Consider the following 57,671-nt stretch of genomic DNA (forward strand, 5'->3'; position numbering starts at 1 on the left):
GCCCCGATCACGGCGAACACCGTGTGCTCGCCGGGTCGGGGGCGCCCGTCCCCCCTCAACCGGTCCAGCACGGTGAAGATCGTCGCGGCGCCCGTGTTCCCGTACTCCTCGATGGTGGTCACGGCCTTGTCCCTCGGCTGCCCCAGCGCGTCCATCAGCCCGGTCACGAGGTTCTTGTTGGCCTGGTGGAACACGAAGTGGTCGATCTCGTCCGCGGTGAGGCCCGCCAGCTTCAGGGTCTCCTCCAGGTTCGGGGGGATCCGGGTCATGACCTGCCGCCACACCTCGGGCCCGTCCATCTGGAGGAACTGCCGGCCCGTGCCGACCACCTCCGGCCCGAACGGCTCGCGCGCGCCCCCGGCGGGGACCTCCACCGCGTGGGACAGCGTTCCCCCCAGGCTCCAGGACAGCACCCCGCTGCCCTCCTCCACGGGCCCGAGGACGGCGGCCCCGGCCGCGTCCCCGAAGAACACCCGGGTGGTGCGGTCCGCCGGGTCCGTGATGCGGGACAGGGCCTCGGCCCCGATGACCAGGACGCGTCGGAAGTGGCCGTTCTGGAGCAGGTGCACCGCCGTCCACATGCCGTACAGCCCGCCGGAGCAAGCGGCCTGGTTCATGTCGAGCGACACCGCCCCCCGCGCGCCGATCCGGTCCGCCACCGTCAGCGCCGTGGAGGGGAGCAGCTGGTCGAAGGTGAACGTCGCGACGATGACGCAGTCGATCTCGTCGGCGCCCGTCCCGGAGTCCTCCAGGGCGCGCAGGGCCGCGGCCACGCACATGTCGGACGTGTTCTCGCCCTCGGACAGGAAGCGGCGCTCCCGGATGCCCGTCCTGGACACGATCCACTCGTCGCTCGTGTCCAGGTGGCGGCCCAGGTCCTCGTTGGTGACGACCACCCCGGGCACGTAGGAGCCCACGCCCAGGATGCCGACGGGGACCTTGTTCAGCAGGGTGGTGCCGGAGGTGGTCGAGATGTTCTCGTCTGGTCTCATGGCGCTTCCTTCGCGCTGGGGGGCGCTTCGTCGGAGGACTTCCCCGCCGGGCGGTCCGGCTGCCGGGGGAAGGAGGTCAGCTCACGGGTGGCGGGCAGCGCGGTGACGAGCGCGGCCACGCCGAGCAGGAGCAGGGCGAAACCCGAGAACAGGAGAGGGGTGCCGGTGTACTGCACGCCGAACCCGGCCGCGAGCGGGCCGAGCGGCGCCACCGCCCCGGAGATGAACGTGCACGCGCTGCCCACCCGGGCCTGGAGCCGGTCGGGCGTGGTCAGCAGCTGGTAGGTGCCGAGGACGATGGAGAGCAGGGGCGCCATGGCCACGGCCAGGGCCAGGGGGAACACCACGCTCCAGTGGTCGACGAGCGGGATGGCCGCCACCACCGTCAGGGGGAGCACCCAGAGGACGACCAGGACCAGGGTCCTGGGGGAGAAGCGCCGCAGGAGCGCGGAGGCCGCCAGTGCCCCGCAGATCCCCCCGAGGCCGGCCGTGCCCATCACGGCGCCGATCGCGGCGCTCCCGACCCCCGCGTCGGCGCCGGCCATGACGACCGCCAGCATCACCCCGTTGACCACCAGGTTGGGTGCGGCGCCGGCGAGCAGCAGGACCTGGAGCGGGGGGCGCTCCCCGATCCAGGAGAACGCCTCGGTCCAGCCCCGGCGCGGCGGTCCCTCCACGGACGCCGCCGGCTCGCGGGGACCCTGCAGCCTCTCCCGGACGAACACCAGCCCGATCGCCGCGACCGCGTGGCCCGCGGCGGCAGCGCCGAACGGCAGGACCCGCGACACCGCCATCAGCCACCCGCCCGCGACCGGACCGAGGATGGCCGCGATCTGGTTGCGCGCCTCGTTCTGGCCGACCGCGGCGGACAGCTGGGAGGGGTGCACGATGTGCCGCAGAGCCGCCCGTTCGGCGAAGCGGTAGCCCTCGTGCCCCACCACGTCGACCAGCGCCACCGCCACCACCGCCCACAGCAGCAGCGTGGAGTCGCCGACCACGACCAGCACCAGGACCAGGAACCCCATGGCCAGCGCCCGGGACCCCTGCGCGCCGATCATCAGGGCGCGCCGGTCGAACCGGTCGGCCGCGGCCCCGCCGGGGAGCCTGGCCGCGACGGCGGCGGCCCCCAGGGCGAAGGTCACCGTGCCGACCAGGGCCGGGGTGCCCCCCGAGTCCAGCAGGACGAGAGGGTAGGCCACGGCCCCCATCCCGGGGCCGAACTGCGCGACGAACTGGCCGGTCCACAGGATGCGGAAGGACCGGTTGCGGCGCAGGGGGACCGGCCGGGTCTCAGGTGCGGTCACGGAGCGCCTCCGCGGGTGGGACGTCGCCCGCGCGCCGCGACGCGAGCACGGACACCAGCGTGGAGAACACGAGGGTGGCCCCGATGATCACGACGAGCACGGCCACGGGGACCGTGTAGGCCACCCCCGGCAGGTCGACCCGCAGCGAGTCCACGAGTCCGGGGGACACGGCGAAGCCCAGCCCCACGCCGAGCGCGATGCCGCTCACCGTGACCACCAGCGACTCGATGAGGAAGAGCCGGCGGATCCCCGAGCGCTGCATGCCGATGGCGCGCAGCACCCCGATCTGGTTGCGGCGCTCGGTGATCGACCTGATGCTCACCACGCCCAGGGCCGAGCACCCGACGACGAGTCCGAAGCCCATGAAGGCCATCAGCAGCCACTGCACGACCCCGTTGGAGGAGGCGCGGAACTCCACCTCCTCCTGGAGCGGCGTGACCGTGACCCCGTGGTCCAGCAGGGCGCGCCGGGCGGCGAGCGCGACCTCCCCGACCTCCTCCCGGTCCTCGGCGGCGACGAACCAGTGCGTGGGGGAGGCGTCCTCGCCCGTGATCCTGGCCAGCCCCTCGGTCGAGGTCACCACGTCCCCGAGGTACTCCGCGCTCCGGTCCACGACCCCGATGACGCGCAGCGTGGTGGTGCCGCCGTCGGGACCGGCCACCTCCAGGCGCAGGTCCCCCGGCAGCTCCTCGTCCAGGACGTCCACGCCCTCCAGCTCCAGGTCGCTCCCGCCGCCCACGAAGGCCGCCGAGTCGCTGGGGATCATGGTCCCGGAGACGACGGCGGTGTTCGGGGAGCGGCGCAGCTCGTCCCAGACCTCCTCGGAGGAGTCCAGGCCCGGGGCCCGGAGGAAGACCGGGTAGCGGTTGCCGAGGAGGTAGTCCTCGTCGGCCCCCCAGACCCCGACCTCCTCGGCGCCCGCCTCGGCGTCGATCTGGCGGGCCCGCACGGAGGCGTCGGCGTACCCGCCGATCCGGCCCACCTGCGAGGTGTCGACGTGCGGGCTCTCCTCGAACACGCCGCGCAGGTCCGGGGGCGCCCCGCCCGGGGAGACCCAGGACGCCTGGAGGTCGAACCCGCCCGTCACCGACCGGTGGTCGGCGTAGATCTGGTTGACGGCCGCGGTGACGAAGCCGCTGAGGGTGATCGTCAGGACCACGATGCTCAGCATCGCGATCGTCATCCCCGAACGGAGCCGGTTCCGGACGGAGTAGGCCACCGCGATGGGGACGACCGAGGTCATCCTCGGCAGCGGCGCCAGGAGGCGCCGCAGGGCCCGCTGCACGAGGTCGTCGTTGGACACGAACAGCCAGACGCCCGCGCCGACCAGGGCGATGCCGGAGAGGAAGAAGATCGTGACGCCGGACCCGGTCTCACCGAACAGCTCGCTCGGCAGCGACCACAGGACGATGACCGCCACCGCCCCCGCGGAGTGGGCGAGGCGCTGCGGGACCCGCAGGCGCGGAAGCCCGGCGCCCAGCGCCCCGAACACCAGGGTGAGCCCGGTGAGCGTCTCGGTCGCGGTCCCGTTCCGCACGCCCAGGGCCGCGGTCGCGACCCCGGCGAGCAGGGCCAGGACCGGCAGGACCACGGCCCGGCGCCGGGACCGGGGCGGCGCCTCGGCCCCGCGCAGCGCCGCGACGATGTCCACCTTCGAGGCCCGCACGGCCACCAGCGCGAAGACCACCGTGATGACGCCCACGCCGATGAGGTAGGCGGTGGCCATGGCCACGGGGTCGAACCCGAACTCCAGGCGCGGCGGAGGCAGGGCCGGGTCCGTGACCCGGTCGCTGAGCACACGCGACGCGCCCGCCCCGACCCCCCAGCCCAGGAGGGTTCCGGCCGCGGACGCCAGGACCGCGTACCCCAGTCCTTCGAGGGCCAGGACGAAGGCGAGACGGCCTCGTTTCATGCCCATGGCCCGCAGGACGCCGAACTCCGCGTGGCGCTCGCCGGCCAGCATCATCACGACGAGGACGATCAGGAGCACGCCCGCCACCATGGACAGCTGGCTGAACAGCAGGAACAGGGTCGACAGCTCGGTCGTGAGCCGGTCCGCGCTCTCGTGCGCGGAGGCGCGCAGGGGCTCGGCCTCCCAGTCGTTGGCGCGGGCGAGGGAGGACAGCTCGCCGTGGACGGGGTCCTCCCGCTCCTCCCAGGTGACCTCGCGGTCGTAGGCCAGGGTGACGGCGTTGACCCGGCCGGGCAGGTCGGCGATCTCCTGGAGCTCGCGCAGGGACACGACCGCGGAGGCGGGTGGCGCCAGGGGGGCGCCTGCCTCGTACACGCCGACGACGCGCATGGTGCGGCCGGCGACGGTGAGGACGTCCCCCCGTTCCGCGCGCAGGTCGCGGGAGGCGGCCCCGCTGATCAGGATGTCGTCCTCGCGGAGGCCCTCGCGCGCCAGCGGCGCGCCCGACGAGTCCACGAGCCGGACCGCGTCGTCGTTGTTCGCGGCCCCGACCACGGTGAGCCCCGGTTCGCCGCGCTCGGCGCGCCCGTGCTCCACGGGGACGGGGAGGCTGAGCAGGGAGGAGACCACGGCGTCGGGTTCGTCCAGGGCGTCCTCGATGGAGCGGACGTCGTCGGAGTCCAGGACGGGCGGCCCGGTCCCGGCGGCCCCCTCCGACTCCTCCTCCTGCTGCTCCGGCTCCTCCCGGTCGTCCGCCTCCACCGGGGTCACGACCGCGTCGACCCCGCCCAGGTCCGCGGTCTGCTGGGCCCGCATCGCCTGGTGGAGTGCGGCCTCCAGGGTGAAGGAGGCGGAGAACAGCAGGGCGGCGAGGGAGAGGCCCAACGCCACGAGAAGGGTCTGGGCCGGTCGGCGGAAGGCGTTGCGCATGGCGATGCGCACGCTCAGCCGGCCCCGCGGGGTGAGCGCCACCAGGGCGATCAGCAGCAGCGGGGAGGCCACCGCGACCACGAGGGTGAGTGCGTCGCTCATCCGTCACACCCCCGGCGAGGCGTCGGAGGGGCCGGCGGCCGGGCGCGCGGAGTTGTCCTCGACGCGGTCCACCCGGCCGTCGGCCATGTGGACCTCGCGGTCCCCGTAGGCGGCCACGTCGGGGTCGTGCGTGACCATGATCAGCGTGAGGCCGTCGGCGTGCAGCTCGCGCAGCAGGCGCAGCACCTCCGAGGTCGAGGCGGAGTCCAGGGCGCCGGTCGGCTCGTCCGCCCACACGATGGCCGGATCGTGCACGATCCCGCGGGCGATCGCCACCCGCTGCTGCTGGCCGCCGCTCAACTGCGAGGGGAGGTGGCGGGAGCGGTCGGCCAGCCCCACCCGCTCCAGGGCGGCGAGCGCCCTGGAACGCGCGTTGCCGGGGCGGGCGCCGCCCAGGAGGAGCGGCATCTCCACGTTCTCCAGCGCCGAGAGCACCGGGATCAGGTTGTACCCCTGGAAGACGAACCCCATCCGGCGCGCGCGCCGGACGGTCCGCTTGCGCTCGGAGAGGGCGTGGATGTCCTCCCCCTCGACGAGCACCGTGCCGCCGTCGATGCCGTCCAAACCGGAGGCGCAGTTCAGCAGCGTCGACTTCCCGCACCCGGAGGGACCCATGATCGACACCCATTCGCCTTCGGCGACCGCCAGCGAGACGTTTCTCAGTGCGGAGGAGGCGGCCTGGCCCTCTCCGTACGTTTTCGTTATGTCCTTCACGTGAATGACTGGGGTGGTCACAGATCGCCTCGCGGTCGTCGCGGTCGGTATGGGCATTGCCGTGGAATGAATTACTCTGGCGCGTGCATCTTCAGTGTTCCCGCAGGTGACAGTCTCCGTGTCGGGTTTTCTCCGCTCTCCGTGACTTCGTGGATTCGATTCTGTGGTCCCGTCGTAAAAGTGCTGTCACGGGTGTATTGATAATCCGATCCGCTGTGCCATGATGGGCGGATGCCAAAACTTGTGGACAAAGAGGAAAGACGCCTCCGGATCGTCGACGCGCTGTGCCGGATCGCCGCCGAGAAGGGTGTGGAGGGCATCAGTGTTCGCGCTGTCGCGGCGGAGGCGCAGTTATCGGCGGGTGCGGTCCAAAGAGAGTTCGGCACCAAGGAGGAGCTGCTCCACTTCGCTTTCCGGGTGATCGCTGACGAGATCACTGCGTGTTTCGGGGTCTTCCAGGACGGGGTCGGGCGTCCCGCTTTTCCGGAGGTCCTGCGACGGGTGCTCGTGGACCTGCTGCCCACCGACGAGCGGCGGCTGGCCCAGGTGCGGGCCTGGAACGTCCTCTACGCGCGCGCCGTGGTCGACCCCGCGTTCGGGGAGGTGCTCTCGGTGCTGGACGACAGGCTCCGCGCCGGCTTCCTGCGGGCCCTGGAGCGCGCCCGGGAGAAGGGCGAACTGGCCTCCGTGAAGGACCCGGAGGCCGTCGCCGAGCTGCTCCTGGTGACCGTCGACGGACTGTGGGCGGGGTGCGCGAGGCTGTCCGAGGGCGACCGCCCGGACCGCCAGCTGGCCGCGGTCGAGGCCGCGGTGTCCTGGCTGGCCCGGTGACGCCGCCGACCGTCCTCGGCGTGCGCGACCCCCGGACGTCCTGAGGCGGGTCGGAGGTGGCGGGCGCCGAAGCGCGCCGGGGGGATGGCCTCCATCAGGGCAACTCCTCACTCTCTCCACGGGACCTGCGGCCGTGTGGACGGACCCAGGAGACGCCGTGGTCTACCGCCTGTTCGCGAGCATGGCAGCACCCTTCCAGCGGGGCCTTGCGCGTTCCTTGCGCGAACCTTGAACAGGGTTCGGGGGTGTGTATGCGGCCCGGGTGCTGGCGCACCTCCCCGAGAACGTGTGCGGCGGGCCGCCCCGAACAGCCGAGCTCGATGGGTGGTCGCGGCCCTTCTGCGCAGCGGCGTTCCGTGAGGCGCCGTCCGCGTTCGGAGGAGGACGGCGTCAGCTGAGATCACCGCCCTGGGCGAGGCCAAGGCACGGATCGAAGGAGATCCCGTCAGCTTTGGTGTGGAGACCGGGAACCACATGCCGACCGCGTTGATGTCGCGCCGATCAGGTACTGGACCGGGTTCCGCTTGAATCGGTACCGATCCGGTGGGGAAGGCCGAAGCCGGTTCTGCCTCAGGAAGGGAAAGGGGTAGGGATCACGCTCTGGTCACGTTGTGTAGAGATGTCATCTTTTTTCGCTCCTATCGCGTCGAGTATTCAGGTGTTCTCGTGACTGCGAGACCGATCGTCAAAAGCGACAATAGGCGCTTTGTGTCCTTTGATGTGGAAAGTGGTATGCCCTCTACCCCCGTTCACCGTTTCAACCCTCCGCCGAACTGGCCTGCCGCCCCAGAAGGATGGACGCCCCCTCCGGGGTGGACACCGGATCCCGCCTGGGGGCCGGCGCCGCCGGGATGGCAGTTCTGGGTTCCCGGCGCGGGGGCGCCGGAGCCGGTCCTGAGCGGATTGCCTTCCGCTCCGCCTCCGCCGAGGTCCGGCGGTGGCCTGTTCGGCAAGAAGAAGCGGCTCGAGGAGCTGGAGGCGGAGAACTCCCGGTTGCGGGAGTGGGTGCAGAGCCTGCAGGGAATGGACGCCCTGCAGATCGCGGAGAAGACCGAGGCCTTGCGCGAGCGGCTGGCCCGTGAAGAGGACGAGGTCCAGCAGACACAGGCCCGGTGGCGGGCCGAGATCGGCCGCTCCGAAGCCGAACTGGGCCGGGTGCGTTCGGAGGTGCACCAGGCCCGGGCACAGGTGGTGGAAACGGAGGAGATCGCACTCCTGCAGGAAGCGGGCATCTACGAATACCAGCACCCGCTGGCCGACGCGGTCGCCTACAAGGCCCGGTTGAAGGAGGTCAAGGACTCCCTCAAAGCGATGGCGGCCAACGACGGTGCCGTGCTCGCCGCAGCCGACTGGCAGGTCAACGGCTCGTTGGCGCAGGGACGCAAGATGGTCCGGGACTTCTCCAAGCTGATGCTGCGGGCCTACAACGCAGAGGCGGACAGCCTGGTCCGCTCGATGAAGCCCTACAAGCTCGCCTCGGCCGCGGACCGCCTCGGAAAGACCCGCGAGACCATCGCCCGGCTGGGCAAGACGATGCACATCCGCATCAGCGACGCTTACCACCAGCAGCGTCTGTACGAGCTTCAGCTGACGGCGGACCACCTGGCCAAGGTCGACGAGGAGAAGGAGCGAGTCCGAGAGGAGCGGGAACGCCAGAGGGAGGAGGAGAAGGCCCGGCGCGAATTCGAGCGGGAGAAAGCGCGCCTGCTCAAGGAGCAGTCCCACTACGAGTCCGCTCTGGCCAGGCTCGAAGCCAAGGGTGATGAAGCCGGAGCGGCGCAGCTGCGCGAGAAGATCGCCGAGGCCGAGGAGGCGATCAAGGGTGTCAGCGAGCGCGAGGCCAACATCCGCGCCGGCTATGTCTACGTGATCTCCAATATCGGGGCTTTCGGAGAGGACATGGTCAAGGTCGGTATGACCCGGCGCCTGGAGCCCATGGACCGCGTGCGCGAACTGGGTGACGCCTCGGTCCCCTTCCGTTTCGACGTGCACGCGCTCATCTTCAGCCAAGACGCCGTGGGGCTGGAGTCGCGGCTGCACAAGGAGTTGGAGGACCGCCGGGTCAACCGGGTCAATCTGCGGCGTGAGTTCTTCCACGCCACCCCGGCCGAGGTGCGCGACATCCTGGCGCGGATCTCTGGCCAACACCTGTTGGAGTACCGCGAGACGCCGGAGGCGTTGGAATGGCGGGCCGGCCGGAAGGAAGAGTGACTGCGCCGAACGTTCCGCCAACCTGTGGAAGACGGAACGACTCGGCTGAACAGGGCGCCTTCTTCTAGGTTTCAGACGCCGGGCCGGAGAGATGGGCTGGCTGCGCAGTGCAGGCGGCGATGGTTGAACCAGTCCGCATACTCGGCCACCGCGATCTCCAGGTGATCAAGGCCCCCAGGGGCTGCGGTTGCGGTCCGGTTCGGCCCTGAACAGCGTGTGGGACGCCTCGACCACGGCGTTGCCATAGGAATCGCCGGTGGACCTTGCGCCGGGGAGCACACAGGGAGCATGCGGGGGCAGGAAACGCGGCGAGGACCTCTCACGAGGTCCTCGTGTGCCCCCTGTGAACTGGGGTCTTGTGGCGCACCCGGCAGAATCCGAACCTGCGGCCCCCGGATGAGAAGCCCTCTGTCGAGACGGCGCAGGTCGCCCTGGGCGGCTCAGGCGTCGCAGCTCTGGCAGCGGCGCGTGGCGATCCGCGCCGTGTTGCCGTGCGTGGCCTGTGCGGGGCTCCCCTCACTGATGCGCCTCCACAGCTGAGGGTCGGGTTCGGGGATCCATCCCCACTGCGGTGCGGTGACCTCGGTGTCGTTCTGGTGCATGCAGCCCGGACGGTGGGCCACGCCACGCGGCGAGACGAGGACGGCGCCGGCGGGGAAGACGGAGCCCGCCGCTACGGCGCCGGAACGGGTCCGAGGGGTCCCGTCGTCCTTGCCGAGGGAGCAGGCGCAGCCGCCGCCGATGGGGAGCTCGCAGAAATCACAGCGTTCCATGGGCCCCATCCTGTGCGACCCCTGTGACGATCGGGCGCGAGACGCGCGTCCCGCGTGGGAGGCCGCCGACGTGTTGCCAGGTCCGGGAGGCATGGCCGGATACGGCCACCTTCGGGAGAGAAGGCGGCGGGGCAGCGAACGTCCTGTCCCCCGGAGGCCGTGCCGGGCTCCTGGGGCCAGTCCTCGCCACCCGTCGATCCCCGAGCGAGGGAAGGTTTCCGCCGTCCGCCCCACAGGCGTTGAACGCCGCCACGCGGAGCAGGGCGTCAGGCCGAGGGAACGCTCTTCGAGAGCACACGTGGGCGTCATCCCCCCGGCCGAACAGGCGCAGGAGGAACAGCGCCGCGAAGAGAACGGCGACGTGTGACGCCGGCGCCATCGCCGCCGCGGCCAGGAACGCGAAGACGCCGGGGAGGCCCCCGCGGAGCCGAGCGGTCGACGGCCGAACCGTTCTGCGTCAGGGCCAGGCACTCGCCGGGGTCGCGAACATCAGGAGCGAGCCCAACCCGTCCCGGGACCGGCCGGCCGCCTCGTGCGCCGGGCCGCAGGGCCCGGACCGGGGAGGCGCGGTCGCGGCCGACCCTGGTCCGACCACTGCGGCGGCCCCTGCGACGGGTCCGCCTCCAGGCCGCCCGGACGGGAAATCCGCTTTGGGATCACACGGGAAGCTGTAACCGGTTGTCCGAAACACGGCCTTTGGTCTTCAGGTGGTGTGCCGGGGCCCTCTTTTTCGAGAGGCGTTCAAATCGTGCTATGTCATCACCTTCCGCTCAAAAGGGATGGCTGTGCCTCGCGTGTGGCGCGGTCAATGGCGTGAGTTTTTTCGTCACCCTTTGTCACGTTAAGGGAGTGGTTTGACCTGGGGTCGAGGAGGGAGAACAGAGGATTCTCTCGGGTTCTTCATGAAAGGTCGAGCATGGGCAGTGATTTTTGTTAACCCCTGTTCAGAGTGGGAAAAACGCGATTCCGCTGCGATGTCCGGCGGCGCTCTCCTAGGGTGATCAGCGGTTTACGGGACGCGGGCTCTGGGGCCACCAGGGTCGGGCGGCTCACGTAGGCGTTCAGCCAACCCTCCTTCCCCTCGCCCGTCCCGTGGGCTCCCCCGAGGACCCGCGGGACGGGTACAACGACCACCACGAGGAGAGACTCCGCGGATGTCGATCGACTCAGCCCCCGAGGTACGAACCAGCGAGCAGCGGAGCCTGGCGACCGCGGCTGCGCGCAACCTCGCCACCACCACCAAGTCCGCGCCGCAGATGCAGGGCATCAGCTCCCGCTGGCTGCTGAAGATGCTCCCGTGGGTCCAGGCCGACGGCGGCGCCTACCGGGTCAACCGGCGCCTGACCTACACCATCGGCGACGGCCGGATCGACTTCGACCAGACCGGCTCCGAGGTCCGCGTCATCCCGGCCGAGCTCGGCGAGCTCCCCGTGCTGCGCGGCTACGAGGACACGGAGGTGCTGCAGGCCCTGGCCGGGCGCTTCGTCCAGCAGGAGTTCGAGGCCGGGCAGGTGCTCGCGCAGCAGGGGACCCCGGCCGACCACCTCTACCTCCTGGCGCACGGTCGCGTGCACAAGACCAGCAACGGCCACTACGGCGAGGTCAACCGGCTCGGCGTCCTGGCCGACGGCGACAAGTTCGGGGACCGCTACCTCCTCGACACCGACCCGGTCTGGGACTTCACCATCAAGGCGGCGACCGCGGGTGTCCTGCTGGCGCTGCCCCGCCGCGAGTTCATCGCCCTCCTGGACGACTCGCCCAGCCTCCAGGCGCAGGTCCAGCACTTCCTGTCCGTGCCCGAGCACCGGCAGAACAAGCACGGCGAGGCCGAGATCGCCCTCTCCTCCGGCCACGTCGGCGAGACCGAGCTGCCCGGCACCTTCGTGGACTACGAGCTCAAGCCCCGCGAGTACGAGCTGAGCGTGGCCCAGACGGTGCTCCGCGTGCACACCAGGGTCGCGGACCTCTACAACAAGCCGATGAACCAGACCGAGCAGCAGCTGCGGCTGACCATCGAGGCGCTCCGCGAGCGCCAGGAGTCCGAGCTGGTCAACAACCGCGACTTCGGCCTGCTCCACAACGCCGACTTCAAGCAGCGCATCCAGACCCACGAGGGCCCGCCCACCCCGGACGACCTCGACGACCTGCTGAGCATGCGCCGCAACACCCAGTTCATGTTCGCCCACCCCAGGGCCATCGCCGCCTTCGGCAAGGAGTGCAACAAGCGGGGGCTGAACATCGGCACGGTCGACGTCAACGGCCACCACCTCCCCGCCTGGCGCGGCGTGCCGCTCCTGCCGTGCGGCAAGATCCCGGTCTCGGAGCACCACACCTCGTCGATCATCGCCATCCGCACCGGTGAGGACAACGAGGGCGTCATCGGGCTCCACCAGACCGGTCTCCCCGACGAGGTCGAGCCCGGCCTCAACGCCCGGTTCATGGGCATCGACGACAAGGCGATCATCTCCTACCTCGTCAGCACCTACTTCTCCGCCGCGGTCCTGGTCCCCGACGCCATCGGCATCCTGGAGAACGCCGAGGTCCGGCCCCGTGCCTGAGCGCCCGACACTGTCAGGGAAGGAGGACTGAGACGGTGTCACTGATGGCCCGGATGTCCGCCTCCACCGCCACCCACAAGGCGGCGGACCTGGTGGAGGCCCTGCTCCGCGACTCCAACCGACCCGGAAGACCGGACCTGCTGGCGCCCCCGTCGGCACCCACACCGCAGGGACTCGCACCGGAGGGGCCCGCCGCTCCGCGCCTGCCCGGCGGGCCCACGGGGCTCGGCGTCTCGGCGGCCACGATCCGGCTCCCGGCCCCGCCCGCCCGGCAGCGCGCCGCGGTCCCCCTCGGGGCCCCGGCACCGGCCCGGACCGGCGTCGGAGCGCGGACCCTCCCGCGGCTCCCCGCGACTCCGCCCGGCGCCGGGGGCATCGGCTCCCACGGGGGCGGGGGCTCCCCGGAGACCGCCCGCCCGGCGGAGTCCCGACGACCGCCGGCGGACAGCGCGTCCGCCGTGCCCGTGCTGTACTGCCCGCCGGCCCTCCGCGACGACCCCGCCCTGGGCGACGAGGTCGACGAGCGGCTCGTCGAGTGGGCCGAGGAGGTGGGGGTCTACCCCGGCCAGCTCGACCGTGTCAGGTCGGCCGGGTTCGGACGCCTCATCATGCTCGCCCACCCCGAGACGGACGACCCCGACCGCCTGCTGGCCGCCGCCAAGTGCGCCCTGGCGGAGTGGTCCGTGGACGACCACTACGTCGACGGCGAGGTCGAGGAGGCGCAGCCCGAGCTGCTCGGGCAGCGCCTGGCCATCGCCCACTCGGTGATCGACCAGGCCCACCTCCCGCTGAGCTACGCGCCCCAGCTGGAGGAGGTCGTCCAGGGCGACCCGGTGATGGTCGCCCTGCGCTCAAGCCTGAAGAACCTCGCCCGCTACGGCTCGTCCGCCCAGGTGCGCAGGCTCCGCCACGAGCTGGCCATCATGTTCGTGGCCTACAACCAGGAGGGCGTCTGGGCGGCGACGGGTCAGCGGCCGCCGGTCTGGGAGTTCCTCATGCACCGGCACGAGAACAGCTTCGTGCCCTGCATGGCGCTCATCGACACGGTCGCCGGCTACGAACTGCCCGCTGAGGAGTTCTCCGACCCCAGGGTGCGTCGCCTGTTCACCATGGCCGGATCGGCGACCGTGATCGTCAACGACCTGTACTCGATGGGCAAGGAGGACCCCTCCGACTTCAGCGTCCCCCGGCTGATCGCCACCGAGGACGGCTGCTCCGAGCGCGAGGCGATCGAGCGCACCGTCGTGCTCCACGACGAGCTGATGCACACCTACGAGGCGGAGGCCTCCGCCCTGGCCCTCACCGGCTCACCCGAGCTGCGCCGGTTCCTGGCCGGCGTGTGGGCCTGGTGCGGCGGGAGCCGCGAATGGCACGCCCGCACCGCCCGCTACCACGGGACGGGCGCCGCCTGAGGGGGACCACGGCCCCCTGCACGTCACCACCGCGGCCCGGGCCCTGCCCGGGCCGCCTCCGGAAACCACCACAAGGAGTACACGCGATGACCACCACCATGCCCTCCTCGGACAACGTGCTGCGCACCGACTACCAGAAGTCCGTGGCCGCGTACTGGAACGCGGAGAAGGACCCCGTCAACATCCGCCTGGGCGAGGTCGACGGTTTCTTCCACCACCACTACGGGCTCGGCGACTACGACCCCTCCGTCCTGCAGGGCCCGGAGGAGACCCGCGACGCGCGCATCATCGAGGAGCTGCACCGTCTGGAGTCCGCCCAGGCCCAGGTGCTCATCGACCACCTCGGCGACATCAGGCCCGAGGACCGCATCCAGGACACCGGGTCCGGCCGGGGCGGCACCAGCTTCATGGCCAACCAGCGGTTCGGCTGCTACGTGGACGGCGTCTCGATCTCCCAGCAGCAGGTCGACTTCTCCAACGAGCAGGCGCGCGACCGGGGCGTGGACGACAAGGTGCGCTTCCACTTCCGCAACATGCTGGACACCGGCTTCGAGACGGGCTCCATGCGCGCCAGCTGGAACAACGAGTCGACCATGTACGTCGACCTCTACGAGCTCTTCAGCGAGCACGCCCGCCTGCTCCGCTACGGCGGCCGCTACGTCACCATCACCGGCTGCTACAACGACGTGACCGGCGGACGCTCCAAGGCGGTCAGCCGCATCGACGAGCACTACACGTGCAACGTGCACCCCCGCAGCGCCTACTTCAAGGCGATGGCGGCCAACAACCTCGTCCCCATCAGCGTCGTCGACCTCACCGCCGACACGATCCCCTACTGGGAGCTGCGCGCGCAGTCCTCGGTCGCCACCGGCGTGGAGGACCCGTTCCTGACCGCCTACAAGGAGGGCAGCTTCCACTACCTGCTCATCGCCGCCGACAAGGTCTGACCCCAGGCCCGGCGCGCGGGCGCTCGCCAGCTCTGAGCCGAGCGCCCGCGCCGACCCTCCAGACCCCCCGTAGCCCACAGCCCGGGCACCGCAACCGCGGACGGGGACGACGGGCCCGCGACGCGGGCCCGTCACCCCTTCCCCTCCGCCCGACCGAAGGATCCACATGAGCACGCACCCCGCCGCCGGCCGCCCCGGAACCTCCGCCACCGTCCCGTCCGGAGACCGTCCGGACGGCCGGATCATGCTCGAACTGGTCGACGAGGCGGGGACGACCATCGGCACGGCAGAGAAGCTCTCCGCGCACCTGGCCCCCGGACGGCTCCACCGGGCCTTCTCCGTCTTCCTCCTCGACGAGCACGGCCGCCTCCTCCTCCAGCGCCGCGCCCTGGGCAAGTACCACTCGCCCGGCGTGTGGTCGAACACCTGCTGCGGCCACCCCTACCCCGGCGAACCGCCGTTCGCGGCCGCGGCCCGCCGCGTCGGCGAGGAGCTGGGCGTGGCGCCCGCACTGATGCGCGAGGCAGGCACCGTCCGCTACCACCACCCGGACCCGGACTCCGGCCTGGTCGAGCAGGAGTTCAACCACCTGTTCGTCGGCCTGGTGGACGGCGTCCTGCGCCCCGACCCCGACGAGATCGCCGAGACCGCCTTCGTCGGCCCGGAAGAGCTGGCGAAGCTGGCGGGCGCCGACCCGTTCTCGGTGTGGTTCACGACGGTGCTCGACGCGGCACGGCCGGGACTGCGCGAACTCGCGCCGGCGGCCGGCTGGTAGCCGGTCCGGAGCGGCGCGGGAAGCCTCCAGGGCCGAGTGCGCTCCGGGGGCGTCGGCGGGACGGCTCACGAGCGAACCGCCGACGCCCCCCGGAATCTGCTCAGGCCGCCTTCGCGGTCAACCGTGACAGGAACTCCTGCGTCTCAGGGTCCGTCGAGTACAGGAGCGTGCCCTGCATGCCCCGGGTGAGCAGCACCTTGTAGGTGTTGCGGATGAGGGCCTCGGCTTCGGCGTCGGTCGCCTTCTTCCCCATGGCGGGATCCTTGTTGGCCTGACGGTCGATGACCAGGCGACCGTCCCGGAAGAGCAGGTCCGGTCCCAGGATCACCCCGGACCAGTCGTACTCGAACCCCTGCGCCGTGTACACGCATCCGACCTGGTCGAACCCGCCCTCCTCGGTCGCCCAGAGGGAACTCGGCGGCACGCCCGGCAGCCAGCGCGTCAGACGGCTGTTCCACGGGCGTTCCCAGTCGCCGATACGGACGTCGTTCTCCAGGGGCCGGTCGTTCTCGGCCTTGCTCCACGGCCAGCAGTACCCGGCGCTCATCCGCGCGGTGTAGCCCCGTTCCAGGGTGGGACGCAGGGCGTCGTCCATCTCGGCCGGGGAGGACACCGTGCGGAGGGTGAAGTTCTCGTCGCCCTCCCAGGGGACCGGACCGCCGGGAGCCAGGCCGAGGAGGCGGAGCACCCACTGTTCGTAGAGGGCGCTGCCACCGCACCGGAACTGCCCGGACAGGTCGATCTGGTGGACCTCGAAGCCCTTGTCCTTCGCGTGTTGGCGGATCGTCTCCACGGTGCCCATCTCACCGGGCCGCACGACCTGGTGCTCGTCCAGGAGGAAGACGGGCACCCTCGCCGCCGAGAGCAGCTCGTCCACCTGCGGCCTCCCGGTGCGCAGCGTGGCCTTGGTGTACCTGTTGGCCGAGGTCTCACGGATGCGGTGCGACTCGTCGCAGATCAGCACCTCGAACTCGTTCTTCGAGGCCTCCATGAAGCTGTTGAAGTACTTGAACAGATCCTTCACGCGCTTGCTTCGCTTGCCCGCCACCCTGCGCATGGTCTCGGTGAAGGCCTTCGAGCCGGTCGCGTGCATGGTGCCGATGCCCTTGCGGGAGAGCTCGCCGAGCAGTGACAGGGCGATGACGCTCTTGCCGCTCCCCGGACCGCCACTGATGATCACGGCGGTCTTTCGGTCGTTCTCGTGGGCCCGCTCCACCGCGTGCATCACCATGCGGAACGCAGTGTGCTGCTCGTCCAGCAGGGTGAACTGGGTCCGCTCCTTGACCTCGGCCGCGGCGACCTTCATCAGCTGGCGGCTGGGGCGGATCTTCCCGCTCAGGAGGAGGTCGGCGGACTCGGCTCCGGGAAGCGGTGCGAGCCTGCTGCGCAGGAAGGAGAGGAACTCACCGCGCCGCTGGGCGGTGAAGAGCCGGCCGTTGCCGTCCTGCGGCAGGTCGAAGAGGTCGCGCACAGCCGGGTCGTAGGCGTTGTGCAGGTAGGCGGCGCCGCGGATCTGCTTCTCGGGGTCGGTGACCGAGGAGACGAAGTCGCCGATGTAGGAGCAGTAGTCGCGCACCTGCAGGACGGGGTGGAGCTTCGGTCCGCCGGGCTGGTGGGGGACCAGCACCATGGTCGGGTCCTCCTCCCACGACTCGGCCTCGCTCCACTGCTTGAGCTCCACGACCACGTAGCTGGGGTCGTCTGTCTCGGGGTGGTGGCCGGCGAGCACCACGTCCACGCGCTTGTCGGAGAGCGGTAGACGGTACTCCATGAGCACTTCGACATCGCCCAGCCCCGCGTCGACCAGGTCGGTGGCGAGTGCGGGCAGGCTGCGGTTCCAGGAGCGGATCTCGGCGGGGCTGGGGGAGCGACCGGTCGCGTACCGCAGGTGCTCGGCGAGTAGCTGACCGAGCTCCTCCTCGAGGGGCGAGAAACGGGACAGGGACGCGGCGGATCGGCGGAAAGCCGTCAAAACAGACTCCAGAGCAGCACGAAAGAGGAACTCGTGCGGGTGGAGGCGTGTCCTACGGGGCAGGAAGCCTGTCGGGCCGCGAGAGGTACTGGCCCAGGCTAGCGATGCCGCAGCGGGTAGGACGGTCCTTCACCCACACGGGTCGGAGGATGGGTGCGGGGAACCCGTGGTTGCCACGCGTATTTTCGTAGCATAAGCGGACATGCTGACATAACGGCCTTTTTGTACTGTGGAGCTGTCGCCCTGGAGGACCGTGGAAAGTTCAGGAGTTGGACCCTTGGGTGAGAGTGATGTTGCCAAGGCCTACGTCTATGTCGCGAAGACCGCGAGGAAGAACCTGGAGACCGGCATCAAGCAGTCGGTCTGGGGTTGGAAGGCGGACACCGTCAACGAGGGGGACAACCACAACGTTCTCGCCTCCCTGAAGAAGGGGGACTATCTCTACCTGGGGTTTCGCGGTTCGGGACATATCTCGGCGCCGAAGGCACAGAGCAGTGTGATCTCCAAGGTGGTGGTGACACGGCTGACGGGCGGGCTGTACGAGGACACAAGCAAGGTCTGGGAAGACGACGTATACCCCTATCGAGTACCCCTCGAACTCGTCGAGACCATGTACGACGTGACCAGCGAAGACATCGGAGAGGAGGGTGTTGAGGCCTTGCGCGGGTCGGCCTGTGGCAAGGGGGCTGCCTTTCTTCCCGAGAGTCGGGAATCCGTCATGGAGAAGGTTCTGGCGAAGGTCCTCGAGGACCACAAGGCCGGGCTCACCGAGTTGGAGGATCCTGCGGACAGTGTGAACCGCGACCTTCCGTCCGTCCTCGATCTGCGTTCCTACGTCCTCACGCGTGCTGAGCAGAAGATGTTGCGGCAGGACAAGCTCGACGGCAGGACCCAGGTCCATTGCGACCTGTGCCAGTTACTGCTCCCTGCGAGGCTTGTCCACACCGCACACATCCGGAGGCGTAGCGAGAGCCCGCGCAGGGTGCGCCTCGACCCCAACAACCTCATGTTTGCCTGTGTGCTCGGATGCGACTCCCTCTTCGAACACGGCTACGTGTATGTCGCCGCCGACGGGGCGATTTGCTCTGCGGAAAAGTCGGAGAAGGATCCTGCCCTTGCGGTTGCTGTCGGCCGCCTCGGCGCTACATGTACTGCTCACACGGATGAAAGTGCTGCCTACTTCGCCTGGCACCGCCACAACATCGCCCACGTGATCGACAGCTGACACAGGAAGCCCACAGCCTTCGTGGCTCGCCATGGAGACGGTCACCGACAGCGCCAAAGAGCCTGAACTCCCGATTTTGATGAACGCCATCAAGCCAGCTGCCACACCACGGTGATCGTGAAACCAGACCACCTTGATTCGGAGCCGGCACCATAGAGCCAAAAGGGGGGCTGTCCTGCAGGAGCACGGGCGGGCTGGCACCTGGTTCAACGGGTACCAGAGGCTCTTCCTGTGGGACAGGGCTTCAGGGAGTGGGTCCCTGCTCCACTGTCGCGGTGATCTCCTCGTGCAGACCCTCGGCTCGGGGATCGGTGAAGCCCTCGAGAGCGTCCAGGGCTTCGCGCCAGTGCTCCTGGGCCTGCCCGGAGTCACCGTTCCGGGACACCACGACGGCCAGACGGTTCAAGCTGACCGCCAGGTTCCACCGGGACCGGTTCTTTCGATAGCCGTTGGCTGCCTGGCGGTAGAACTGGGCAGCTTCTTCGAGGCGGTCGAGGGACTCATAGACCTCGCCCACGCCCTCGAAGGACTCGGACTCGCGGACGTGGTCGCCGATCGAGCGGTGCAGGCTCGCAGCCTCGTGGAAGCTGGTCAGGGCCTCCTCCGGTTGCTGGAGCAGAGCGTAGATCCGGCCGAGCTCCAGGAGGGCGAACCCCTCCCGGACGGCGTGGTCGAGCTCCTGGGCGATTTCCAGGGCCTTCAGGGTGAGGGTCAGGGACCGGTCGGCCTGGCCCAGCTCCCGCAGGGCCGCGCTCAGGGAGGTCAGGCATGCGAACTCGCTCATCCGGTTGCCGGTCTCGCGGTGGATCTCCAGGGCCTGCTCGGCCAGGGCCACCGCGTCTTCACGCAGCCCCAGGTCCAGGAGGCAGCGGACCAGGTTCCCCAGAGCGATCCCCTCCCACAATCGGTCACCGAGGGCTTGGGCGGCTGCACCGGAGCGCTCGAGGTGGTCGCGTGCCTCGTCGAGCCGATGGCCGCGCAGATGGGCCAGGCCGAGGGCGTTCAGGGACATCGCCACCCCGGTCTCGTCTCCCAGATCCCGGCGCAGATCGAGGGCGCGGGTGTGATGCTCGATTCCCTCGACGGTCCGATGGGAGTGCAGGTGAGCTATGCCCAGGTGCTCCCACAGATCGGATTCTGCCCTGGGGCGGTGTTCGCGGCGCACCGCCACCAGCCCGTGGTCGAGGGCACTGATCCATGCTCGGCCGTGAACAGGGAAGTGTCCCAGGACGTAGGGGAGACGCCAGATGAGGTGGTCGAGTCCTTGCGCAGCGGCCGTCTCCGCCGCCGCCATCAGGTTCGCCGACTCCAGTTCGAACCATCGGAGCGCGCCGGAGTTGTCGGTAAAAACTGTGTCGGTGAACCCGGAGGCCGGCTCCTGTCCTGGGTTGGTGAGTATCTCATCCGGCTCCGGAAGCCGCAGGTTGGTGTCGACGACCTGGACCGCTGCGTAGGCGGTGCGCAGATACCAGGTCAGGAGCCGCTCCAGAGCCGCACGCCGCAGGTCGGGCTCCTCCTCGTCGCGCACCTGGTCCATCGCGTAGGAGCGGATCAGGTCGTGGAACCGGTAGCGGTCCGCGCCGGTCTGTTCCAGCAGGTGGGCGCCGACAAGGCTGTCCAGGGAGCGCCGGGCGCGGCGCACGGGCAGATCCGCCAGGGCGGCCGCGGCCCCGACATCGAAATCCCGTCCGGGGTGCAGGCCGAGGAGTCGGAACAGCCGTGCGGCATCCTGGGGCAGGACCCGGTAGGACCAGGCGAAGACGGAGCGAACGGTGTCCGCCTCCTCCTCGTCATCGGTGGCCAGGGCGTCCCACAGAGCGGACTCGTCACGCAGATCCTGGATGAGGTCGGCGAGCGGCATGTGCGGTCGGCTCGCCGCGCGTTCGGCTGCGATGCGCAGGGCCAAGGGGAGCTGGCCGCACAGCCGCGCGAGTTCAACCACCTCCTGGGGATCGTCCTGGGGTCGGTGGTGGACGGTCACGTACTCCAGGAGCTCCACCGCCTCGGTGGTATCGAGGGTACGCACGGTGAGGCGCTGTGCCCCGTCCCTGGCGACCAGACCGGACAGCCGATCCCTGCTGGTGATGACGACCGCGCACTCGGAGGACCCTGGTAACAGCGGACGGACCTGGGCGGCGGTCGAGGCGTTGTCCAGCAGGATCAGAACGCGTTTACGCGCCAGGAAGGAGCGGTAGAGAGCGGCTCGGCTGTCGGTGTCCGGGGGAATCGACCCGGCGGAGACACCGAACGCCCGCAGGAAACGCTCCAGCACCTGCTCCGGGGCCGCCGGCAGGCCGGGGCCGTAGCCCTGGAGGTCGACGTAGAGCTGACCGTCGGGGAAGTGCTCGTGGACCCGGTGCGCCCAGCGCAGAGCGAGCGCGGTCTTGCCCACCCCGGCCGTGCCCACGACAACGTGGATCGTGGCCTCGGAGGGCCCGTTTGCGCCCTGCCCGGTCCTCGGCAGGCGGCTGCTGAGCACATCGAGTTCCCCGGCACGGTTCACGAACCCGCGTACGTCACCGGGAAGCTGCCGGGGCACAGGGGCGCTGAAGCGCTCCGAACGGTCCGAGTGGAAGTGCACTCCGCCGCGGACGTCTCTCGCCTGCACCGCACGGCCGGAGACATCGGACATGCGGGAATGCGTGTCCGCCGACGGGTTCTCCTCGGGATCCTCACCGTGCCGGGGTGTGCACCTATCGGGCACGGGTGGCTTCCGCGTCGGACACTTCACGGACGAAGTAGTCCTCCAGAACTTCGGCCGGCTGGTGCAGCGCCGCGATCTCGGACCGGCACCCGTCGATGACGGCGGGATCGGTGAACCGGATCGCGCCTTCGATCACGCCCTCCTCGTCGTAGAGGATCCTGTAGGCCACCTCGTCTCCGAGGACGACGATCTCCGGGACGGGATGCTCCCTTTCGAAGGCCGAGAGAGGGGCAGGGGAGATGACACGAATGTCCTCACCGCACTGGGCGCGGACCCGCAGCGAGTGCAACTCCCACAGCAGGTAGGTCGGGAAGGGTTTTTCCACGACCCGGACACGTCGAACCGAGGCTCCTGCCTGGGCGAGGCGGTCGAACTGCTCGCGCAGGGCGGGACGCCTGGCTTCCAGGAGCCCCAGGGCTTCTTCGCGCCGGCCCTGGAGGAAGGCCATCCAACTGTCGCTCTCCGGCTGGTGAAACACTTGCTGCCGTTCGAGCTTCCAGATGGGGGAGTTGCGCAACGACCAGAACCGTGCGCTGAAGTCCTGTCCGTAAGAGGCCTCGTCCAGCCGTTCGCCGGTGAGTCGAGTCATGCTCTCAAGCATCTGGGATATCCGCCTTGGCCGCGATCAACGTGTTGCGAGGTAGGACCACGAGGCGTTCGTCCTGTGCAATGGCCGCACCTGCGGGAAGCCGGTGCTCATAGACGTCCGTCAGGTCACGGCCTATCACTGCGATGTCCCCATTATCCAGTTCCCATATATCAGGACATCCGTCGACGTTGTCGGTGTTGCCTAGAATGGTAGGAGGAATTCCCAATCGACGTTTCATTGTCGCTGTGGGGTCGGCTTCCCAAGGGCGGGGCATGGATTTCCTTCCACGTGCTCCGATGGGGCGAGCGTGCGTCTATAGGAAGAATAACATGATCCGCTAATCGATCGGAGGTGGTCTGGGGGTGCCTCGGAGGACAAGGCGGCAAGGGGCGAACGCCTCTTTTTGGTGGCCGTTTTCGGTCATGTGAAAGTGCGGACTTTTCTTCACCTCTGCCACTAGAGTCGCTGCGCTATCACACCTCCCCACCATTTGAGGAGTACGGTGCCTGCCGAGCGGATCTGGCTGGATGTCCCCTACGCTGAGAAGGACCTGGCAAAGGCGGAAGGGGCGAGATGGGACCCCCGTGCGCGTCGCTGGTTCGCGCCCCGGCCCGGTCTCGCAGGGTTGGAGCGCTGGATTGCTCGTCCCGACATCCCCGATCTGCTGCCGGGGGAGGACCGTTCGCTGGGCTCGGGGTTGTTCGTCGACCTCGTCCCCACCACCTGTTGGTTCACCAACGTGCGTTCATGCGTGTCCCAGCAGGACTGGGAACGGCTGCGCCGCATGGTCGTGAACCGGGCGGGCCAGGTGTGCGAGGTCTGCGGAGCAAGCGCGGATCGAGAGGCGAAGCGCTGGTTGGAAGTACACGAGAGGTGGACCTTCGACGAGCGGAGCAGCACACAGACCCTGCGACGCCTGATCTGTGTCTGTACCCCTTGCCACACCGTCACACATTTCGGTCTTGCCCAGGTGCGTGGAATGGCCGGTCAGGCGATGGCTCACCTGATCGAGGTCACCGGTGCTTCCCCCGCTGCGGCCCAACGGCATGTCAGCGAGGCGTTCGCGCTGTGGGAACGCCGTTCGAGTGTGGTGTGGGAGTTGGACCTGAGCATGCTGACGGGGGTCGGCGTCGCCATTCAGCCTCCGCCAGAAGCCTGGCAAAGGGCTGAAGACGCCCGGAGGGAGCTGTCGAGGCAGCGGGCACCGTGGTGATGTGAGCCGGGCACTCGGGGAGGCGGGCTCACACCGGTCGGCCGGTGCGGGCAGTCTCCCCGGGGTCGACGTCGAGCACGTGGACGCCCTCGGCCGAGGAGACCACGATCGTGTCGGCGGGGGTGACCAGAAGGTCGCGCACCCGTGGCGGCACCGACCAGGGGATGGCGACCTTCTCCGGGGTGTCCGTGTCCAGGAACAGATGGCACAACCGCCCCGGGAGCTCCTGCGGGTAGTCCTGTTCCTCGACGAGGACGGCGACCGGCCGTCCGCCCCACTCGGTCACCCTCGACACCACCACCCACGGATTTACCCCTGGGAACACCGGCTCCAGATCGGGCAGGGTGACGATGTCCCCGGCCTCGGCGAGGTAGGTGCGCCCGGCCGCGCGGGCGATCCCGATTCCCCGGTCCTCGGGGACCGAACTGTCGAGACCGACCTTCCCCACCCAGGAGCCGTCATCCGCCCGCCGTACGTAGACGAAGGGCTTGTCGAGGACGCTGAAGTCGTCGTCCCAGAATTCGACGACCTCTTCGGTGGTAGGCCATGCCAGGTAGCCGTGGTTCAGGGTGAGGCGCTCGCTGATTTCTCGGTAGCGGTAGTGGTCGTAGGCCATGCCGGGGACCGGCTCGCCGGTGGCCAGGTTCACCGCCCGCACCGAACGGTGGTAGGGCCCCTCACCCGCCTCATGCAGGAAGAGCAGGTCACGCCCGCCGTAGTGCCCCAGGGCCAGGCAGCACGCATCATAGAAGTGTTTCCCCGTGTGCGGGCCAGGCAGGAAGAAGGTCTGCAGGGCGGACCCGTCGCGCGCATCGGTGACCATCAGGTTCTTGGACGTGGTGAACGCCAGGACCGGTTCGGGTCCGAGTGTGGGAAGGCTGGTCAGGTGGACGGGGGAGGCGGAGGAATGCGCGGGGCCCATGGGACGGCGGCTCGCCAGGTCGAAGGCGACCGCGAGGACGTTGTCGTTGAGAAGGCCGGATTCGGACTCGTCGTCCACGACGATCAGTAAGGAGTCCCGGACCAGTTGAAGGTGCGCCCCGTGCCAGTCTTGTCCAGCAGAAGCATCTCCCGCATGGGCCTCTCCGTAGGTTTCGGTTTCCCGGCACAGTAGTGCTTTCCGGGGAGACACCACGAGTGAGAGCGTGAATCCGCGGAACCCGGTTGTGGGCTCCTGTGCGGCCCGCAGTCGCACCTACGAGTCCCGACCGGCACCCGCCCCGGCTCCGTCACGAGAGTCGTGGCCGTGGTCGGCATGGTGGCCGTGGCCACCTCTCCCCGGGGCGTAGGCGGCATCGGCCGCGAGGCCCGGCACCGTACTCGCGACGAGGCGATGCCCTGTGGCCGGGCGGCGTCCGCTTCGAGGGTGATCACGGTTCGGCGGGGAGGCGGGACCGCCCTGTGGTGTCGCAGGTCCTCGCGCACAGCACCATGGACGGTATGAGCCATGCCTCCACGCCCCCTTCTGCGGACTCCGCCCCCGACACCGCCTCGACGCCTTCCTATCAGGTCGTGGCCGACACCGGATTCGTCTTCGCGCGGCGCGACACCGGCGACCTCCTGCTCGACCTGTACCGGCCGGCCTCCGCCGAACGTCCCGTGCCGGTCGTGCTCTGGGTGCACGGGGGCGGCTGGTACGCCGGTGACCGCACCCAGGCACCGGACCTCGTACGCCGGGTGCACGCCAGCGGATACGCCTTCGCGAGCATCGACTACCGGCTCTCCGATGAGGAGGTCTTCCCCGCCCAGCTGCACGACGTGCGGGCTGCGGTCCGCTTCCTGCGCACGCACGCGGAAGGGCTCGGACTCGATCCGCAGGCGATCGGGGTGTGGGGCGGCTCCGCCGGCGGCCACCTGGCCGCGCTGGCGGGCCTGACCGGCCACATCGGCGCCCTGGTCGACGAGGAGGACACCGGCGGCGACCCGTCGGTACAGGCCGTCGTCGCCTCCTACGCCCCCGTGGACCTCGCCGTCGTGGTCGCCGAGGCCCAGTCCGGGCGCCCGGACGCGGACGCCGCGGCCTCCCCGGAGGGCCGGCTGCTGGGCGGAGATCCGGCCGAGCTGGTGGAAGCGGCGCGGTACGCCTGTCCCCTGACGTGGGTCCACGCCGGCGCACCACCGTTCCAGCTCTCCCACGGGACCGTCGACGACCTGGTCTCGTACAGGCAGAGCGAACTCCTGCACGAGGCCCTGGCCGCTGCCGGCGCGTCGAGCGAGCTCTACCTCCTCGACGGCTACAAGCACGGGTTCCTCAACGAGGCGGGCGGTCTCGACGGACAGCCTGCGGCGGTGATGGACGACGGCCGCCTGGAGCTGGAAGGGGCGGCCCGAGCCGTGCGGCGCCGTACGGCCGGGGCCGACGCCGGGGAGGTGCGGACCACCTTCGGATTCGCGACCGTGGACGAATTCCTGCGCAGGCACCTCACCCGGCCCGCGTCGCCCGGCCCCGTGGCCAGGGGTGGGAATCGCTCCCCGAAGCCGTCTCCGTAGCCGGAGAGGTTCAGTCGTTCTGTGAAAAGGGAGCTGATGGCGTCGAGTATCGCCGTTGTCCGCCGAACGCCGCTCGCGGCCGAGGACTATCCCCGACCGGGGACGCGGGCACGGGCGGCCCAGCCGTCGCGCACCTCTTCCAGCACCGGTGTCAGGGAGCCGGCGCCCGGTTTTCCCACCTGCCGCCACCGCTCTGCCCATTCCCGCACCCGGCAGGCCGACGAGGGGTCCCCGGCGGTGAGCAGCCGACCGTCGCCCAACAGCGCCGCGGCGCCCTGCTTGGACGCATGGCCCGGCGCCCAACCGCGCGAACCCACGCCGAACATGCTCAGCCCCTCGAACCCGGCCGCGTACAGGTAGGTGTGCACCTCAGCGGCGGACTCCTCCGGGGCCAGAACAGCCTCGTCCTCCACGTGGGATTCGGAGGCCAGGACCTCTACCAGGGACAGCGCCGCCGTTTCGCCTCCCCCGCACTCATTGACCCACGTGCTGCTGATCCACCACGGGTTCCCCTCTCCGTCGGTGGTCCGGGCGTGGACACCGCGCGGCGGCACCAGCCACTGGGTGAGCTCTTCGGGGTGCATCTCCACGTACCCTCCGGGCCACAGCCGGTCCGCCGTCAGACCCCCGTCCCGGGCACGGCTAGCCCGCACGATGGCGTTGGACCGGGGGAGAGGGGCGATGGTCACCGGTACCACCAGAACTGCATCCGTCACACACTGGTCGGCCCAGCTGCGGTGCAACAGGTCGGAACTGGCCCACGCGATGATCCGGTCGTAGGGTGCGTGCTCGGCCATGCCTTTGGCGCCGTCCCCGGCCACGACGCGGATCCGATCCGCGCCCCGACGGGCGTGCCGATCCCGGGCTCGTTCGACCAGGTCCGACACCACGTCCATGGAGACCACTGAGCCCTGTTCCCCCACGAGTTCGCCCAGGAGCGCACCGGAGAAACCCGAACCGGTGCCGATCTCCAGCACCCGCATGCCCGATCGCACGTCCAGCCGCTCCAACCCGGTACGGATGGCGTCGACCGAACTGCTCTGCCGGATGAGGCTCCCGTCCTCGCGCCGGGTGTAGTACTCCTCGGGAACGGACGCGAGAGCGTTCCGGATGTGGTCGTCGGTCACGGTACTCCTCTGTTGGTGGTCGGACTTGGAACGGACAACGTGCGGTCAGGCGTGAGCGGGCAGGCAGGTACGAACGGGCGGTCAGGTGCGGATCAGGACCAGGTAGGGGTGGGCGTCGAACCCCGGCTCCGCGATCGGGGCACCCTCGACCTCGACCCAGGAATGTGCGGTGTAGGGCATCATCCGGGCGCCGATACACCAGTCGACGCGGTGGCGCAGCAACAGACAGGTCAGAGTCGAGGCCAGCGCGGTTTCCAGACAGGCGAACCGTACGGGCAGGATCCGGCTCACCGCTCTGACAGCGCCGATCACCATCTCTGCCTGGCGGGTACGCGCCCTTCGGGTCGTGCGCCGGTGTCCGAAGGCAACCAAGCGCAGGCTGACCGAGATCGGGAGCCGGAGCAGGACCAGCGCCCCCAGACACCCGGCCACCGCGGCTGCCCGGTACCCGGGAGGGAGAGGCGTGCACCTCTCGGCGACGATCGCCATCTGCGCGGAACTCACCGGGACCCTCCTTCCGGGACGGCCAACCCGAGCCGCACCAGCGTGTCGGTCAAGCCGCGAGCATCGGCGCGGAGCCGCTCCTCGTCCACGCCCCAGAGACCGGACAGGTCGGAGATCACCGAGTCGGGATCCTCTCCGCCGCACAGGCGTTCCCACAACGCGGCGGCGGAGGGATTGAGGCCGTAGAGCCGGTTCTGCGTGCTGTGCAGGAGCACGGCGCCGTCACGGTCGGCGGCGGTGTACACCGCGTGGTGCCGGCGTAGTCGTGGGTCGGAACCGCTCATGCCATCACTCCGATCGGTATCGGTGCACTCTCCGTACGAGGGGTGGGGAGGTTGTTCCGTCGGGACCGCAGCCACAGTTCGGCGGCCAGGATCCGGTGGAGTTCCGCCATCGGAGCACGGCCCCCTGCCACCGCCAGGTCCAGAGCACGCAGAACCGGATCGGGACGGACGATGCCTGAGGCGAGCAGGTGGCCCTCGCGAAGCAGGGCGCGAGCCTCGGCCGCGTTGCGGCGTAGCCCGTGGTACTCACACGCCCCGTAGTCGTCCTTGCTGCGGCGTTCGTACAGCGTGGCCGGGACCAGGCCCTCCATGGCCCGGCCCAGGAGGGGCTTGGCGTTCAAGGCGGTGGCACGTTCGCCGGCCGGAACACTCAGGCAGGCCGCGACCACGCTGTTGTCGAAGTAGGGGGCCCACACCCGCACTCCCGCGAGCTCGGCCAGGTGGAGGAAGGACCTCGTGGCCTCGCCGTGCCGGTGGACCATGCGCAGAGCGTGGGCGTCGGCCCCGTCCTGCTCGGGACCCAGAGCATCGGCTCCCAGCCGTGCACGTTCGGCCAGTGCCCCGATCGCCGCGTCGGTGGCCCATCTCAGAGCACCGACCACCGGAATCCAGGAGATGCCTGCTTCGAGTTCGGGTGAAGGAGACAGCGTCTGGGCTCTCCAACCGGGGGAGTGGAGGTGGCCGGCGAGGTCGGCCAGCACGGCCCTGAATCCGGTACGGGCGCTGCTCAGTCCCGCCCGCACCACCCGGTGCACCGGTCGCTGTCGCAACCGTGCCAGGGCGTGGGCCTCCGCGAGGAAGCGCCGGCCGTGCCGCATACGGGCGAGTTCGGAGAGGTAGGTCAACGGTGCGCCGAGGACCACGTCTCCGCCGTCGCCCACCAGGTGCACGCCTTCGCGCGTCGCCGGGCGCAGCCGAACATGGGTGCGGGCCCAGATGAGCGGATCGAGGGAGGGGACGTCGGTCTCCGGGCTCTGGGCGAGGCCGCTGAAGGGCAGGGTGCTCTGGTCGCCCTCGATGACCGTCCAGTCCAGGCCGGGGGTCTGCCGGACGATGCGCTCGGCGTGCATGAGGTCGTCGCCGTTGTGGGCGAAACCGTCCGTGTAGGTCAGGGCGACCACCGGGGAGCCGGCGTAGCTCGCGGCCAGAACCGCGAGTGTGGAGGAGTCCAGGCCGCCGCTCAGGTCGCAGCTGACGTCCGCAGCGTTACCGCACAGGTTCTGCAGAGTCTGGAGCAGGGCCGAGCGGAAGAGGGCCGCGCCTTCAGCGAGTGAGGCCTCCGGGACAGGGAGGTTTCGCTGCCGTAGGGCCGCACGGCCCTTGTTGACGTGCAGTACCTGGTGGGGGCCGACCGGGCTCACCCCTTGGACCGGGCAGATGCCCAGCACGTCCGTGAGGTCGGGAAGGAACAGGAAGGCGGCGATCCCCTCGGTCTCCGGCTCTGCTGTCGGGGTGAGGCTGGGAGAGGTGGGCGAGGAGGCGAACCGAACGCTGTGTTCGCCTTGGCGGAACCAGAGGCGGTGGGCTCCGGCCAGGTCTCCGGCCCAGGCCAGCTCAGGGCCCTCAGTGACGAAGACGCAGTAGGAGCCCGCGAGCGAGCCGAGCCGGTCGGCCGCGGTCACCGGATCGGGTACGTCGGTCAGAATCCGTTCGATGATCGTTCCGGAGGCGAAGCACGTCCCCAGGAAGACTGCTCGGCGCCGTCGGCTCCGGTGAAGGCGCACGTGGCCGATCATCCGGGGATCGCAAAGATGCAGTTCGTGCCAGAAATCCGAGCCGCTGTGCGTGGTTCGGGAGAGGTCCCCGGCCTCGGATGTGCCGGTGTAGCAGGGTGAAGGGGACACCGTGCTCCTTGTGGAGAGGGTCGGGTGCGGCCGAGTAGCCGCACCCGGTGGGTTCACCAGTAACGGGAGGTGTTCATGTCCGCGGTGTCCTGGGAACCGGTGCCCAGGACGACCTCTCGGATTTCACCCAGGCAGGTGACGGTCGGTGGCTCGTAGGAGAGTGCGGGCACGTTTTGTCGAGGCTGGGTGACGGTGTCCTGTTCGGACATGGATGTCTCCGTAAGTCGTCCGGGGCTGGCCGGTAGACGGGACCGGCCAGCTTGGCTATTCCAGTAGTACAGGAATATGGTGGGTGCGACAAGCGGATCCCGAACTCTGTGGACGCAAGGGGTGACAGGGTGAAGTATTCCAGTCATGCTGGAATCAACTTCGATCCCCTGGAGGAAACAGATGAAGCTCACCCGGCTTGCTGGCGAATGCCCAGACGGAGTGACCTGCCCTACCGTCTTCGCCAGCGATCGAGGAACGATCATCGTGCAGGGCTACACACTGGCTCCAGGGGACCTCACCGAGATCCCCCTCCCTGAAGGTGAGAGTGCCGTGGAGATCCCTCTGTCCTTGCTGAAGGAGGCCGCACGTGTTCACAGTGGCTGAGCTGCTGGGGTTCTTCGACACCCGCTTGACAGAGTCGGCCTTCCGATTGGAGACCCTGGACCAGTACGAGGTCGGCTCTGACGGAGGAGACTTCCATCGGTTTGTGGTTGGAGAACCCGAACCCGACTGGGACCGAAAGCGCCCCTGGTTGGAGACATTGCGGACTGAGCGGGACGCTGGCATCCGCAGGCATAGGGTTCGGGTCCTGCGCACCCCACTCAACGACTACCTTCGCTACGCCTGTGAGTGGGGTTATGTCCTCAACGCCGAGGCAGGCGAGGAGATCCACGTCCTGGACCTCGCCGCGAGGGCGCTCCCGCCGGAAGTGGTGGACCACGACTTCTGGCTGATCGACGACAAGTACCCCCTGCGCATGCACTACGCCGAGAACGGCGAGTTCATCGGTGCCGAACTCGTCGATAACCTGGGCCGGTACCAGAAGGCCAGGGATGCGGCGCTTGCCGCCGCCGAGCCGTTCGCTCAGTGGTGGGCGCGCCATCCCGAGGAATGGAGAGCCAACCGGACTGTATGACGGCTCAGCAGAACACCTCCGCTGGTCGTGGTGCCGAAGGCCGCGACCGGCTTGCCCGTGCGCTGCGCGAGGCACGCGCAGACGCAGCCGTCAGCGGTGTCAACGCAGGTCGGGCGGCGGGGATGTCGCAGTCCAAGGTCTCCAAGATCGAGCGGGCACTCCTGCTGCCGACCGTGGACGACGTGGCGGCGCTGTGCCGGGTCTACGGGGTGGCGAGTGAGGAACGCGCGGAGCTGGTGGCCCTGGCGGAGGGCCTGAGACAAGAGGCGTCCAGCCGTGTGATCATGGCGCGAGGCGTGTCCCAGTTCCAGCGCAGGATCAACCACCTGACCACTTCGGCTTCGATCATCAGGTCGTTCCACCCGGTCATCGTGCTCGGAGTGCTCCAGACGCGCGAGTACACCCGGTGTGTGTTCAACGATCCCCGCTCCCAGGTCTCGGCTCAGGAGGCGGAGGCTTCGATCCAGGCCAGGCAAGAGCGGCGCCGAGGCCTGTTCGAGGGAACGACGCGGCACCACTTGATCGTGCCGGAGGGCGCACTCCGCTGGCAGGCGGGTTCGGCCGACATCATGGCCGACCAGATCGAGGACATCGCCCGAGTCGTTGTCCAGGCGTCCAACGCGGTGGTCGGCGTCATCCCTTGGACCAGGCCCACGCATGTCTTCCCGGGGCACGGCTTCAACATCTTCGACGAGGACGCCGTGATGGTCGGGACCGAGACCGCGACAGCCACCCTGACCGGAGCCGCTGACATCGCGACCTATGTCGAGCTGTTCGGTGAACTCGAGAAGCTGGCCTGTTTCGAGGATGAGGCGGTCAGCCACCTGGAGCGCATCGCGGGGGAGTACCGCCGGCTGGCGCAGGGGTGAGGACCCGACGCGTTCACCAAGGGAGGGGGCGGCTGAGGTTCCCGGGCGCACAGGTGAGCCGGGAACCTCGCGCCTCAGGACCGGGCGTCAGCCGCGGGCGGAGTGGAGGAAGGCGGTCCACTCGGCGGCGGGGAAGGGGAAGTGCCCCTTGGCGGGGTTCTTGGAGTCCCGAACGGCCGCGCCGCTGGGCAGGTCGGCGATCTCGACACAGTTCTGTCCCTGGCCGCTGTAACTGCTCTTCCGGAACACCAGCTCGTTGGTCATCAGTCGCTCTCTAGGGATTTCAGGACGTCAGCGATGAACTTCGCGGACTGCGCAGTGCTCATTGCTGAGCCCTGAGCGTCGCTGAAGGTAACAGTATGTTGTTCCACTTCGTCAGCTTCCTCCAGGAAGAGACCACCAGTGGCAGTCTCGATGAAGACGATGGGGAGATCCAGGGGTTCAGGGAACTCCAGGATGCTGAAGGGTGCGATCAGAGCGTTGTGGGCTCCTGTGGAGAAGAGCAATACCTGTAGGTCGATGTTCGGCAGCTTCGCCATGTGAAGCAGGTGGCGCATCTGCTCAACCATGACCTCCGGACCGCCGATGAAGCGCCGGAGCGCTGCCTCATCCAGAACCACACGGAGCTTCGTCGGGTTGAAGCGGGTCAGGATCTCGCGCCGAGCCATACGTGCCTGAGTGCGACGTTCGATCTCCTCTGCCCCTGTGTACCGCCCGCCTTGGAAGACTGCATGGGCGTACTCAGGAGTTTGGAGTAGACCGGGAATGACGGACGACTCGAAGGTCCGGATGGTTGATGCCTCCGCCTCGAAGTCCGGGAGCGACTGAGGCCCGAACACCTCCCTATATTTCGACCACCAACCCCGGACTTTGGCGTCCCTGGCCAGGGCATGCAGAGCCTCGCGCTTGTCGGGATCAGTGACCTGGTACAGGTCCAACATCTTGTTGAGATCGTCAGCCTTGACCTTCTGAATCTCGGCGTTCTCGATCATGCTGAGCTTGCCAGCTGCCCAGCCGAGCAACCTGGCCGCGTTCGTAGATGTGATGTTGGCTTCCTCGCGGGCACGCTTGAGCTCGGCTGACAAGCGGCGACGACGCAGCGTAGGGCTGTGGGAGCGTTGCATGTCTTCAGTCTAGCCAAAAAAACTTGAGTCTCAAGTTTTAGTGTTGACAAAATTGAGGCTCAAGTTCTAGGGTCGTGAGTGTAGCCAGTGACCGACATCTCACGCAGAGTCGCTTGTGGTCAGGCTACGCCGTGCCCCTTCCCGACGTCCGGGAATCGCGAAGGTCCAACCTTGCGGGCACACCGAACTCTCAGTTCACTCCCACACGCCAAGGAGTCTGTTCGTCATGCCCGTACTCGCCCCCGTGCCCCCGATGTCAGAGGTGACCATCGCTCTCCACGAGCTGGTGCCCTACGCCCTCCGCCACTACTTCAACGGCAGCCCCGACCGGCCCTACTACCGGACCCGGCGCTACGACTTCGGATCTTCCCTGCTCTTCCTTCCGCTGGTGCGGGCGTTCCTGGACACTTGCGCCGCCGAGCAGAGCAGCGACTACCGCTACCTCTTCACCCTCCTCGGCTCCGAACTCGCCAGCAACGCGCTCAAGCACTCGCGCTCGGGCATTCCCGGGCGTTCCTACACCCTGCTGTGCGAGCGCAAGCGGGACGGGCTTCGGCTGACCTGCCGGGACGACGGCATCGCCAAGGACACCGCCACGAGCGTGCACGACCGCAGCCACCTGACCGTGGACCCCGGCGGGCTGGACCCCAGCGCCGAGGCCGGGCGGGGGCTGGCCATGGTGGATGCGCTGGCCACCGAGTGGGGAGACAACGGCCGCCCGGGTCACCGCGCGGTGTGGCTCTTCCTGGCCTACGGCCTCCAGGGCAGCCGCTGGCCCGAGCTGGCCCGCTAGCAGTACTCCGAAACGGAGAAGGGCCCAGGAGAGCGCGGCAACGCTCTTCCCGGGCCCGCAACAACCCTGAAGTCCGCACACTTCCACATGCTCAGAAAGCAGGATCAGTGACGCATCCTATCCCCGCAGCCCGGATCTCCAGCGATGCACTGGGCCGGAATCCTCCGCCGCTACCTCGGCGCCAACCGCTGGTCGGCCCGTTCTGCCCGGCCTGTGAGCATCCCTCCTGCCGTCGGCGCCGGGCGGCACTCCTGCCCCGCTTGGGCGGCCATCGCTCCGAGTTCGCTCGTGAGCACGCCCGAGCCGCCGCCGTTCAGGGTCGACACCGGAACCTGGTCATCTGGTTCGGTGAGCAGACCCTGTCGTACTGGGTGGCCTCGGCCGACGGCCTGACGGAAGTCCTCGAACTCGAGGCATCGGGGCTCCGGCTGCCGAGGCCCGCCTACCACTGACCCCGGTGACGCAGTCGGTGGCGGCCGGTTCCGGCCACAGGATTCGGTCGCCACCGAATCGGCTCTCACCAAGGGCCCCCTGGAAATCGGCCCTGCTGCGTCGATGCAACCGTTTCAGGACTTTCGGTCCTCCTGGAACGGCGTACTACCCCGATAGTCTCCACCTCTAGGATGGCCGGAGGCGTGGCCAGCCACGTAACCCCCAGGTGTTGAGACGGAGCGGTGCATGCTTGAAGGCCGGTGGACGACCGTCACCGAGTCGGAATTCGACCACGAGCACCGGGGGCTGGAAGCCATCCGCAAGGCCCTGCCCAACACCGGCGCTTGGCGGGCCTGGTCGAACTTCACCTTTACCGCCAACACCGGACACGTACACGAGGTCGACCTCCTCGTCGTCTCGCCCAGCGGCGTCCACATGGTGGAGCTCAAACACTGGCACGGAGGAGTCACCTCCGAGAACGGCACATGGGTCCAGACCAGACCGGGCGGCCACCGCCAGCCGCACGGCAACCCGCTGCACCTGGTCACCAAGAAGGCCCGAAACCTCGCCGGACTGCTGAAGAAGCAGGGCGCGAACGTCTTCGTGTCCGCCTCCGTGTGCTTCACCGACTCCTCCCTCCGGATCCGCCTGCCCTCCAACGACCAGAACGGCGTCTACTTCGTCGACCAGCTCGTGGAGATGCTCTCCCGCGCCCCGCACGACGAGCGGCACCGGATCACCGGTCCCAGGTCCAACGAGGTCAAGGCCGGGCTGGACCGGATCGGCATCCGACGCAGCGACGCCCAGTACAAGGTCGGCCCCTACCTTCTGGAGCGCAAGCCCCTGGACAGCGGGCCCACCTGGGTGGACCACATCGCCCGGCACACCGAGTTGTCCGAGCTGGTGCGGGTGCGCGTCTACCTGAGGGAGCGCGGGGCCAGCACGGCCATGCGCACATCCGTGGACAACGCGGCCCGCAGGGAATCGGACATCCTCCGTCGATTCCGGCACCCCGGCGTGGTCCAGCTCAAGCAGTACGACCCCTCCGGTCACTCCTCCGGTCCGGCGCTGATCTTCGACTACCACCCGGAGACCCTGCGCCTGGACGAGTACCTCATCCAGTACGGCGACAGGCTCGACATCCTCGCCAGGATGTCCCTGGTCCGCCAGCTCGCCGAGACGCTGCGCTGGGCGCACTCCAGCCGTGTCCACCACCGCACCCTCTCCGCGCACTCCGTCCACGTGTTCCCCGGAGCCCGTGCACGCGGCGGTGAGGACGCCCGGTGGCTCTCCCCGCAACTGCAGATCTCCGACTGGCAGATCGCCCAGCGCCACGGCGGGCAGGAGAGCGGCACCCGGCAGTTCGCCCCCACCTCGCTGTCGCTCGGCCACGTCGCCGAAGCCGCGGACGCCTACTTGGCGCCCGAACTGAGCGCTTCGCGCCCCGACCCCGTCTTCCTCGACGTGTACGGGCTGGGAGTCCTCACCTACCTCCTGGCCACCGGCCGGGCACCCGCCGCGAGCCAGGCCGAGCTCCTGACGCAGCTCGAGGCGGGGGAGGGCCTGCGACCGAGCGCCCTCGTGGACGGCTTGTCCGAGGACGTCGACGAGCTGGTGCAGGCCGCCACCGCGTACCGTCCCGAGCAGCGCCTGTCCAGCGTCGACGAGTTCCTGGAGATGCTGGAGTACGTCGAGGACTCCCTGACCGCCCCCAGCACGGTTCCCGACGCACTCCAGGAGCAGGAGCCGGAGAAGGATCCGTTGGACTCCGTCGCGGGTGACGTGCTGGCCGGCCGCTGGGAGGTCCGGCGGCGCCTGGGCACCGGCTCCACGAGCCGAGCCTTCCTCGTACGTGACCTGAGCACCGACCCCGAAGCGCACAACGCCCGCCCCCTGGCCGTCCTCAAGGTGGCCCTGTCCGACAGCCGCGGCGAGGTCCTGGCCCGCGAGGCCGAGGTGATGCGGGGCCTGCGCGCCGACTCACGGGTGATCCGACTCGTCGAACCCGAGCCCCTGACCATCGGCGGCCGTACGGTCCTGGCCCTGGAGTACGTCGGCGACGAGCGTGCCGCGGAGAAGCGGGGCGAGTCGGGCAGCGTTCCGCGACGCCGCGAGGAGACCGTGGCCCGCCAGCTCCGCGACCAGGGCCGTCTGGGCGCGGACCAACTGGAGGCCTACGGGGACTACCTGTTCGGCGCCGTCGACTTCCTGGAGGGAGAGGGGGTCTGGCACCGCGACATCAAGCCGGACAACATCGCCATCCGCATCAGGCCCAACCGCACGCGCCAGCTGGTCCTCATCGACTTCTCCCTTGCCGGTTACCCCGCGAGCGTGACGGACGCCGGTACCCAGGGGTACCTCGACCCGTTCATCGGTGCGCTCAAGCGCACGGCCTACGACGCCCACGCCGAGCGGTACGCGATCGCTGCCACCCTGCACGAGATGGCCTCGGGTGAACTGCCCACCTGGGGCGACGGCAAGGTCGTTCCCGCGCAGACCGATGCAGAGGAGTGGCCCCGGCCCACGATCGCCGCCGACGCGTTCGACCCGGCCGTCCGGGACGGACTCGTCTCCTTCTTCCGCAAGGCGCTGCACCGTGACACGGCCAAGCGCTTCAGCGATCTGAAGCCGATGCGGGACGCCTGGCGCAAGATCTTCCTGGACATGGCCCAGACCATCTCGTCCACGGGCCACCCCTCCCGCCACCCCGAAACCGCCACCACCGCGCGCGAACTGGAAGCGGCAGCGCCGGTCTCGGAGATCGCCGCCGTCGAGCAGCAGCGCAACCTGCAGGCGGAGCAGGCGAACCGGGACACCCACCTGTCGACCGCCGGGCTCACCCCGATCGCCGTCTCCTTCCTGCACGGGCTCGGCGTCAACACCGTCGGCGAACTGCTCGACTACAGCCAGCGCAAGTTCCTCAACGCCCCCGGCCTGGGCGCCAAGACCCGTACCGAGATCCAGGGCCGCCAGCGCCAGTGGGGCGAGCGGCTGCGCCAGGAACCGGACTCCCCGCTCACCTCGCAGGGCCGCAAGGAGGCCCGGGAAGAGCTGGAGCAGTACAGCGCCATGGAGTCCGCCCTGGCGGACACCCTCGTCGCCCACGACGGGACCCGTGCACTGCCCGACAGCGCCCTGCGCTCCGTCAGCCTGGACGCCCTGGCCACGCTCTTCGTCCCGGAGCTCCGCAAGAACGGTTCCAACCAGAACGAGATCGAGGCGGTACGGCTTCTGCTGCGTCTGCCCGACGAACAAGGCGAACTGCCGGACATCGGTGTATGGCCCAAGCAGAAGGACGTGGCCGAAGCTCTGGGCCTGTCCGCCGGACGCATTCCGCAGATCATCAAGACGCAGCGGACCCGGTGGAAAAAGCTTCCGGCGGTGCGCGCGCTCCGGGAGGAGATCCTCGGGCTCCTGACGAGGTTGGGCCGGGTCGCCTCCGCCGCGGAGATCGCCGACGCCCTGATCGTGCGGCGCGGCACCCGTCTGCGCGAGCGCGGGCAGCGCAGGGCCCTGGCCCTGGCCGCCGTACGCGCCGTGCTGGAGATCGAGCAGCTCACCCCCGACGAGAGCGCGTTCCAGCACCAGCCCAACCGCGGCGCCACGGACGATGCGCTCAGTGCGGGCCTGCTGGCGCTGGAGGTCGGCGAGAACGACGCCCCGGACACCCCGTCCGCCCCGGGGCTGCTCGACTACGCGGTGCGCCTGGGCCGTGTCGCGAACCGTCTCAGCAAGCTCGACACCCTGCCGACAGCCACGACCGTGCTTGCCGAACTGGGAGCGGTGACACCGCCTCCGGGGACGGTCGAGTGGGACGAGCGCCGGCTGGTGGAGCTGGCCGCGGCGGCGTCGCTCAACGCTGCCGCCACCCCGCGCCTGGAGATCTACCCGCGCGACCTGTCGCTGGTACGGGCGCTGCGGCTCACTCAGGCCGGCCTGGTCAGGGAGGTTCCCGGCCGTCCGAGGGAACAGCAGCCCGGCCTGCCCCCCGGCGAGGTGCACGACCGTGTGCGGGCCCGCTTCCCGGAGCTGGTGAACGCCCGGGGAGGTCGAGAACTGCCCACCGGCGGCCCGCTCACCAAGGCGTTGAAGGACGCCGGGTTCGACCTCACCCTGTCCACACGCGAGGACACGGGAACCCTGCGCTACCTGTCCACCCAGGAGGGGGCGAGGTCCGACTACCTCACGGCCGACGGGCAGCGTCACAGCACGCGCGGTGGTACGTTCACCCGCTACGCCGACGACCCGCAGATCGCGGACGCCGTCCAGGCGGAGGAACGATTGTCCGCCTCTGCGAAGCGGGACGGATTCCGTGTGCTGACCGTGCGCACGGGGTTGAGTGCTCTGGCGGTCACCGAGCTCGCAGGGGGCGGTAGCCGGTTCGCGGCTGAGGAGGTCTCTGCCACGGCCCTCTTCCTGGAAGCCATGCACGGACTGGTGGATCCGAAGCCCAAACCGAGCTGGGAGACGATCCTGAAGGCGGACGCCGCCACACCGGGATCAAAGGCCGCGGCGAACTTCGCCGCCTATGCCACCACCGCGTGGAGCCGGATCGAGCCGAGACTGCGGGAGCTCCTGGTGCCAGGCGCGGACTCAGCACCGGTGCTGATGACCGATGCTGGGGTATTCGCCCGTTACGGCGCGATGGATGTGCTGCACCGGCTGGCCGAGGTGTCCCGGCACGGCGGACGCGGCCTGTGGCTGCTGTGCCCGCAGGACGATCCTGCGCGTGACCCCCGGCTGGGCACGATCGCCGTTCCGTACCAGGCGGGGTTGGGCGAGTGGGTCGAACTGTCGGACGCATGGGTGCGCAACCTGCATCGGTCGGGCGTGCGGAAGTAGTAGCAGTAGCAGCAGTCATGGCAAGTAGTGGAACAAGCAGGCAAGGGTTCGGGAGAAGGCCACGTGATTGACCGCGCAGCGCTGTTGGACGATCTGAAGCGTCAGGTCAAGGGGGCCGAATCCGATCTCGCCGCACAGGTGCGGGAGATCGACGAGGTGAGGACGCGGTTGCGGGGCGAGTACAACCGCGCGAGCAAGCTCAACCGCACGGCGGCGACCTGGAACGCGTGGCTCGACGAGCGGATCACCCAGGTCGCGGTGGCGTGGGTGCTGGGCACGGTGTTCGTCCGGTTCGCCGAGGACAACCGGCTGATCCCGGAGCCCTACCTCACCGCACCCGAGATCGAACGCCGTGACCTGGCCGAGGCGCGGTACAGCGCTTACGTGGAGACTGACGAGGACCCCACGTATCGCGGCTGGTTGGAGCGGGCTTTTGCGGAGCTGGGCGCGGGCCGTGTGGGCAAGCTGCTGTTCCACCCCGAGCACAACCCGCTGTTCCAGATCCCCCTCTCCCACGATGGAGCCCGGGACCTGGTGGAGTTCTGGCGTGAGCGTGATAGTGAGGGCGTGCTCATTCACGACTTCACGGATCCGTTGAACGACGATGGTACGCAGGGGTGGGATACCCGGTTCCTGGGCGACCTGTACCAGGACCTGTCGGAGAACGCGCGCAAGACGTATGCCCTGCTCCAGACCCCGGAGTTTGTCGAGGAGTTCATTCTTGATCGGACGATGACCCCGGCCGTGCGGGAGTTCGGCTACCAGGATCTGAAGATGATCGACCCGACATGCGGGTCCGGGCACTTCGTGTTGGGCGCTTTCAAGCGCATGGTGAAGCTCTGGGCGCAGGGGCAGCCTGGCGGTGATGCGCACGAGCAAGTGCGGGCAGCTCTGGACTCGGTGCATGGTGTGGACATCAACCCGTTCGCGGTGGCGATTGCACGGTTCCGGCTGCTGGTCGCGGCGATGGCTGCGGCCAATATCCGGACGTTCGCCGACGCAGGCAGGTACGACTGGCCGATGCACCTAGCTGTCGGTGACTCGCTGATTGAGGCCCGTCAGCTTGAATTGGCCCTGGAAATGGAGAACTCCGGTGACTCATTGGCGTCTTTCGCATATGCGACAGAGGATGTACACGAGCACAAGGGCATCCTGGAACAGGGGCGCTACCATGTAGTGGTGGGAAACCCTCCATACATCACAGTGAAGGACAAGAGTCTTAATGAGATTTACCGAAAGAGTTATGACGCCTGTTCTGGTAAGTACGCCCTTTCGGTGCCCTTTGCGCAGCGCTTCTTTGAACTGGTCAAGCGGGGTGATGATGATGGGCGCGGTTATGGCTATGTTGGCCAGATCACCTCAAATTCCTTCATGAAGCGTGAGTTCGGCGCCAAGCTGATCGAGGAGTTCTTTGGCGGCAAGGTTGAATTAGCGGAGGTCATCGACACTTCTGGTGCCTATATTCCAGGGCATGGAACGCCCACGGTTATTATCGTTGGCACGCGGCGTATCGGCAAGGAACGATCCGGCACCATTAGGGCCGTCCGTAATGTCCAAGGGGAGCCCTCTGCGCCAGTGAATGCCGAGGATGGGCTGGTTTGGTCTGAGATTGTGGCTCAGATTGACAACCCGGGATTTGTTGGTCGGTGGATATCGGTGGATGATCTCGATCGATCGCGCTACTTTGGTAAGCAGCCTTGGATTCTCGCCGATGGTGGTCTGGAGATGGTTGAGGGGATAGAAAGGGGGAGTTTCTCTCGGGTATCTTCTATCGCTGATTCAGTCGGAATTACGAGCTTCACGCTTGAGGATGACCTCTATCTGATTGGGCCTGGCAGTGCTGATCGGCGAGATTTGCCAGTTTCATATCGTCGTCCCATGGTTACCGGAGACCTTATTCGAGACTGGGTGGGGGAGGGGTTTGAAGATGCGATTTTTCCTTACGAAGATGACTTCAAGCCGATTGAAGTAGAAACTAATTCATCTCTACTGCGGTACATGTGGCCTGGGCGGACTATTGTTTCTCGAAGTGTTATGTTCGGCGGTAAGACAAAAATAGCCTCTGGGTTGCGTTGGACTGAGTATGGCAGGTTGGCTGTAAAAAAACTACGCACGCCAATGTCGATCACGTTTGCGGAAGTGTCGACTCATAATCACTTCGTTTTGGATCGGGGGGGAAAGGTATTTAAGCAGACGGCTCCAGTGATTAAGCTGCGTGAAGGGGCAAGTGAGGAAGATCATTTGCGTCTGCTTGGTCTTCTGAATAGCTCTTCGGTTTGCTTCTGGCTCAAGATGATGTGCCACAATAAGGGTAGTACCGTTGATAGCAAGGGTGCACGCCAGTCCACGGTTCCATTCGAGGACTTTTATCAGTTCAATGGGACCAACGTAACCAGGCTCCCTCTCCCGGCTGAGTACCCCACTGAGCTTGGCACCGCTCTGGATGCCCTGGCCCAGAAGCTGGCCGTCTCCAGCCCTTCCGTTCTGGCTGCTCCCACTACGCCTACTGCCGTGGCCCTTCGCGAAGCCAAGGCCACCTGGGAATCCCTTCGCAGGCAAATGATCTTTCTGCAGGAAGAACTGGACTGGCAGGTCTACTCCCTCTACAACCTGCACGACGAAGACCTACGCGTCCCGGACTCCTTCGACATTCGTGAGATCGCGCTCGGCGAGCGCGCGTTCGAGATCGTGCTCGCCCGCAAGGTCGCCGCTGGCGAGGCCTCCGGCGAGTGGTTCAAGCGCCACGGCTCCACACCTATCACCGAGATCCCCTCCCACTGGCCGGAGGAATACCGCGAGGTCGTCCAGAAGCGCATCGACGTCATGGAGTCCTCCCGGGCCATCGGCATGGTGGAGCGCCCCGAGTACAAGCGCCGGTGGGCCACCGAGGGCTGGGACTCCCTCCAGGACAAGGCCCTGCGCTCCTGGCTGCTGGACCGGGTGGAGGCCCGCGAGCACTGGTACGACGACAACGACCAGCCCGCCCTCCTCACCCTCTCCCAGCTCGTTGACACACTCTCGCGCGATGACGACTTCACCTCGGTCGCTCGTATCTACGCCCCTCGCCAAGAGCTCGCAGACGTGGTCGCCGCCCTGGTGACCGAAGAGCACGTCCCCTTCATCTCCGCTCTGCGCTACAAGCCCTCCGGCCTGAAGAAGCGTGCCGACTGGGAGAGGACCTGGGAACTCCAGCGGGAGGAGGACGCAGCCCCCGACGAACCCGCCAAGCGCAGGATCCGGGACTCCATCAAGGTCCCGCCCAAGTACACCTCGGCCGACTTCCTCCGCGCCTCCTTCTGGAAGGCGCGTGGCAAGCTGGACGTGCCCAAGGAGCGGTTCATCTCCTACGGCTCGGCCAACGACGCCACCCCCAAGCTGTACGGCTGGGCCGGCTGGGACCACCGGGAACAGGCGCAGGCGCTGGCCTCCTACGTCTCCGTCCAGGTTCTGTCCGCCGAGGAGATCACCCCCTTCCTGGCAGGTCTGCTCGAGCTCCAGCCGTGGCTGGCTCAGTGGCACGACGAGTTCGACGCGATGTACGGCAGTTCTCCCGCCGGGTTCTTCTCGGGGTACCGCCAGCAGCTCCAGGGCGAGCACGGCCTGACCGACGACCACCTGAGGGAATGGCGCCCCGTCGCCGCCACCCGTGGCCGTCGCGGGGGCAAGAAGAAGTAGCAGTAGCGGGACGATCGGCACAGCGGCCCCGGCGGGTCCGGCGGAATCGAAGGAGAGGCGAACACCCCCATGTCAGAGCAGCCCCTGCTCCGGGACGTCATCAACATCAAGGAGTCCATCTCCACCTCGGACTTCGTCCTGAGCCTGGCAGAGGCGACGACGCCCGGAGGCGTCGAGGACGCCCTCCGGGACTACGTGGTCACCGACAAGCTGCTGGACAACTTCGACGAGGCGTTGGGGCTCATCCGGTCCGCGCTGGACGGACGGACGTCGAAGGCCGCCTACCTGCACGGTTCGTTCGGTTCCGGTAAGTCGCACTTCATGGCGGTGCTGTACGCCCTGCTCAGCGGGAACGCGGCCGCGCGGTCCCGCGGCGACTTCGACCAGGTGCTGACCAAGCACGAGTGGCTGGCCAGCGACAGCCGCAAGTTCCTGCTGGTCCCCTACCACATGCTCGGCGCCAAGGCCCTGGAGCAGCGGGTGCTCGGCGGGTACGTCAAGCACGTCCAGAAGCTGCACCCGGACGCGCCGACCCCGCAGGTCTACCGGACCGACGCCCTGTTCGACACCATCCGGTCCATGCGCGAGCGGATGGGTGACGACACGGTCATCAACGGCCTCTCCGCCACGGGCGCAGGGGCCCTCGTGGACGGTTCCACGGACGACGATGACGACTGGGACGAGTTCGCCTGGACGTCGGAGCGGCTCGACACCGCCCTGAGCGCCCCGGAAACGAACGAGGGCGACGAACTGAACCTGGTGGACCCCTCCACCCCGGCCGAGCTGCGGTCCAAACTCGTCAAGGACGCCGGAACCAACCTGCTGCCCGGGTTCACCCGGGGGGCCGCCGAGGACGAGCACGGGTTCATCTCCCTGGACGCCGGCCTGTCCGTGATCGCCGAGCACGCCAAGTCGCTCGGCTACGACGGGCTGGTCCTGTTCCTGGACGAGCTGATCCTGTGGCTGGCCACGCTCATCCACGACCAGAAGTTCGTGGCCCGAGAGGCCAGCAAGATCACGAACTTCGTGGAGGGCGGGGACGCCCGCCGTGCGATCCCCATCGTCTCGTTCATCGCCCGCCAGCGGGACCTGCGCGAACTGGTCGGCGAGGAGGTGTCCGGTGCGGCCGAGTCCTCCATCCAGGACACGCTGAACCTGGCCTCGGGCCGGTTCGACAAGATCACCCTGGAGGACCGCAACCTCCCCCAGGTCGCCCACGCGCGCCTGCTCCAGCCGAAGGAGGGCAAGGCCGGGCTGATCGACGAGGCCTTCGCCAAGACCAAGAGGGCCGGCGGCCCGCAGGTGTGGGACACCCTGCTGGGGTCGGACCAGAGCACCACGGGGGCCGACGAGGCCTCCTTCCGGCTGACCTACCCGTTCTCGCCCGCCTTCATGGACACGCTGGTCCACATCTCCTCCGCCCTCCAGCGGTCCCGCACGGGCTTGAAGCTGATGGGCCAGCTGCTCGCCGACCACCGCGACGACCTGCGCCTGGGCGACCTGGTGCCGGTCGGTGACCTGTACCCGGTCATCGCGGAGGGCGGTGACAAGCCGTTCGTGGACAGCCTGAAGGTGGTCTTCGACGCCGCCGACAAGCTGTACCGGAACAAACTCCGGCCCTACCTGCTCAACACGTACGACCTCACCGACGACGATGTCGACCGGTACCTGCACCACCGCGCCGACATCAAGGACAAGGGGCTGGCCAACCGCTGCAAGGCGTTCGTCGGCGACGACCGCCTGGTGTGCACGCTGCTGCTGTCGGCGTTGGCGCCGAGCGTGCCCACGCTCAACGACCTGACGGTCCGTCGGCTGGGCGCTCTCAACCACGGGTCGGTGGCCTCTCCGCTCCCGGGCGCCGAGGTCGGCATCATCAAGAACAAGGTCGCCGAGTGGGCCGCCCGGTTCCCCGAGATCAAGGAGACCGGTACTGCCGCCAACCCCGGTGTCAGGCTGGAACTGGCCGGGGTCGACGTCGACTCGGTCATCAAGAACGCGGAAGTCAACGACAACGCCGGCAACAGGATGATGCTGGCCAAGCGGCTGCTCGCCGAGGAACTGGGCGTGGACCGCGCCGAGGGCCGGATGGGAGCGGACGACCTGCACCTGGTGTGGAGGGGGTCCAACCGCTCGACCGAGGTGCTCTTCGGCAACGTCGCCGACGAGGACGACATGCCCGACCACGACCTTCAGCCGCAGATGGAGGACCAGTGGCGGATCATCGTCGACCTGCCCTTCGACGAGGGTGATCGGAGCCCGGCCGACGACGTCAACCGGATCACGACCCTGCGCGAGAGGCAGAGCCGGGGCAAGGGTGAGCGCTCCCGGACGGTCGCGTGGATCCCGGCCCACCTGTCCGCCCAGCGGTGGGCGGACTTCCGCAAGCTCGTCGTCATCGACCGGGCCCTGGCGAACGAGAGCCGTTTCGCCAACCAGTACGCCTCCCACCTCAACGCCGACGACAAGGAACGCGCCAAGGGGTTGCTCCAGTCCCAGCGCGAGGCGCTGCTCAAGCAGGTCAAGGGGGCGTTCAAGCAGGCGTACGGGCTGGCGGACAAGAAGCCCGGCGACGTCACGGACTTCGACGACCACTTCCACGCCCTCCCAGACGTAACCGACCTCAAGGTCTCCCTCGGACAGCCGATGCGCGACGGTATCCGGCACGTCGCGGGCAAGCTGCTGGCCCACCAGTTCCCCGCCCACCCCGACCTGGACCCGGAAGGCACCGGTACCGCCGTCAAGGCGAGCGAGGCCAGGACGGTGTTCACGCACGTGCGGGCCGCCGCGGACGCGGGCGACAGGCGGACCGAGGTCCCCGCCAAGGACCGGGCTGTCATGCGCCGCGTGGCGGGACCGCTCGGACTCGGGCAGCAGAAGGAGGCCTACTTCGAGCTGTCCGTGCGGTGGGCCGAGCACTTCCATGCCCAGGCCCGTGTGGAGGGGTTCACCGGAGACCTGAGCCTGACCCACCTCACCGACTGGACCGACCGTCCCGAGCGGCGGGGGCTGGAGCCCTTCCTGGCCGGCCTGGTCGCGGCCTCGTTCGCGGAGATGACGGACCGGGTGTGGGTGCGCGGCGGCGTTCCGCTGGACCCCGCGCCCGAACTCTCGGGGATCAAGCCGAACGACGCGCTGCGCGAACAGCCGAGCCCCGAGCAGCAGGACTGGGACCGGGCCCGGGAACGCTTCGAGGCCGTCTTCGGGGAGAAGGCTCCCACGCTGCGGCGCGGTCGGATGGTCAACCACTTCGCCAAGCAGATCACCGAGGGCGCCCGTATCCACCAGGAGTCGGCGGCGGACCTCGTCCGCAAGCTGGAGGAGCACTCGGTGTTCCTCGGACTGGACGAGACGGGGGAGACGGGGCGTCTGGCGCTCGCGCGGCGCTCACTCGATCTGCTCAGGGAGCTGACGGAGGCGGGGAAGGGCACGGCCGGGACGAGCGCGGCCAAGCGGACCATCGAGGCGCTGGCCCGATTCGACCTGGGGGCGGTCAACGCCGACCGGTACGGTACGTCGATCAAGCAGGCCCAGCGAGTCGCCGAGGCGCTCACCATGGCGTCCTGGGACACCCTGGAGCTGGCGCAGGGCCAGGGCATCGAGGGACAGGAGCTGTTGGAGTCGCTGCGCAGGGTCGCGCGCGAGGACCAACGCACCACCGACCTGGTGGAGGCCCTGGCCTCCACCAGGCGCGAGGTGACCGCCCTGATCAAACGCAACCAGCGTTCCGTTCCGCCCCCGCCGTCTCCTGTGGCTGACGATCACGTCGCCCGGCCGGAGGACGTGGATCTGAACCGAAAGTCCAACGTCCCTCAGGTATCCGCCGAGCAGCCGGAGAGCACCGGCACGGGCGCAGGGGCGGGCTCACCGCGCCGTTTCGGCACCACACGCACCACCGCAGGCCAGGCTGAGAGCATGTTGGCGGCGGAGCTGGCCGCACTGCGTGAGTCCGAGCCGGACGCCACCGTGGAGATCACCTGGCGGGTCGTGGAGCGATGAGTACGACGACCTCTCCTGCCCCCGTTTCCGCTACCGCCGGCACGGTGCGACTGACCACTGCAGCACTCACCCAGTACCTGTCCTCCCAGTCGGCGCTGGAGGGTTCCCTCACCGGCACCGGGCGGCGGCGCGTGGTACTCCTGCGCTCCACTCCCCAGTGGGAAGGGCCCGCCGAACTCACCTGGGACGGAGGGCGGAGCGCCAGGGTTGCCAAGGCGCCTTCGCCCTTGGCCGTACACGAACTGGTCATCGGTCACCTCGGTGAAGCCGACGGGCCCCGGATCCTGGTGGTGCTCACCGACCGGGAGCAGACGGAGCTCGACCCTGCCGTCCTCGCCCGCGTGTACAGGCAGCGTGTCGAGAGCGTCGACCGCTGGGACGTGGTGCGTGACGCCTTCGGCGCCGAACAGGTCGACCCCGGCCTGAAGAACGAGGACTGGGCCGCCGAATCCCTACTGGACGCCACCCCGCCGTGCGGCTGGCCCACGGTCGCCGGAGGGGTCCTGTCCCGCCGAGCCGCGCTGGCTGCACTGACACTGCGGAGGTTGCGGCTGGGCCGCTATGACACCGACCGGGCTCCGGGCGACGACTCCCCCCGCTCCGGGGAGAACCTGGACACGCACGCCCTGCTGCGCTGGTCACTGGCGCCGGGAGGCCCCGAGCACCTGCTGGCGCTGCGCGGCCCCGAACGCGCCGGGCTGGGGGCCTTCCTCGGCGAACCCGAGCAGGCCGGGCCCGCCGGACGGGTATTGCTCGCCCTGGTCACCGCTGAGCACGGGCCGGACGCCGTGGCGTTCGGACTGGTGTGCTCGGCCCTGTGGGCCGAAGACCGTGAGGCCGATGCCCCCACCTACCGGGCGAGGGGACGGGCCGAACGCTGGCTCGGTGAGGAGCCGCCCGCGGTAGGGGAAGCCCTGGACGTGCTTCTGGCTGCGTTCGGCCGCTCCTGCGCGGAGTACGTGGAGATGCTGCTGAAAGTCGGAATCGGCGACGGAGGGGCTGCGCGCGAAGCGTTGCGGACCACCGGGCCCGTGCTGGAGCGGGCCTCACGACTGGTGGCCCAGTTCGGCGCGGAGAGCGCCGCCGCGGCCAGCCCGGTGTTGAGAGAAGGGCTGAACGCCCGCTTCTCCGAGGTCGGTCGGCTCCTGGCCGGCTTCGAAGTCGGCGCCGGGGCCGGCCCTGAAGCGGTCGCTGCGGCCGTCCGCGCCCTTGACGAGCACAAACTGGCCGGGGAAGCGGACACCGGGGTGCGGATCGAACGCGCCCGCATGGGTCAGCGGCTCGCCCAGTGGCTCGCCACCGACCCGGCCACCGGTTCCGACACGGTGGCCGCCGCGGTGCGGCGCCAGATCGCCGACACCGGTTGGGTGGACCGGGCCCTGGACCACATCGAGGCCGGAGGCGACCCCGATCCCGACCTGCGGGCCGCCTACTCCCAGCTGGGCGGGAGGATCCGGGAGCGGCGGCAGGCCATCGACCGCTCCTTCGCCCAGGACCTCGCCTCCTGGACAGCAGCGGGCACCGAGCCCGGAACGATGCTGACCGTGGAGTCCTTCCTGAAGCGGGTCGTGCAGCCCGTGGTGTCGGACAGACACGGTCACCGGCTCCTTCTCCTGCTCCTGGACGGGATGAGCGCGGCGATCGCCACGGAACTGGCCGAGGAGCTGCGACGGCACTGGGCCGAGTACGACCCGCTGCCGGAACCGCCCGCCGGCGTGTCCCTCCCGCCCGAGCGCCGGGGCATGGCCGCCGCGCTGCCCACTCTGACAGCCGTGTCCCGCACCTCGCTGTTCGCCGGGCAGCTCATGAAGGGCGGCCAGGCCGACGAGAAGAGGCTCTTCCCCCAGCACCGGTTCTGGCGGGGAGCCCCGGCCGTCGTCTTCCACAAGGATGAGCTGCGCACCCAGGACACCGGGGACACGTTCGGTCCCGGGCTGACCGAGGCCCTGGCCGACGAGCGCACGCACATCGCCGTCGTGCTGAACACCATCGACGACCGGCTCGGAAAGGAACAGAAGCTCGGTGACGGCGCTTGGCGGCTCTCCGACGTCGGTAAGCTCCAGGAACTGCTTCGGGAGGCGGCAGCCCAGGGCATGGCCGTGATCCTCACCAGCGACCACGGGCATGTCGTTGACCGGCACGGTGCCAGGGTCGAGACCGAAGGAGCGGCCTCCGCCCGCCACCGTGAACCCGGGGGGCCGATCCAGGAGGGCGAGATCGCCCTGTCCGGACCTCGCGTGGTGTGGCCCGAGCCCGGGGCCGAGATCGTCGCCCTGTGGGACGCCGACTCCCGGTACACCTCCCAGAAGGCCGGATACCACGGCGGCGCCGCCCCGGCGGAGTTCACCATCCCCGTCCTGGCGTTCCTGCCCTTCGGAGCCATGCCACCGAAGGGATGGCGCGAACTGGGCGACCAGTACCCCGCCTGGTGGCACCGGGAACCCGTGGATGCAGGCGCGGTGGGAGCGGGCCCCGCTGTCGAGGCCGCAGCACCTGCGCCGAAGCGGACGGTCAGGAGTCCTCAGGCCGCACGGAAGGAGGCCGAGATCGCCAAGACGCACGAGGCCCTCTTCGACGTGTCGCCCGGCGGACCGGAGGAAACCGGGGCACCCGAGCCGGTCGCGTCGCCGTCGGCCGGGGCCGTCGACGCGCGGGGCGAGCTGGTGGGACGCCTCGTCGCCACACAGACCTTCGACTCCCAGGTGGCTCTCCTCGCCCGCAAACCCCCCATGGACAAGGTCGAGAAGGCGGTGAAGGTGCTGTTGGAGGCCGGAACCCTGCCGGCCACCGCCCTGGCCCAGCGCATCGGCTACCCCGCCACCCGCGCGGACGGTTTCGCAGCTGTGCTGCGCCAGCTGCTCAACTACGACGGGGTCCAGGTCCTGGAGACCCTGCCCGACGGGCGCACACTGCGGCTCCACACCGCACTGCTGCGCGACCAGTTCGAACTGGGGTAGTTCCCCGCGTGGTGACCTTGTGCGTTTAGCCGTTCCCGACACCGGAAGCGGCTACACGCACAAGACCACCGCCGAGGGACACCGGAGCTCGTGGGAAAGTGGAGAGTGTGAGTACCGCAGGATCATCCCGCCCAGCCCAGGTCAGTACCGCACGCCGCCGCGGCGTCGTCGACGCGCTGCGGCGCGGAGCCGTGCCCGAGAGCGGCCTGGACCTGCTCGCCACCGGGCTGGACCGGTTCGAGCAGGCGCTGGACGAGGACCTGGACGCGGTGGCTTCGGGAGGAGCCAAGTTCAAAGCCGTACGCGGTGAGTACGGATCCGGCAAGACCTTCTTCACCCGTTGGCTCGGCGAGCGCGCCAAGCGGCGCAACTTCGCGGTCTGCGAGATCCAGGTGTCGGAGACCGAGACCCCGCTGCACAGGCTGGAGACCGTCTACCGCCGGATGACCGAGCGCCTCACCACCTCCAGCTTCCCGCCGAGCGCGCTGCGCCCGGTCGTGGACGCCTGGTTCTACGCGCTGGAGGAGGACGCCCTGGCCGACGGAGCAGACGAGGACGGGCTGCCCGAAGCCGTGGAACGGCTCCTCACCGCGCGCCTGGCCGAGGTGTCACGGCACGCTCCGTCGTTCGCGACCGCACTGCGCGGATACCGCGCGGCGCTCGCCGAGGGCGACGAAGCCACGGCTGCGGCGATCCTGGCCTGGCTCGGCGGCCAACCCCACGTGGCCGCCTCGGCGCGCCGGTCGGCGGGCGTGCGCGGCGACCTCGACCACTTCGGGGCTCTTGGTTCCCTCCAGGGCCTTCTCACCGTCCTGCGCGACAGCGGGCACCCCGGTCTGCTCGTGGTGCTGGACGAGGTGGAGACCCTGCAGCGGGTGCGCTCCGACGCCCGTGACAAGGCGCTCAACGCGCTGCGCCAGCTCATCGACGAGGTGCACTCGGGGCGCTTCCCGGGGCTGTACCTGATCATCACGGGGACCCCTGCCTTCTACGACGGCCAGCAGGGCGTGCAGCGTCTGGCCCCGCTGGCCCAGCGCCTGCACACCGACTTCGACACCGACCCCCGTTTCGACAGCCCGCGTGCTCCGCAGATCCGGCTCACGGGTTTCACGCACGACTCCCTCGTGGGGCTGGGCGTGACCATCCGGGACCTGTACGCGCAGGGCTCGGCGCACCCCGACCGGATCAAGAGCGCGGCCGACGACGAGTATGTCGCCGACCTGGCCAGGGCCGTCGGGGGCGCTCTCGGCGGCAAGGTCGGCGTGGCCCCCCGGCTGTTCCTCAAGAAACTGGTGGCCGACGTCCTGGACAGGATCGACCAGTTCGACGACTTCGATCCCAGGCAGCACTACCGGCTGACCGTGCGCGGCACCGAGCTCACCGAGACAGAGCGCAACCTCACCGCCGACGACGTCGAGCTGGACCTGTAGGTGAGTACCGACCCCCTGGACCGGCTCGACCCGGTCGTACTGCACCACATCGTCAACACCCTGGGCTGGCCCGACCTGCGCCCGATGCAGCGGGCCGCGATCGACCCCCTGATGGACGGTGACGACGCGGTCCTGCTCGCCCCGACCGCGGGCGGCAAGACCGAGGCCGCTTGCTTCCCCCTGCTTTCGGCGATGCGGAAGCAGGGCTGGAACGGCTTGTCCGTGCTCTACCTGTGTCCGCTCAAAGCCCTGCTGAACAACCTGGTCACCCGGGTCGACACCTACGCGGGCTGGCTGGGCGGACGCGCCCAGCTGTGGCACGGGGACACACGGCAGTCCCAGCGCCGGCGCATGCGTACCGACCCGCCCCAGATCCTTCTCACCACCCCCGAGTCACTGGAGTCCATGCTCCTGGGAACGACCACCGACCACGAGCAACTGCTGGGCGGAATCCGGGCCGTCGTCGTGGACGAAGTGCACGCCTTTGCCGGGGACGACCGCGGATGGCACCTGTTGGCGGTCCTCGAACGCCTGGAACGGCTGACCGGACACCGTATCCAGCGCGTGGGCCTGTCAGCGACGGTCGGCAACCCGGAGGAGCTGCTCACCTGGTTGCAGGGCGCCGCCCCGGAAAAACGTCGTGGCAGGGTGGTCGCGCCCGAGGCCGCACAGGGCCCCGCCCCCTCCCGGCCCGCCGGCGAGGTGGAACTGGACTACGTCGGGTCGATCGCCAACGCCGCGAAGATGATCGCGGCACTGCACCGGGGAGAGAAACGGCTGGTCTTCTGCGACTCCCGCCGCCAGGTGGAGGAGCTGGGTGCGGCACTCCGCGCCCGGGACGTGACGGTGTTCCTGTCCCACGCCTCCCTGTCGGTGGACGAGCGGACCCGGTCCGAACAGGCATTCGCGGAGGCACGGGACTGCGTCATCGTGTCCACGTCCACCCTCGAACTCGGAATCGACGTCGGCGACCTCGACTGGGTCATCCAGATCGACTCTCCCGCCACGGTCGCCTCCTTCCTCCAACGCGTCGGCCGGACAGGACGGCGCCGGGGGAGCACCCGCAACTGCCTGTTCCTGGCCACGGACCGTGACGCGCTGCTCCAGGCCGCGGGACTGCTGGTGCTGTGGGGAAAGGGATGGGTGGAACCCGTCTCCGCTCCTAGCGAACCCCGCCACCTGGTGGCCCAACAGCTCCTGGCCCTCGTCCTCCAGAAGCACCGGATCGGCGACCGCCTGTGGCCCGAGGAGTGGAACGGACTCGCCCCCTTCGACCGCTCGGCGGCACCGATCCTGCGGAACATGGTCGAGGAGGGTTACCTGGACACCGACAGCGGGATGCTGTTCATCGGCCCGGAGGCCGAGCGGCGCTTCGGAAAGCGGCACTTCCTCGAGCTGACCGCCTCCTTCACCGCCCCGCCGCAGTTCACCGTCCTGTCCGGACGCCAGGAGATCGGTCAGACCGACACCTCGGTGCTGACCGAGGAGAGGGAGGGCCCCAGGCTGCTCCTCCTCGGCGGGCGCAGCTGGAGGGTCACCTACATCGACTGGTCCCGTCGACGGGCCTTCGTCGAACCAGCCGATGGGGGAGGAGTTGCCAAGTGGTCCTCCGGAGCGGTCTCCGGTCTGTCGTTCGCGCTCACCCGTGCCATGCGTGACGTGATGCTGGGCACTGATCCCCCGGTACCCCTCACCGGACGTGCCACAGCCGCCCTGGCGGAGCTGCGCAGCGAACAGGCACCGGTGTCGGTCCACCCGGGTGGCACCCTCGTCACCAGGGAAGGAGACGGCATGCGCTGGTGGACGTGGGCGGGATACCGTGCCAACGCCACGCTGACGGCGACCATGTCCTCGGTCACCGATCCCGTGCAGCGGCCCACGGACCTGTCGGTGCGTCTGAGAGAAGACGTGACCGCCGACGCCTGGGCCAGAGCTCGGGAGAGCGTGCGCTCGGACGGCCCCCTGGTGCTCCCGGACGTCGACCCCCGGGCTGTGCGCGGCCTGAAGTTCGCGGCCGTGCTGCCCGAGCGCCTGGCGATGGCGACCGTGGCCGCGAGGCTCGCGGACTTCGACGGCGCCCGCGAGGTGCTCGACGAGTTGGTACGGTTCCAGATACTGCCGTCCTAGAATCGTTCCTTCGGACTGTCTGTCCACATCTGAATGGGTCAATGGGGCCTATTCGTCTTCTAGTTCCATGTCCTCGACCAAGGGGATATTCTCGTGGCCGGCATGCGTGATGCGAGGGATACCAGGGGACTCGTAGTCTACGGAGATCACGCCGTGCGCGGGCTCGAACCCCGTGGGAAGGTTTGTGTCTACCACGAAGAGCTGGAAGGGATTTCCTCGAGCACCAGCGATTGCCTGGATCTTCGTGTAGATGTTGAAACTCAGTGATTGAAGTGGCCCCAGGGATTTCTGTGGACTGTCTAGGATCAGACAGCTGGGGAGATGGTAATTCGGATTACTGAGAGCGGTTGAGTGAAGGGTGAGCCAGTACCCTACGATGAACGGGATTTGGTTTCCACCGCTGATGTTGACCCGGTCGAACCTCGCGTCGTCGATGTACGGCAGGTAGTCCTCTAGGGAGATTTTCCCCTCCGCCACATTGGGTGTGTGCAAAGCGTGAAGAAGGTCGTTGTACAGAGTGCTGAGATTTTCGAACAGGTTTTCGTTGGAGCGGCGAAGATATTCTTGCCTGTTCCGCTGGGCGTTCGCCGCAGTACTGACTTTGGCCTCGGCCCGGTTCACGTCCACCTGGAAACTTGCAATCTGCAGGTCCACGTCCAGAGCCTGTTCGAGCTTCTCGATCTCGGCCTCCGCCCGAGCCAGAGCTTCCCGAACCTGGGAGAGCTCCTCGATGTGAGGGCCGTTGCCACCGGTCAGGAGCTCGATCTCTTCGCGGAGTTCGCGGTTGCCCGCCTCGAGCTGACGTAGATGAGAGTTGAGGGCCTCTCTCTCCCGTTCTCCCTGGGACCGAAGGGACAGGATCTCTTCCCGCTGACTTGCCAGCTGGAGCTCCTGTGCTCCCGACTCTCCTGGGATAATCAGAGGTAATTCACCCTCTCGTCCCTGTTTCCTCCTGAAACCCTCGTTCTGAGTTGGCTCCGAAAATTCTTCTTGGAGACAGAGTTGACATGTATTCTCAGGTACGGAAATTTCGCGTTCGACGATGGACTGCGTACAGCGCGGGCACTGAGAGAATTCGATGGGGGCCAGCAACGCACTGGCGCTGTTGACACGCTGAACGCGATCCAGTGCCCCCTCGAGTTCGGTCACACGTGAACGCCGTTTAGCTTGGGTTTCCTCGAGTGACTGAAGGACTTCTTGAGTTCTGAGAATGCTGTTGCGATTGCTTTCAAGCAATCCTTGCAGGGTGAGTACACGGTCGTCCCGAGTTCCCATGGCGGAACGCAGCCCACGGAGGCTCTCCGTCAGACGCGTGCGGTGTCTTTGAGTATCGGCCAGGTTCTGGCGCAGCTCCGCCCCGGAAGGCAGAGAGGCCCGCTCCCTTAGGACGGTCACCCCCTCGTCGCGTCGCTGAGCCTGACGAAGAAGTTCCCTGGCCTTCAGCAGCTGTTCCTCGAGCTCCTGGAGTTGCTGATCGATCATGTCGAACAGCAGTTGGAAGAGGCGTATACGCCGTTGTTTCAACGCGGAGGCGTCGTGGTGGGCGATGCGTTGATCGATGTCACTTTGGGGAACATGGACATAGTCCCAGACGTGGGCAAAGGTCAACGTGTCGCGCTGCCCGTTCACGGTGAAGTCGACATCGTCGCGAATGCCCAGCCACTCCAGAAGACGTTTGCCGATCGTTGGCACCTCAGCATCGTCGGACGAAACGGGATAACCGCCGATATCTTCCTGAAGTGTCAGGTCATGGACCAGTACTTCGCCCGGGGTGAGGCTGCTCCGAGTTAGTCGCAGTTCCTGTGTTCCTGCCTCGATCTCGACGTGGACTCTATGTACCTTCTGGTCCACGACCGGAGTTTTTCGGAATTTTAATCCTAGGCCGAACTTGATCAGTTCGATGATGGTGCTTTTACCTGAACCTGGAGGACCGATGATGAGGTTCAGGCCACTGGCGAACTCGCGGCGGGAGTGCTCTTCCGGGCGGTCCGTCTCCACCTCTAGTGCGTTGATGCGGAAGCGGGTACTCATCTGATCTCCTCTCCAAAACCGTGGGAGACTATCTCCGGAAGATGTTCATGGATAAGCAGAGATAGGCGGTTACCGCTAAGGTGTCCGGCCGCCTCGGCAATTGCTGAGCATCGGTCTGCCACTTTTCTCCAAGACGGTGTGGCCAGCGCCCTTTCGTTCACGGACACCCCCATCGAGGTGGGAGTCAGGGTGATGCGTGAACGACCCTCATTACCCTTCCGGAGGAGACGGCGGCTGATGAGAGCCCCCACAACCGTGTAGTAGCGCTCATCCCAGGGGCCGTAGCGATGCCGACGCATGGGGGCCTCCGGAGTCCGAGCGTCTGGGGCACCCAAGTGAAGCCGTTGGTCGTTTGTGCGAAGACCCTCCAGAGCCTGGGTCGCCAACTCGGGGTAGCGCAGTAGGAAGTCCAACTTGGCGAGTTGGGTCAGACCGTCGACATGTCCGGGTAGTGGGTGGGCTTGGACTACTGCGTTGATCAGGAGAAGGACACGAATCTCGTGGTAGTCACGGTCCCGTTGAAACAGGAGAAGGTGCTTCGCGGTCACGGCTCGTCCTGTTGGGTATCAGTAGGGGAGAGAGTACGGGTGTTGGACTCACCGAATTCTCGCAGCAGGGCGTCAGCGTCGAAGCGCGCTTCGGTGAACCAAATCAAACACTGGTTAGCGGCATTGGCTACAGCACCGGTAAGCAGCGCTCTACTGAGAGGGAAGGGAAGCTCGGGGAAATCCGCAACGGGAAGGCGAATGCTGTCATTCCATAGGCGACGGCCGATGTCGTCTTCCGGTACTTTCTGGTTTTTGAGGTTGTACTCGACGTCGTCGACACGCTCCAGGAGTTCTTTGGTGAATACCTCTACCTGGGCGTGGTTGCCAGGGGAGTCATCCACTGCGGCCGTGGCGTTCTGCCAAGTTTCCAGCCGGTCCTCGGCACGCTGGATGTCATTGGCTCCACAGTTTCCAGCTTTCATTTTCACCGAGACCTTGTACCGGTAAGGGACCTCCGGCACGAGAAAGTGTCGGGGACGCTTCACCACTTTGTCGATGGCGTCTCGAGCTTGGTCGGTGGTGATCCTGCGGCGGAGGATGTCTTGGGGCAGCTCTTTGCGCTCGTCAGAGTTAGAGTGCTGGACAAGTGTGCTGAGCTCACCCCATTCGATCGGCAGATGGGCGCGCATGCTCTGTCCAACGACATCCTTCAGTGTTTTCCAGACCAGACCAGCGTGCTCGATCGGATGTTCTAGTCCTCGCAGAACCGGCTGAACGTAATCGGTCGGTGCGGAGGAATCTATGCTACGCCGACCTGGAATGTCTGTGTCCAGGCTGAGTTTACGGAGGAAAGGGTCTACTGTTTTCAGGAGAGCAGAGCTTGGTTTGCAGTCCTGTGCTCGAGCATGCAGTCCAACAGCCTCGTCGTTGGTGAGGCCTGCCTTTTTGTGATGTATTAGCAGATGTTGTGCGAACTTGTTACATAATCTCGAAAAATCCGAATTTTGGACTTGCTTTCGGGGGCTTCCGGAAGCGGAATCGCTGGCCAGGCAGAAGTCGCCCAAGGGTGAGGTATTGGAGCGGTGAAGAGCGTTGTTGGTGGAAAGGCGGCAGAGGAAAGCGCCAGAGAGCCTTCGGGAGTTTCGGTACAGATGGGCGAGTCCTCCCTTGCCGACTAGCTCAGGCCACTCCCAAGCTCCTTGGTCCAAGTCTCGGTGCTTGCCCGATGCAATGACAGTTGTAGGACCGTCGAGGAGGATCCAGTCCTCCCAGTGCTCACTGATCAGGGCCCGGTGAGGTAGGCCCCGTCCTTGCCGACGGTCAAGGATGTCGTTCGTCAGAAGTACCAGAAGATCACGAGTGGCGACACTGGCCTGCCACTCGTACTTGTCGAAGGTGCGTGAGCCTGCATCCTCTGGTGGGCGCATCGTGGCCAACTCGAGCTCGTCCAAGTAGCACCATCCAATCTCGTACTTCTGTTCCCTGTGGTTTCTATCACTTGGGGTGCACTTGGGGCTTAAAATGTTTCCATTTTGTGATTTATTTGGGTTGATCCGTCTTTCTAGTTTCTTTGAAACAGGACTCCACTGGCACTTGGTGTGGACAGGGGCAATCTGGTTGCTGATCTCCGTGGAGAGCGTGGTCAGTTCGGTACATGGCTCGGCAAGCCTGCTGCCGCTCAGATGGCCTCGGCGATGGCGCTGACCTGGGCGAGCAGGGCTTCCGGCTCAGAGTCGAGGTCCAGGACGTGCTGGTGCACGGTTACCCCCGGGGTGCCGTGCAGGTGGTGTCGGCCGCCTGTGATCCCCGAGCCGGCCGCGTACACGAGATGGCCCTCGCGGAGGCCGAGGCGGGTGCAGTAGGCCAGCATCTGGTAGAGGTCGCCGGTGTGGCTTCCCGCTTCTCGGCTGCGTTTGTACTTGGCGTCGACCACGGCGGCAGGAGACCCGGCCCCTGGGGGCTCGTAGACAAGGTCGGGCCGGAGCTGGGCCGTTTTCGCGTGGTCCAGATGGAAACGCCTGTCCTGGAGCAGGCAGCGGCCCCCTCCGGTGCTCAGGGCTTCGGAGAGCGCGCGGGTCACGAAGTCCTCGAACACCTGCCACATCCGCAGGACGAGGCCGTCGGCCCGGAGGGAGTGGTCCGTGCCGAACTCGTAGGAGTGCGAGTTCAGGACGAGCTCAGCCAGTCTGAGCGGGTTCTGGATCCGGGTGTTCAGACGGCTGGGCTGCCACACGGGCAGCTTCCGACCCGGGGGCAGCGCGCTCACCCCGTCCAGGCGTACGACGACCCGGCGGAGGAGGGCCCGCGTGCCGGGCTCGGTGCCGGGAGTGCGCATCAGTCTGTGTGCGGCGGCGAGCAGGATCCGGTT

39 protein-coding genes and 1 pseudogene (2 of these 40 running past the window's edge) are annotated in these 57,671 nt (G+C 68.2%); 20 read left to right on the plus strand and 20 right to left on the minus strand.

Annotated features, from left to right (window positions below):
- The 4 genes in view from ACIRPH_RS28670 to ACIRPH_RS28685 are tightly spaced (at most 3 nt apart) and all read right to left on the minus strand, a layout consistent with a single transcriptional unit that may run on beyond the window.
- Nucleotides 1-992: the 5' portion of a 3-oxoacyl-ACP synthase III family protein gene (locus ACIRPH_RS28670; protein ID WP_402919824.1), read on the minus strand. 52 nt of this gene lie to the left of the window's left edge; 992 of the gene's 1,044 nt are visible here — the first part of the coding sequence; it begins with the start codon at nucleotides 990-992; the stop codon falls past the left edge of the window.
- Nucleotides 989-2,296, minus strand: coding sequence for an MFS transporter (locus tag ACIRPH_RS28675; protein WP_402919826.1), 1,308 nt, complete (start codon nucleotides 2,294-2,296; stop codon nucleotides 989-991). The genes ACIRPH_RS28670 and ACIRPH_RS28675 overlap by 4 nt, the downstream gene beginning before the upstream one ends.
- Complete coding sequence (locus tag ACIRPH_RS28680) at nucleotides 2,283-5,240, minus strand: ABC transporter permease (RefSeq protein WP_402919828.1); 2,958 nt, start codon at nucleotides 5,238-5,240, stop codon at nucleotides 2,283-2,285. The genes ACIRPH_RS28675 and ACIRPH_RS28680 overlap by 14 nt, the downstream gene beginning before the upstream one ends.
- 3 nt (nucleotides 5,241-5,243) lie before the next feature.
- The gene (locus ACIRPH_RS28685) at nucleotides 5,244-6,011 is read right to left on the minus strand and encodes an ABC transporter ATP-binding protein (RefSeq protein WP_402919830.1); all 768 of its coding nucleotides are present in this window, start codon (nucleotides 6,009-6,011) and stop codon (nucleotides 5,244-5,246) included.
- Between the two features lie 174 nt (nucleotides 6,012-6,185).
- Between ACIRPH_RS28685 and ACIRPH_RS28690 the strand changes: the two genes are divergently transcribed.
- Complete coding sequence (locus ACIRPH_RS28690) at nucleotides 6,186-6,785, plus strand: TetR/AcrR family transcriptional regulator (protein ID WP_402919832.1); 600 nt, start codon at nucleotides 6,186-6,188, stop codon at nucleotides 6,783-6,785.
- Nucleotides 6,786-7,808: 1,023 nt separating this feature from the next.
- On the plus strand, nucleotides 7,809-8,996 hold the full coding sequence (locus ACIRPH_RS28695) for a DUF4041 domain-containing protein (protein ID WP_402919834.1): 1,188 nt from the start codon (nucleotides 7,809-7,811) through the stop codon (nucleotides 8,994-8,996).
- A 440-nt stretch (nucleotides 8,997-9,436) separates the two neighbouring features.
- Here ACIRPH_RS28695 and ACIRPH_RS28700 read toward each other — a convergent pair whose 3' ends face one another.
- Nucleotides 9,437-9,769, minus strand: a complete 333-nt coding sequence (locus ACIRPH_RS28700; protein WP_402919837.1) for a hypothetical protein — start codon at nucleotides 9,767-9,769, stop codon at nucleotides 9,437-9,439.
- Nucleotides 9,770-10,923: 1,154 nt separating this feature from the next.
- Between ACIRPH_RS28700 and ACIRPH_RS28705 the strand changes: the two genes are divergently transcribed.
- The 4 genes from ACIRPH_RS28705 to idi all read left to right on the plus strand — a co-directional run bounded on the left by ACIRPH_RS28705 (nucleotide 10,924) and on the right by idi (nucleotide 15,461).
- Complete coding sequence (locus ACIRPH_RS28705) at nucleotides 10,924-12,327, plus strand: family 2B encapsulin nanocompartment shell protein (protein WP_402919839.1); 1,404 nt, start codon at nucleotides 10,924-10,926, stop codon at nucleotides 12,325-12,327.
- A 35-nt stretch (nucleotides 12,328-12,362) separates the two neighbouring features.
- Entirely contained in the window at nucleotides 12,363-13,739 is a 1,377-nt protein-coding gene (locus ACIRPH_RS28710; protein WP_402919841.1) for a family 2 encapsulin nanocompartment cargo protein terpene cyclase, read from the plus strand.
- Nucleotides 13,740-13,825: 86 nt separating this feature from the next.
- Complete coding sequence (locus tag ACIRPH_RS28715; RefSeq protein WP_402919843.1) at nucleotides 13,826-14,686, plus strand: geranyl diphosphate 2-C-methyltransferase; 861 nt, start codon at nucleotides 13,826-13,828, stop codon at nucleotides 14,684-14,686.
- A gap of 166 nt (nucleotides 14,687-14,852) precedes the next feature.
- The gene (gene idi, locus ACIRPH_RS28720; RefSeq protein WP_402919845.1) at nucleotides 14,853-15,461 is read left to right on the plus strand and encodes an isopentenyl-diphosphate Delta-isomerase; all 609 of its coding nucleotides are present in this window, start codon (nucleotides 14,853-14,855) and stop codon (nucleotides 15,459-15,461) included.
- A 100-nt stretch (nucleotides 15,462-15,561) separates the two neighbouring features.
- Here idi and ACIRPH_RS28725 read toward each other — a convergent pair whose 3' ends face one another.
- A complete protein-coding gene (locus tag ACIRPH_RS28725; RefSeq protein ID WP_402919847.1) occupies nucleotides 15,562-17,433 on the minus strand; it encodes a DNA/RNA helicase domain-containing protein in 1,872 nt (623 codons plus the stop codon).
- Between the two features lie 277 nt (nucleotides 17,434-17,710).
- Here ACIRPH_RS28725 and ACIRPH_RS28730 point away from each other — a divergent pair, with 277 nt between their 5' ends.
- Nucleotides 17,711-18,658: a hypothetical protein gene (locus ACIRPH_RS28730; RefSeq protein WP_402919848.1), complete on the plus strand. Its 948-nt coding sequence runs from the start codon at nucleotides 17,711-17,713 to the stop codon at nucleotides 18,656-18,658.
- 244 nt (nucleotides 18,659-18,902) lie between these two features.
- Here the strand turns inward: ACIRPH_RS28730 and ACIRPH_RS28735 are convergent, their stop codons facing one another.
- The 3 genes from ACIRPH_RS28735 to ACIRPH_RS28745 all read right to left on the minus strand — a co-directional run bounded on the left by ACIRPH_RS28735 (nucleotide 18,903) and on the right by ACIRPH_RS28745 (nucleotide 22,225).
- Entirely contained in the window at nucleotides 18,903-21,137 is a 2,235-nt protein-coding gene (locus ACIRPH_RS28735; RefSeq protein ID WP_402919850.1) for an ATP-binding protein, read from the minus strand.
- 214 nt (nucleotides 21,138-21,351) lie between these two features.
- Nucleotides 21,352-21,963 (minus strand): DUF6879 family protein, encoded by a 612-nt coding sequence (locus ACIRPH_RS28740; protein WP_402919851.1) that lies wholly within the window; start codon nucleotides 21,961-21,963, stop codon nucleotides 21,352-21,354.
- Nucleotides 21,956-22,225 carry a hypothetical protein gene (locus ACIRPH_RS28745; RefSeq protein WP_402919853.1) on the minus strand — a complete coding sequence of 90 codons (270 nt, stop codon included), beginning with the start codon at nucleotides 22,223-22,225 and terminating at the stop codon, nucleotides 21,956-21,958. Before ACIRPH_RS28745 ends, ACIRPH_RS28740 begins: the two co-directional genes overlap by 8 nt.
- A 228-nt stretch (nucleotides 22,226-22,453) precedes the next feature.
- On the opposite strand from ACIRPH_RS28745, the gene ACIRPH_RS28750 reads away from it, so the two are divergent.
- Nucleotides 22,454-23,164, plus strand: coding sequence for a DUF5710 domain-containing protein (locus ACIRPH_RS28750; protein WP_402919855.1), 711 nt, complete (start codon nucleotides 22,454-22,456; stop codon nucleotides 23,162-23,164).
- Nucleotides 23,165-23,192: 28 nt separating this feature from the next.
- On the opposite strand, the gene ACIRPH_RS28755 is transcribed toward ACIRPH_RS28750, so the two are convergent.
- The gene (locus ACIRPH_RS28755) at nucleotides 23,193-24,164 is read right to left on the minus strand and encodes a hypothetical protein (RefSeq protein WP_402919857.1); all 972 of its coding nucleotides are present in this window, start codon (nucleotides 24,162-24,164) and stop codon (nucleotides 23,193-23,195) included.
- Nucleotides 24,165-24,604: 440 nt separating this feature from the next.
- Here ACIRPH_RS28755 and ACIRPH_RS28760 point away from each other — a divergent pair, with 440 nt between their 5' ends.
- Nucleotides 24,605-25,654 carry an alpha/beta hydrolase fold domain-containing protein gene (locus ACIRPH_RS28760; RefSeq protein ID WP_402919859.1) on the plus strand — a complete coding sequence of 350 codons (1,050 nt, stop codon included), beginning with the start codon at nucleotides 24,605-24,607 and terminating at the stop codon, nucleotides 25,652-25,654.
- 86 nt (nucleotides 25,655-25,740) lie between these two features.
- Here ACIRPH_RS28760 and ACIRPH_RS28765 read toward each other — a convergent pair.
- The 5 genes and pseudogenes from ACIRPH_RS28765 to ACIRPH_RS28785 form a co-directional block, all read right to left on the minus strand.
- Nucleotides 25,741-26,784 (minus strand): annotated as a pseudogene (locus ACIRPH_RS28765) (protein-L-isoaspartate O-methyltransferase); the annotation flags it as partial.
- 78 nt (nucleotides 26,785-26,862) lie between these two features.
- Nucleotides 26,863-27,285 (minus strand): lasso peptide biosynthesis B2 protein, encoded by a 423-nt coding sequence (locus tag ACIRPH_RS28770; protein ID WP_402919861.1) that lies wholly within the window; start codon nucleotides 27,283-27,285, stop codon nucleotides 26,863-26,865.
- The gene (locus tag ACIRPH_RS28775; RefSeq protein WP_402919863.1) at nucleotides 27,282-27,569 is read right to left on the minus strand and encodes a PqqD family protein; all 288 of its coding nucleotides are present in this window, start codon (nucleotides 27,567-27,569) and stop codon (nucleotides 27,282-27,284) included. The genes ACIRPH_RS28770 and ACIRPH_RS28775 overlap by 4 nt, the downstream gene beginning before the upstream one ends.
- A complete protein-coding gene (locus tag ACIRPH_RS28780; protein ID WP_402919864.1) occupies nucleotides 27,566-29,293 on the minus strand; it encodes an asparagine synthase-related protein in 1,728 nt (575 codons plus the stop codon). Before ACIRPH_RS28780 ends, ACIRPH_RS28775 begins: the two co-directional genes overlap by 4 nt.
- 173 nt (nucleotides 29,294-29,466) lie before the next feature.
- The gene (locus ACIRPH_RS28785; protein ID WP_402919866.1) at nucleotides 29,467-29,622 is read right to left on the minus strand and encodes a putative RiPP precursor; all 156 of its coding nucleotides are present in this window, start codon (nucleotides 29,620-29,622) and stop codon (nucleotides 29,467-29,469) included.
- A gap of 145 nt (nucleotides 29,623-29,767) precedes the next feature.
- Between ACIRPH_RS28785 and ACIRPH_RS28790 the strand changes: the two genes are divergently transcribed.
- The 3 genes from ACIRPH_RS28790 to ACIRPH_RS28800 are packed head-to-tail and all read left to right on the plus strand — an operon-like array spanning nucleotide 29,768 to nucleotide 31,408.
- Nucleotides 29,768-30,007 carry a hypothetical protein gene (locus tag ACIRPH_RS28790; protein ID WP_402919868.1) on the plus strand — a complete coding sequence of 80 codons (240 nt, stop codon included), beginning with the start codon at nucleotides 29,768-29,770 and terminating at the stop codon, nucleotides 30,005-30,007.
- Nucleotides 29,991-30,539 (plus strand): DUF6879 family protein, encoded by a 549-nt coding sequence (locus tag ACIRPH_RS28795; RefSeq protein ID WP_402919869.1) that lies wholly within the window; start codon nucleotides 29,991-29,993, stop codon nucleotides 30,537-30,539. Before ACIRPH_RS28790 ends, ACIRPH_RS28795 begins: the two co-directional genes overlap by 17 nt.
- Nucleotides 30,536-31,408, plus strand: coding sequence for a helix-turn-helix domain-containing protein (locus tag ACIRPH_RS28800; protein ID WP_402919871.1), 873 nt, complete (start codon nucleotides 30,536-30,538; stop codon nucleotides 31,406-31,408). Before ACIRPH_RS28795 ends, ACIRPH_RS28800 begins: the two co-directional genes overlap by 4 nt.
- An 87-nt stretch (nucleotides 31,409-31,495) precedes the next feature.
- On the opposite strand, the gene ACIRPH_RS28805 is transcribed toward ACIRPH_RS28800, so the two are convergent.
- Together ACIRPH_RS28805 and ACIRPH_RS28810 are read right to left on the minus strand one after the other, a co-directional pair.
- Entirely contained in the window at nucleotides 31,496-31,672 is a 177-nt protein-coding gene (locus tag ACIRPH_RS28805) for a DUF397 domain-containing protein (protein WP_402919873.1), read from the minus strand.
- Nucleotides 31,672-32,532, minus strand: a complete 861-nt coding sequence (locus tag ACIRPH_RS28810) for a helix-turn-helix domain-containing protein (RefSeq protein WP_402919875.1) — start codon at nucleotides 32,530-32,532, stop codon at nucleotides 31,672-31,674. Before ACIRPH_RS28810 ends, ACIRPH_RS28805 begins: the two co-directional genes overlap by 1 nt.
- Nucleotides 32,533-32,758: 226 nt before the next feature.
- Between ACIRPH_RS28810 and ACIRPH_RS28815 the strand changes: the two genes are divergently transcribed.
- The 8 genes from ACIRPH_RS28815 (at nucleotide 32,759) to ACIRPH_RS28850 (ending at nucleotide 52,784) form a co-directional block, all read left to right on the plus strand.
- A complete protein-coding gene (locus ACIRPH_RS28815; protein WP_402919877.1) occupies nucleotides 32,759-33,325 on the plus strand; it encodes an ATP-binding protein in 567 nt (188 codons plus the stop codon).
- Between the two features lie 260 nt (nucleotides 33,326-33,585).
- Entirely contained in the window at nucleotides 33,586-33,777 is a 192-nt protein-coding gene (locus ACIRPH_RS28820; protein WP_402919879.1) for a hypothetical protein, read from the plus strand.
- Between the two features lie 226 nt (nucleotides 33,778-34,003).
- Nucleotides 34,004-38,599 carry a BREX system serine/threonine kinase PglW gene (gene pglW, locus ACIRPH_RS28825; protein ID WP_402919881.1) on the plus strand — a complete coding sequence of 1,532 codons (4,596 nt, stop codon included), beginning with the start codon at nucleotides 34,004-34,006 and terminating at the stop codon, nucleotides 38,597-38,599.
- A 63-nt stretch (nucleotides 38,600-38,662) separates the two neighbouring features.
- Nucleotides 38,663-42,274: a BREX-2 system adenine-specific DNA-methyltransferase PglX gene (pglX, locus tag ACIRPH_RS28830; RefSeq protein WP_402919883.1), complete on the plus strand. Its 3,612-nt coding sequence runs from the start codon at nucleotides 38,663-38,665 to the stop codon at nucleotides 42,272-42,274.
- 69 nt (nucleotides 42,275-42,343) lie between these two features.
- Entirely contained in the window at nucleotides 42,344-46,270 is a 3,927-nt protein-coding gene (locus tag ACIRPH_RS28835; RefSeq protein ID WP_402919885.1) for a hypothetical protein, read from the plus strand.
- A gap of 44 nt (nucleotides 46,271-46,314) precedes the next feature.
- Complete coding sequence (pglZ, locus tag ACIRPH_RS28840; protein WP_402919887.1) at nucleotides 46,315-49,227, plus strand: BREX-2 system phosphatase PglZ; 2,913 nt, start codon at nucleotides 46,315-46,317, stop codon at nucleotides 49,225-49,227.
- 107 nt (nucleotides 49,228-49,334) lie between these two features.
- Complete coding sequence (gene brxD / locus ACIRPH_RS28845; protein ID WP_402919889.1) at nucleotides 49,335-50,657, plus strand: BREX system ATP-binding protein BrxD; 1,323 nt, start codon at nucleotides 49,335-49,337, stop codon at nucleotides 50,655-50,657.
- Nucleotides 50,658-52,784 (plus strand): DEAD/DEAH box helicase, encoded by a 2,127-nt coding sequence (locus tag ACIRPH_RS28850; protein WP_402919891.1) that lies wholly within the window; start codon nucleotides 50,658-50,660, stop codon nucleotides 52,782-52,784.
- 48 nt (nucleotides 52,785-52,832) lie between these two features.
- Here the strand turns inward: ACIRPH_RS28850 and ACIRPH_RS28855 are convergent, their stop codons facing one another.
- The 3 genes from ACIRPH_RS28855 to ACIRPH_RS28865 form a co-directional block, all read right to left on the minus strand.
- Nucleotides 52,833-54,815 carry an AAA family ATPase gene (locus ACIRPH_RS28855; RefSeq protein WP_402919892.1) on the minus strand — a complete coding sequence of 661 codons (1,983 nt, stop codon included), beginning with the start codon at nucleotides 54,813-54,815 and terminating at the stop codon, nucleotides 52,833-52,835.
- A 544-nt stretch (nucleotides 54,816-55,359) separates the two neighbouring features.
- Nucleotides 55,360-56,754: a hypothetical protein gene (locus ACIRPH_RS28860; protein WP_402919894.1), complete on the minus strand. Its 1,395-nt coding sequence runs from the start codon at nucleotides 56,752-56,754 to the stop codon at nucleotides 55,360-55,362.
- Between the two features lie 227 nt (nucleotides 56,755-56,981).
- Nucleotides 56,982-57,671 carry the 3' portion of an McrC family protein gene (locus ACIRPH_RS28865; protein WP_402919896.1) on the minus strand. 507 nt of this gene lie beyond the right edge of the window, so the window shows 690 of its 1,197 coding nt (coding positions 508-1,197); the start codon falls outside the window, past its right edge; it ends in the stop codon at nucleotides 56,982-56,984.

The sequence above is a fragment of the Nocardiopsis sp. NPDC101807 genome (assembly GCF_044766605.1).
Taxonomy (GTDB): domain Bacteria; phylum Actinomycetota; class Actinomycetes; order Streptosporangiales; family Streptosporangiaceae; genus Nocardiopsis; species Nocardiopsis tropica.

What these genes read in the sequence shown, in the direction of transcription:
- ACIRPH_RS28680 (WP_402919828.1), bottom strand. Translation starts at nt 5,240, where the DNA reads ATGAGCGACGCACTCACCCTCGTGGTCGCGGTGGCCTCCCCGCTGCTG.
- ACIRPH_RS28685 (WP_402919830.1), bottom strand. Translation starts at nt 6,011, where the DNA reads ATGCCCATACCGACCGCGACGACCGCGAGGCGATCTGTGACCACCCCA.
- ACIRPH_RS28690 (WP_402919832.1), top strand. Translation starts at nt 6,186, where the DNA reads ATGCCAAAACTTGTGGACAAAGAGGAAAGACGCCTCCGGATCGTCGAC.
- ACIRPH_RS28695 (WP_402919834.1), top strand. Translation starts at nt 7,809, where the DNA reads ATGGACGCCCTGCAGATCGCGGAGAAGACCGAGGCCTTGCGCGAGCGG.
- ACIRPH_RS28700 (WP_402919837.1), bottom strand. Translation starts at nt 9,769, where the DNA reads ATGGAACGCTGTGATTTCTGCGAGCTCCCCATCGGCGGCGGCTGCGCC.
- ACIRPH_RS28705 (WP_402919839.1), top strand. Translation starts at nt 10,924, where the DNA reads ATGTCGATCGACTCAGCCCCCGAGGTACGAACCAGCGAGCAGCGGAGC.
- ACIRPH_RS28715 (WP_402919843.1), top strand. Translation starts at nt 13,826, where the DNA reads ATGACCACCACCATGCCCTCCTCGGACAACGTGCTGCGCACCGACTAC.
- idi (WP_402919845.1), top strand. Translation starts at nt 14,853, where the DNA reads ATGAGCACGCACCCCGCCGCCGGCCGCCCCGGAACCTCCGCCACCGTC.
- ACIRPH_RS28740 (WP_402919851.1), bottom strand. Translation starts at nt 21,963, where the DNA reads ATGCTTGAGAGCATGACTCGACTCACCGGCGAACGGCTGGACGAGGCC.
- ACIRPH_RS28745 (WP_402919853.1), bottom strand. Translation starts at nt 22,225, where the DNA reads ATGCCCCGCCCTTGGGAAGCCGACCCCACAGCGACAATGAAACGTCGA.
- ACIRPH_RS28760 (WP_402919859.1), top strand. Translation starts at nt 24,605, where the DNA reads ATGAGCCATGCCTCCACGCCCCCTTCTGCGGACTCCGCCCCCGACACC.
- ACIRPH_RS28775 (WP_402919863.1), bottom strand. Translation starts at nt 27,569, where the DNA reads ATGAGCGGTTCCGACCCACGACTACGCCGGCACCACGCGGTGTACACC.
- ACIRPH_RS28785 (WP_402919866.1), bottom strand. Translation starts at nt 29,622, where the DNA reads ATGTCCGAACAGGACACCGTCACCCAGCCTCGACAAAACGTGCCCGCA.
- ACIRPH_RS28790 (WP_402919868.1), top strand. Translation starts at nt 29,768, where the DNA reads ATGCTGGAATCAACTTCGATCCCCTGGAGGAAACAGATGAAGCTCACC.
- ACIRPH_RS28800 (WP_402919871.1), top strand. Translation starts at nt 30,536, where the DNA reads ATGACGGCTCAGCAGAACACCTCCGCTGGTCGTGGTGCCGAAGGCCGC.
- ACIRPH_RS28805 (WP_402919873.1), bottom strand. Translation starts at nt 31,672, where the DNA reads ATGACCAACGAGCTGGTGTTCCGGAAGAGCAGTTACAGCGGCCAGGGA.
- ACIRPH_RS28810 (WP_402919875.1), bottom strand. Translation starts at nt 32,532, where the DNA reads ATGCAACGCTCCCACAGCCCTACGCTGCGTCGTCGCCGCTTGTCAGCC.
- ACIRPH_RS28815 (WP_402919877.1), top strand. Translation starts at nt 32,759, where the DNA reads ATGCCCGTACTCGCCCCCGTGCCCCCGATGTCAGAGGTGACCATCGCT.
- pglW (WP_402919881.1), top strand. Translation starts at nt 34,004, where the DNA reads ATGCTTGAAGGCCGGTGGACGACCGTCACCGAGTCGGAATTCGACCAC.
- ACIRPH_RS28835 (WP_402919885.1), top strand. Translation starts at nt 42,344, where the DNA reads ATGTCAGAGCAGCCCCTGCTCCGGGACGTCATCAACATCAAGGAGTCC.
- ACIRPH_RS28855 (WP_402919892.1), bottom strand. Translation starts at nt 54,815, where the DNA reads ATGAGTACCCGCTTCCGCATCAACGCACTAGAGGTGGAGACGGACCGC.